Origin of the sequence: Micromonospora sp. NPDC048839, assembly GCF_040649915.1 — a bacterium.
In the GTDB taxonomy this organism is placed as follows: domain Bacteria; phylum Actinomycetota; class Actinomycetes; order Mycobacteriales; family Micromonosporaceae; genus Micromonospora.
This window is the reverse complement of the sequence record NZ_JBEZGL010000034.1, coordinates 1-41,901: the sequence shown is the minus strand read 5'-3', so window position 1 is coordinate 41,901 and position 41,901 is coordinate 1. Positions and strand designations below refer to the sequence as shown.

Annotated in this window: 46 protein-coding genes and 1 pseudogene; 25 read left to right on the top strand and 22 right to left on the bottom strand. The window is 68.6% G+C overall.

What is annotated here, in order from left to right; all coding sequences use genetic code 11:
• Positions 1–225: pseudogene (locus tag AB0C25_RS35660) on the top strand (IS5/IS1182 family transposase); the annotation flags it as partial.
• Between the two features lie 55 nt (positions 226–280).
• Entirely contained in the window at positions 281–823 is a 543-nt protein-coding gene (locus AB0C25_RS35655) for a hypothetical protein (protein ID WP_357310701.1), read from the top strand.
• 414 nt (positions 824–1,237) lie between these two features.
• Here AB0C25_RS35655 and AB0C25_RS35650 read toward each other — a convergent pair whose 3' ends face one another.
• The 17 genes from AB0C25_RS35650 to AB0C25_RS35570 all read right to left on the bottom strand — a co-directional run bounded on the left by AB0C25_RS35650 (position 1,238) and on the right by AB0C25_RS35570 (position 17,042).
• Positions 1,238–1,762, bottom strand: coding sequence for a GNAT family N-acetyltransferase (locus AB0C25_RS35650; protein ID WP_357310703.1), 525 nt, complete (start codon positions 1,760–1,762; stop codon positions 1,238–1,240).
• Between the two features lie 396 nt (positions 1,763–2,158).
• Complete coding sequence (locus AB0C25_RS35645; protein WP_357310705.1) at positions 2,159–2,851, bottom strand: hypothetical protein; 693 nt, start codon at positions 2,849–2,851, stop codon at positions 2,159–2,161.
• Positions 2,852–3,200: 349 nt separating this feature from the next.
• Positions 3,201–3,452, bottom strand: a complete 252-nt coding sequence (locus AB0C25_RS35640) for a hypothetical protein (protein ID WP_357310707.1) — start codon at positions 3,450–3,452, stop codon at positions 3,201–3,203.
• A 215-nt stretch (positions 3,453–3,667) separates the two neighbouring features.
• Positions 3,668–4,405 carry a hypothetical protein gene (locus tag AB0C25_RS35635; RefSeq protein ID WP_357310709.1) on the bottom strand — a complete coding sequence of 246 codons (738 nt, stop codon included), beginning with the start codon at positions 4,403–4,405 and terminating at the stop codon, positions 3,668–3,670.
• On the bottom strand, positions 4,402–5,544 hold the full coding sequence (locus AB0C25_RS35630) for a tetratricopeptide repeat protein (RefSeq protein ID WP_357310711.1): 1,143 nt from the start codon (positions 5,542–5,544) through the stop codon (positions 4,402–4,404). The genes AB0C25_RS35635 and AB0C25_RS35630 overlap by 4 nt, the downstream gene beginning before the upstream one ends.
• Positions 5,545–5,601: 57 nt before the next feature.
• Positions 5,602–6,234, bottom strand: a complete 633-nt coding sequence (locus AB0C25_RS35625) for a hypothetical protein (protein ID WP_357379365.1) — start codon at positions 6,232–6,234, stop codon at positions 5,602–5,604.
• Positions 6,235–6,368: 134 nt separating this feature from the next.
• Positions 6,369–7,160: a methyltransferase domain-containing protein gene (locus AB0C25_RS35620; RefSeq protein ID WP_357310715.1), complete on the bottom strand. Its 792-nt coding sequence runs from the start codon at positions 7,158–7,160 to the stop codon at positions 6,369–6,371.
• A gap of 14 nt (positions 7,161–7,174) precedes the next feature.
• Positions 7,175–7,537 carry a hypothetical protein gene (locus tag AB0C25_RS35615; RefSeq protein WP_357310717.1) on the bottom strand — a complete coding sequence of 121 codons (363 nt, stop codon included), beginning with the start codon at positions 7,535–7,537 and terminating at the stop codon, positions 7,175–7,177.
• 202 nt (positions 7,538–7,739) lie between these two features.
• Positions 7,740–9,254, bottom strand: a complete 1,515-nt coding sequence (locus AB0C25_RS35610) for an ATP-binding cassette domain-containing protein (RefSeq protein WP_357310719.1) — start codon at positions 9,252–9,254, stop codon at positions 7,740–7,742.
• Positions 9,251–10,240, bottom strand: coding sequence for a branched-chain amino acid ABC transporter permease (locus AB0C25_RS35605; RefSeq protein WP_357310721.1), 990 nt, complete (start codon positions 10,238–10,240; stop codon positions 9,251–9,253). The genes AB0C25_RS35610 and AB0C25_RS35605 overlap by 4 nt, the downstream gene beginning before the upstream one ends.
• On the bottom strand, positions 10,237–11,115 hold the full coding sequence (locus AB0C25_RS35600) for a branched-chain amino acid ABC transporter permease (RefSeq protein ID WP_357310723.1): 879 nt from the start codon (positions 11,113–11,115) through the stop codon (positions 10,237–10,239). Before AB0C25_RS35600 ends, AB0C25_RS35605 begins: the two co-directional genes overlap by 4 nt.
• 24 nt (positions 11,116–11,139) lie before the next feature.
• Positions 11,140–11,952, bottom strand: a complete 813-nt coding sequence (locus tag AB0C25_RS35595; protein ID WP_357310725.1) for a class I SAM-dependent methyltransferase — start codon at positions 11,950–11,952, stop codon at positions 11,140–11,142.
• A 20-nt stretch (positions 11,953–11,972) separates the two neighbouring features.
• Positions 11,973–13,322, bottom strand: coding sequence for an ABC transporter substrate-binding protein (locus tag AB0C25_RS35590; protein ID WP_357310727.1), 1,350 nt, complete (start codon positions 13,320–13,322; stop codon positions 11,973–11,975).
• A complete protein-coding gene (locus AB0C25_RS35585) occupies positions 13,319–13,879 on the bottom strand; it encodes a hypothetical protein (RefSeq protein WP_357310729.1) in 561 nt (186 codons plus the stop codon). The genes AB0C25_RS35590 and AB0C25_RS35585 overlap by 4 nt, the downstream gene beginning before the upstream one ends.
• Before the next feature lie 24 nt (positions 13,880–13,903).
• Positions 13,904–14,311, bottom strand: a complete 408-nt coding sequence (locus AB0C25_RS35580) for a roadblock/LC7 domain-containing protein (RefSeq protein ID WP_203147233.1) — start codon at positions 14,309–14,311, stop codon at positions 13,904–13,906.
• Entirely contained in the window at positions 14,308–16,806 is a 2,499-nt protein-coding gene (locus tag AB0C25_RS35575) for a nitrate- and nitrite sensing domain-containing protein (protein WP_357310879.1), read from the bottom strand. The genes AB0C25_RS35580 and AB0C25_RS35575 overlap by 4 nt, the downstream gene beginning before the upstream one ends.
• A 20-nt stretch (positions 16,807–16,826) precedes the next feature.
• Positions 16,827–17,042, bottom strand: coding sequence for a hypothetical protein (locus AB0C25_RS35570; protein WP_357310732.1), 216 nt, complete (start codon positions 17,040–17,042; stop codon positions 16,827–16,829).
• 364 nt (positions 17,043–17,406) lie between these two features.
• Here AB0C25_RS35570 and AB0C25_RS35565 point away from each other — a divergent pair, with 364 nt between their 5' ends.
• Positions 17,407–18,012: a hypothetical protein gene (locus tag AB0C25_RS35565; RefSeq protein ID WP_357310734.1), complete on the top strand. Its 606-nt coding sequence runs from the start codon at positions 17,407–17,409 to the stop codon at positions 18,010–18,012.
• On the opposite strand, the gene AB0C25_RS35560 is transcribed toward AB0C25_RS35565, so the two are convergent.
• A complete protein-coding gene (locus AB0C25_RS35560; RefSeq protein ID WP_357310736.1) occupies positions 18,002–18,448 on the bottom strand; it encodes a hypothetical protein in 447 nt (148 codons plus the stop codon). The genes AB0C25_RS35565 and AB0C25_RS35560 overlap by 11 nt on opposite strands.
• Positions 18,449–18,484: 36 nt before the next feature.
• Between AB0C25_RS35560 and AB0C25_RS35555 the strand changes: the two genes are divergently transcribed.
• The 6 genes from AB0C25_RS35555 (at position 18,485) to AB0C25_RS35530 (ending at position 24,098) form a co-directional block, all read left to right on the top strand.
• Entirely contained in the window at positions 18,485–19,072 is a 588-nt protein-coding gene (locus AB0C25_RS35555; protein ID WP_357310738.1) for a metal-dependent phosphohydrolase, read from the top strand.
• Positions 19,069–20,049, top strand: coding sequence for an aminoglycoside phosphotransferase (locus AB0C25_RS35550; RefSeq protein ID WP_357310740.1), 981 nt, complete (start codon positions 19,069–19,071; stop codon positions 20,047–20,049). Before AB0C25_RS35555 ends, AB0C25_RS35550 begins: the two co-directional genes overlap by 4 nt.
• A complete protein-coding gene (locus AB0C25_RS35545; protein ID WP_357310742.1) occupies positions 20,046–21,149 on the top strand; it encodes a radical SAM protein in 1,104 nt (367 codons plus the stop codon). Before AB0C25_RS35550 ends, AB0C25_RS35545 begins: the two co-directional genes overlap by 4 nt.
• Positions 21,146–21,745 carry a dTMP kinase gene (gene tmk / locus AB0C25_RS35540; protein ID WP_357310744.1) on the top strand — a complete coding sequence of 200 codons (600 nt, stop codon included), beginning with the start codon at positions 21,146–21,148 and terminating at the stop codon, positions 21,743–21,745. Before AB0C25_RS35545 ends, tmk (AB0C25_RS35540) begins: the two co-directional genes overlap by 4 nt.
• Positions 21,746–21,760: 15 nt before the next feature.
• Positions 21,761–22,573 carry an endonuclease/exonuclease/phosphatase family protein gene (locus AB0C25_RS35535; protein ID WP_357310746.1) on the top strand — a complete coding sequence of 271 codons (813 nt, stop codon included), beginning with the start codon at positions 21,761–21,763 and terminating at the stop codon, positions 22,571–22,573.
• A gap of 139 nt (positions 22,574–22,712) precedes the next feature.
• Positions 22,713–24,098 (top strand): helix-turn-helix transcriptional regulator, encoded by a 1,386-nt coding sequence (locus tag AB0C25_RS35530; protein WP_357310748.1) that lies wholly within the window; start codon positions 22,713–22,715, stop codon positions 24,096–24,098.
• A gap of 227 nt (positions 24,099–24,325) precedes the next feature.
• Here AB0C25_RS35530 and AB0C25_RS35525 read toward each other — a convergent pair whose 3' ends face one another.
• Positions 24,326–25,036 (bottom strand): creatininase family protein, encoded by a 711-nt coding sequence (locus tag AB0C25_RS35525; protein WP_357310750.1) that lies wholly within the window; start codon positions 25,034–25,036, stop codon positions 24,326–24,328.
• Between the two features lie 93 nt (positions 25,037–25,129).
• On the opposite strand from AB0C25_RS35525, the gene AB0C25_RS35520 reads away from it, so the two are divergent.
• On the top strand, positions 25,130–25,588 hold the full coding sequence (locus AB0C25_RS35520; protein WP_357310752.1) for a DUF296 domain-containing protein: 459 nt from the start codon (positions 25,130–25,132) through the stop codon (positions 25,586–25,588).
• A gap of 146 nt (positions 25,589–25,734) precedes the next feature.
• On the opposite strand, the gene AB0C25_RS35515 is transcribed toward AB0C25_RS35520, so the two are convergent.
• Positions 25,735–26,322, bottom strand: coding sequence for a CYTH domain-containing protein (locus tag AB0C25_RS35515; RefSeq protein WP_357379358.1), 588 nt, complete (start codon positions 26,320–26,322; stop codon positions 25,735–25,737).
• A 192-nt stretch (positions 26,323–26,514) separates the two neighbouring features.
• On the opposite strand from AB0C25_RS35515, the gene AB0C25_RS35510 reads away from it, so the two are divergent.
• Positions 26,515–27,777, top strand: a complete 1,263-nt coding sequence (locus AB0C25_RS35510; RefSeq protein ID WP_357310756.1) for a helix-turn-helix transcriptional regulator — start codon at positions 26,515–26,517, stop codon at positions 27,775–27,777.
• On the opposite strand, the gene AB0C25_RS35505 is transcribed toward AB0C25_RS35510, so the two are convergent.
• Positions 27,774–28,508 carry a haloacid dehalogenase-like hydrolase gene (locus AB0C25_RS35505; RefSeq protein ID WP_357310758.1) on the bottom strand — a complete coding sequence of 245 codons (735 nt, stop codon included), beginning with the start codon at positions 28,506–28,508 and terminating at the stop codon, positions 27,774–27,776. The two genes, AB0C25_RS35510 and AB0C25_RS35505, sit on opposite strands and share 4 nt — an antisense overlap.
• 352 nt (positions 28,509–28,860) lie before the next feature.
• On the opposite strand from AB0C25_RS35505, the gene AB0C25_RS35500 reads away from it, so the two are divergent.
• The 9 genes from AB0C25_RS35500 to AB0C25_RS35460 are packed head-to-tail and all read left to right on the top strand — an operon-like array spanning position 28,861 to position 35,820.
• Entirely contained in the window at positions 28,861–29,613 is a 753-nt protein-coding gene (locus tag AB0C25_RS35500) for a hypothetical protein (protein ID WP_357310760.1), read from the top strand.
• Complete coding sequence (gene queD / locus AB0C25_RS35495) at positions 29,610–29,999, top strand: 6-carboxytetrahydropterin synthase QueD (protein ID WP_357379355.1); 390 nt, start codon at positions 29,610–29,612, stop codon at positions 29,997–29,999. The genes AB0C25_RS35500 and queD overlap by 4 nt, the downstream gene beginning before the upstream one ends.
• On the top strand, positions 29,996–30,712 hold the full coding sequence (locus AB0C25_RS35490; protein WP_357310764.1) for a 7-carboxy-7-deazaguanine synthase QueE: 717 nt from the start codon (positions 29,996–29,998) through the stop codon (positions 30,710–30,712). The genes queD and AB0C25_RS35490 overlap by 4 nt, the downstream gene beginning before the upstream one ends.
• Positions 30,702–31,634, top strand: coding sequence for a PfkB family carbohydrate kinase (locus AB0C25_RS35485; protein WP_357310766.1), 933 nt, complete (start codon positions 30,702–30,704; stop codon positions 31,632–31,634). The genes AB0C25_RS35490 and AB0C25_RS35485 overlap by 11 nt, the downstream gene beginning before the upstream one ends.
• Positions 31,634–32,257 carry a dTMP kinase gene (tmk, locus tag AB0C25_RS35480; RefSeq protein ID WP_357310768.1) on the top strand — a complete coding sequence of 208 codons (624 nt, stop codon included), beginning with the start codon at positions 31,634–31,636 and terminating at the stop codon, positions 32,255–32,257. The genes AB0C25_RS35485 and tmk (AB0C25_RS35480) overlap by 1 nt, the downstream gene beginning before the upstream one ends.
• Complete coding sequence (locus tag AB0C25_RS35475; protein ID WP_357310770.1) at positions 32,254–33,639, top strand: FAD-dependent protein; 1,386 nt, start codon at positions 32,254–32,256, stop codon at positions 33,637–33,639. Before tmk (AB0C25_RS35480) ends, AB0C25_RS35475 begins: the two co-directional genes overlap by 4 nt.
• Positions 33,636–34,580 carry a hypothetical protein gene (locus AB0C25_RS35470; RefSeq protein ID WP_357310772.1) on the top strand — a complete coding sequence of 315 codons (945 nt, stop codon included), beginning with the start codon at positions 33,636–33,638 and terminating at the stop codon, positions 34,578–34,580. Before AB0C25_RS35475 ends, AB0C25_RS35470 begins: the two co-directional genes overlap by 4 nt.
• A complete protein-coding gene (locus AB0C25_RS35465) occupies positions 34,577–35,431 on the top strand; it encodes a hypothetical protein (protein WP_357310774.1) in 855 nt (284 codons plus the stop codon). Before AB0C25_RS35470 ends, AB0C25_RS35465 begins: the two co-directional genes overlap by 4 nt.
• On the top strand, positions 35,422–35,820 hold the full coding sequence (locus AB0C25_RS35460; protein ID WP_357310776.1) for a hypothetical protein: 399 nt from the start codon (positions 35,422–35,424) through the stop codon (positions 35,818–35,820). The genes AB0C25_RS35465 and AB0C25_RS35460 overlap by 10 nt, the downstream gene beginning before the upstream one ends.
• A gap of 5 nt (positions 35,821–35,825) precedes the next feature.
• Here the strand turns inward: AB0C25_RS35460 and AB0C25_RS35455 are convergent, their stop codons facing one another.
• Positions 35,826–36,308, bottom strand: coding sequence for an NUDIX hydrolase (locus tag AB0C25_RS35455; RefSeq protein ID WP_357310778.1), 483 nt, complete (start codon positions 36,306–36,308; stop codon positions 35,826–35,828).
• Between the two features lie 149 nt (positions 36,309–36,457).
• Here AB0C25_RS35455 and AB0C25_RS35450 point away from each other — a divergent pair, with 149 nt between their 5' ends.
• The 5 genes from AB0C25_RS35450 to AB0C25_RS35430 form a co-directional block, all read left to right on the top strand.
• Entirely contained in the window at positions 36,458–37,678 is a 1,221-nt protein-coding gene (locus AB0C25_RS35450; RefSeq protein ID WP_357310780.1) for a hypothetical protein, read from the top strand.
• Positions 37,675–38,262, top strand: coding sequence for a GTP cyclohydrolase I (gene folE, locus AB0C25_RS35445; RefSeq protein ID WP_357310782.1), 588 nt, complete (start codon positions 37,675–37,677; stop codon positions 38,260–38,262). The genes AB0C25_RS35450 and folE overlap by 4 nt, the downstream gene beginning before the upstream one ends.
• Positions 38,259–39,302, top strand: coding sequence for a cysteine synthase family protein (locus AB0C25_RS35440; RefSeq protein WP_357310784.1), 1,044 nt, complete (start codon positions 38,259–38,261; stop codon positions 39,300–39,302). Before folE ends, AB0C25_RS35440 begins: the two co-directional genes overlap by 4 nt.
• Positions 39,292–40,305, top strand: coding sequence for an ornithine cyclodeaminase (locus AB0C25_RS35435; protein WP_357310786.1), 1,014 nt, complete (start codon positions 39,292–39,294; stop codon positions 40,303–40,305). Before AB0C25_RS35440 ends, AB0C25_RS35435 begins: the two co-directional genes overlap by 11 nt.
• 317 nt (positions 40,306–40,622) lie before the next feature.
• The coding region (locus tag AB0C25_RS35430; RefSeq protein ID WP_357379349.1) for a helix-turn-helix transcriptional regulator at positions 40,623–41,901 on the top strand (1,279 nt) is incomplete at its 3' end.

Below are 41,901 nucleotides of genomic sequence, written 5' to 3'. Positions count from 1 at the left end.
GCATGCATCCCGAGCAAGACCGACCAGGACGCCCACCGCAAGGCCAAGGGCAGCCGCGGCGGACGCCCGCCGAAGTTCGACCGAGACCTCTACCGGATGCGACATGCCGTCGAGAACGGCATCAACAGGCTCAAGCGCCACCGCGGCGTAGCCACCCGCTACGACAAGTTGGCCGTCCGGTTCCAGGCAATCCTGACCATCACCATCATCTGCGAATGGCTCTGACCCGGCTTATGAAACACGCCTTAGAGGTCGCCATGTCCTCGGAAGGCTATGCCTGATGTCCAACGCGTGGCGTGCCGCCTCGGTGCAGGAGTCTCTCTTCGGGGAAGGTGACCCTTTAGCCGGCCCTGAGCCCGTCCTGATGGCCCTTAATCCGGATTACTATGCACTCTTTTGGCGGCACGCGAAGGTTCACGAGTTCCGTCGTAGGTTCATCCAAGGTCAAGCGACACGTTGGTTCGTTTACCTCACCGCGCCCGTGAGTCAGTTAGGGCCTGTCATCGACCTTGCGCCAGCGATCGTGGATTCTCCCGCGCGCATCGCCGAGATCGCTGAGCGGGTTCGCCAGGGCAACGGATCAACCGTCCTCGAGTACGTTAAAGATCTTGATCAGGCTTTCGCCATTCCGGTCCGGCGGATCCGTGAGTATCCGGGCCTCTCCCTGGCGGAAGTGCGCGCCGAACTCGGCCATTTCCATCCGCCACAGGGGTACGTGCGCCTGCGTCAGCATCCTGGTCTGCTGCGGCTTTGCGAGAGGATCGCGGCTGGTGAGCCGGTTCGGGAGATGGCGATCGAAGGCGAACATGGGGATTGTGCTTGAGTAGCCGAGCGTCCCGCCCCTCGTAGCGGCGGGGGCAGCGCGGCGGAGAGACGGGTAGGCGGGCCTCGTCCTCGGGGCCGCTCCGAGTTGCACCCCGCCGTCCAGGGCTAGAGACCAGCGGTCATCACTCATGGCCAGAATCCAGGAAGCCGCCACCGCCGCGCTCGTCGCTCGCGCGGGTGGACGCCGACGAGTTTGATCGGACAAGGCTCAGCAGCCCTGCACCCGCAATCGGTGTACGTCAGACCTGATGCCTCGCCACTGGTCCACGTTCACGTCAGACGCGGTACTGCCAGCTACAGCGAGACCAGCAAATAGCTGTTGGCCCGTCAAGACACAGCTTGGCAGGTCCGGGGTCGGCGCGACGCTGCTTGCCGGCCGTCGACCTGCACGCGGCGATGAGGAGCGGAAGCCTCACGCGTCAGGGCGCAGTGGAGGGTGCCCGCCACGGTGGAACTCGAACCGCTCCTGCACCAAGCCGTACTGCTCGAACGTGCCGGCGAATACCGCGCCCGCCCGCGACAACAACCGCTTGGATCGATCGTTCGCTCGTTGAGTCGTGGCTATCAGCAGGTTCTCGTCGAGGTTCTCGAAGAACCAGACGCGGATGAGCTCGACCGCCTCGCCGGCCAGCCCTTGCCCCCAGAACGTGCGCCGGAGCTGGTAGGACACCTCCCACGGGCCCCGCTTCCGCGCGAGGCTTCCGCTTCCAACGACCTCGCCGCTCACGCGCCCGACGATCACGAACTGGCCCCACGCCTGGGCGCTGATTTTCTGCATCGCGTTGGCTGCCGCGACCGTCGGATCGATCGGACCGCCGATGTATGAACGAACGTGCGGGTCGGTTGCCATCTCGATCAAAGCTGGCTCATCGCCGTAACCCGGTGGCCTCAACCTCACCCGTTCTCCTTCAGGCGAGAACGACAGCCAATCGGTCATCGGACAAGCGTGACAGACGCACCGCTTGAGCACGATGCCGACAGGCCAGAACCGGCACCATCGATGCGGCGGGTTCGTTTGGGAATCGCGGTGTCAGCACCGCGTGCAGGTGTTGCCGGTCCTCGACGGGCAACCCGAGTGCGTGATCAATGTTGGCCAGCAGTCGGCTGCTACCCGCGGGTCGCGTCGAATCAATCGACGTGCATTGCACGCCGTTGGCCCGCCGCGAGCCGCAGCGCTTGACTGGATCTACGGACGGCACCGGGCCTCGGTCGTCAGGCCGCACCCGGCGGTCCGGTAGAGCAGAGCCTGAAACAGGCCGATTTCGGACAACGGTCTCTTCAAGTATCGGTTGCTGTTCGGGGTGGGCAGGGACCTGTCATTAGCCGGGCTGCCTCAGGGTTGCGTGGATGGTGTTCCGGTGTCGTTGGTGGCGTGGCCACGCTCGAGGATCAGCACGCAGGAGAACAGGCCCGGCCGGGTGCCGGACACTTGTTCGCGGGCGGAGAGGAGTTCACCGGTGTCGGGGTTGATGATGAGCTGCGTCGTGGAGCCGTCGGCGGTCACCGTGAAGCCGAGGCCGGTCCGTCCGGCGAGGTCTGTTTGCTCGCCTTGATAGGCGATGTTCGGTACGGCGGCTAGGACGCGCAGAGTGGCCTGGCGCTGGTCCTGGTTGAGGTATTGATGGATGGCGAGGCCGGTGACGCCGTGGACGAGCATTCGCGGGTAGGCGGGCCAACCGGCCAGTTCGCGTGGGGCGAGCGCGCTGGCGAGCGCGGTGGCGTCGGTGGGCAGCGGTTCGGTGAGGTACGGCTTCAGGTCGCCCGCGAGGTATGGGGTGGTCGTCTTTTGGGCTGTTGCGAATTGGCCGTGCTCGGCCTGGGTCGGGCGGTGGGCGAGGCCAGGCACGTCGGGGAGCCGGCGGGTCACCTCGCGGCCGGAGTCGTCGGCGTCGCGGCGCCAGCGCCGAAGGTCGGTGCGGGTGATCTTGTTGGTGGCGCGGGTCCACGACTGGGTGTGCAGGTAGGTGTAGGGCAGTCCGGTGGCGGCGTCGGCGGGTGTGCTGCCGACGTTCCCAGCGAGGGCCATCAGGCGTTGGTGCGGGGTGAGGCCGGGATCGGTGGCAGCCGTTGGAGGCGTCGTGGTGCTTTGCTGCCGTGGTGCTTCGGACGCAGGTTGCGGGTGGTCTTGGCCGGCGGGGGTGCTTGATTGGCAGGCAGTGAGCAGGACTCCGAGAGCGCTCGCAATCAGCGGGTGGGCGAGAGTAGTCCGTCGGGGCATGGGCATCGTGGTACTGATTCCTCGCTGGATCGGTAGGTGGTCAGAGGCTGGCGCTGGCCGGCTTCGGCATTCAGACGGCCCGGCGTTGGTGTCGTCGGTGGCAGTTGGGACGTAAGCGCGCGTACGCCGCTCGTTCTGTTTCCGTTGGCTGTAGGCGCTAGGTGGCATTGCGGAGCAGGTTGGTCAGTTCCTGTTGGCCGCGGTCGGTGAGCATGGCCGTCAGGGAGCGCCGGTGTGGCACCTGCCGCAGGTGTCCGTCGGCGAGCAGCACATTGAAGGTGTCGCGGACGGTGCCCTCTGAAGGGCCCTCTGGAGGGGTATCCACCATGGCGGCCAGCTCACGCACCGTCCACGTCCGCGTGGGGTCCTCGAGCAGCGTCGTATAGATGCGGCGCCGCTTACCCGCCATTGACCCACCGTCCGAGCGCAATTCCTCACCGCCTGGTCAGATTGGCCTGCCGCGCAGGACAGGGTCACGGTCACTGGGCGATGTGTCGGCCGCGATAGGTGTCTCCTCAATCGGCTGGTCGGAGATATTGGCGGGTAAGCCAATGCTGGCCGCGGCGACCCACCCGGCGTTATGCCGACCGGTGTGCGTGGTCGCCGGCTTCCGGGAAGTCAGCATCAGGTGGTCATGCGGGCGTGGAGGGTGACGTTTCTGCCGACGCGTAGCAGGACCCCCGGGTCCTGCATGAGTCGGTCGAACTGGTCGAGTTCGGCGTTGGTGAACCCGTTGGCGCCGGTGAGCTGATCCTGCAGGCGTCGGGCGGCGTGGCGGTAGAGGGCGCATCCGGGACCGCCGCCGCGGATGGTCTCGGTGTGGGTGGTGGCGCACACCTGGTCCATGCCCAGGGCGACGAGTAGCCCGATGGTGGCGTCGGTCGAGGGAGAGGCCGCCGGAGACGGAGTGAGGGCGTGGATCGCCCGGATAACTAAGTCGATGACGGTGGTGCCACCCGGGACAGCGCTGTAGACGATCGGCGGGGCGACGATGGTGCCGGCGAGGATGAGCCAGCCTCCGGAGCGGAGCAATGCGGTCATCGGTGCGATCGCGTCGAGGTGGTCTGGCTGACGGTGGGCGAGCACAATGTCAAAGCCGCGTGGATCAGCGGGTAAATCCGTCCCGCTTGAGGCGTCGACGGCGGTGAGGTGTCCGCTCGGGCCGACCAGCCGGGACACGTGGGCGATGTCGGCGGCGCCGGTGAGGTCCAAGACTCGGTGCCCGGTGCTGACGTTGACCCGGTCCAGTTGGTCGGTCAATAGTCGCGTGAGTGTTGTTTGTGCCGCTGTGCGCCACTGCTGTCCGCCGATCGGCGCGTCGGTGTCGTTGTTCTGATCAGCGCGGCTAGTGCTGTGAGTCAAGGTGTTGAGCTCTCCTTGGTGAGTGCCGCCGCGATGTCGTGCGGCGGGTCGTCGATTCCGGCCGGGTGGCCGTGGCGTTGGTCGACGCAGGTGGCACGCATGCGGTTCAGTTCTTGGCGCAGGCGCGGGCCGTCGCGGTGACCTGGGTGCGCGGCGCGGTGCTCGGCGACGGCCCGGGCGAGGAGTTGGCGCGCTTGGGCGCAGTGCCCGTCTTGATAAAGGACGAGCGCGAGAGTCGCTTGGGCGGCGAGGGTGGGCAATGCCCGGGGGCCGTCGGCGGAGGTGTGGTGGCGGATGAGATCGCGGTAGCAGTCGGCCGCTTCGGGGAGTTCGCCGGTACGGCGGTACGCGGCGGCGAGAATCTTGAGCGCGGCACTCGCCTCCGGTGACGTGGCACCGCGCAGACGACGTAGGGATCGGTGCGCCCACCCGGCCCATGGCAACGCGGCGTTGGGGTCGCCGTCGGCGAGAGCGAGTTCTGCGAGTAACGCGGCAGAGTTGGCAGTGGCGACGTCCAGGGCGGAGCTGTCATCGGTGGGGTCGGTGTGCAGCAGGCCGGTGTGCAGAACCTCGATGGCGCGTGCACGATCACCATGATTGGCGCGAGCACGGGCATAGTTGAGCCGTTGAGCCGGGGACATCCGCGGTCCGACGAGCTGCCGCGGGTCGGACCGCCACGTGAAGTGCAGATCGCTGGGCGAGGCACCGACTGCGACCCGGTGAATGCCACCGGGGGCGTACGCGGCAGCGGCATCGATCTTGTCCTTGGGCACGAGGTGCGGGGCGCGGTGCAGCACCGCCCGGGCGACCGCGTCGCGCAGCGACTGCGCCGGCACGGGTGCCCGGCCGCAGGCCGGCATGCACAGGTAGACCGGCGGGCCCTTGGGAAGCTGCACCAGGATCATCGGGTGGTGGCAGTCATGGCAGGTCACCAGTCCCGGCGGGACTGGGGCGGCTGGCACCGCGCGGGCTCGGGCCACCCACTCGTCGATCGTGGCCGATGACAGGCCGCGCTCGCGGGCCACCTCGGTGATCGCATGGTGCAGGTCGTGCTCGGCGGCGCGCTTGAGCGTCGCGGCGACCGCGTCGGCAACGAACGCCGGCGTCCATGGGGTAGCCGGTGAGGTCCGCGACGGCATGGCCTGTTCCTTCCCTGCTCAGGTGGTTCTCGCGGTTGACAAGCCAGTCGGTGCTGGCTATGAGGGCGTTGCCTCGGTGCAGACGGCGCGGTGGTTTTCACCAGCGGGCGTCTGAGCGATGTCCGTGATGCGGGCGCGAATGGGATCGCCTTTGGGCAGGTAGCGGGCGGCGATGGTCGTGGCGGCGGTGAGGCAGCGGTGGGCGACGTCGTGCCATCCGCAGTCGCGGTAGAGGCACGTGAGTTGTGTGAGCGTTTTCAGGCTGACCGGCGCTTCGGGTCCGTGCCGTTGTGCGGCAGTGGTGTAGACATCGGCAAGGTCTCGGATTGCTTTCTCACAGCGGCCGACGCGGTGGTGCGCCTCGGCCATGCCGGCGCGGGCGTACAGGGTCCGCTCGTGGCTAGCGCCGAGTTCGGCGGTGGCGAGGTCGACCAGGTCGCGGTAGGTGGTGACGGCCTGGTCGGCGTGTCCGGTCAGCGCGGCCAGGGGTGCCAGCATCGCCGTCGCGTCGAGGCGCTCCGCGGGATGATTGCTGCGGTGGGCGAGCGTGTGGGCGTAGACCGCCCACTGGTAGGCGTCATGGAGATCACCGAGCGTCTGTCGTTCGGCGGCGTGGTCGATTGCCCTGCGAGCGGGCGTCTGGGGGAACCCTCGAGCTGGTTGCGGTGCCCGGGGCATCGTGAGGTGCACGGTTATTCCCTTGCCTTCGTCGACGGGCTGGCGGGGACTGTGGGGCTCGGCGCGAGCCGCCGCCCAGGTGCCACTCACGTCGGTGTGCGTGCAGCGGCGGCCAGGCGCTGAGGTTTCGTTCCAGCGCAGGCGCGCTAGTGGGCGGGGGCTTGGGCGATGGTGGAGGTGAACTGGTAGGAGCGCAGCACCACCATCGGGTCGGCCATCAGCTCGGCGAAGCGGTCCAGGTTCTCTTCTGTCGCGCCGTCGACCAGCAGCTGGTCGGTCAGTTGGTGGACGTTGTCGGCGTAGAGCTGGCAGCCGGGGCCGCCGCCGGTCCAGGTGCGGGCGGTGGTGCGGGCGTGCACGTGGTTCATCCCGGCGTGCAGCAGAAGGGAGGCTGCCCTGTCGCCCCAGTGCAGGTCGACGCCCTGGCTGGCGATGACGTCGAGGACGCGGTGCACAACATTGGCCAGTAGTTCCGCGTCTTCGTGGGAGGGGGCGCGGTGTACCCACATGCGGGAGTAGACGATGTCGCCGAGGACGAGCCATCCGCCCGGCTTCAGTAGGGAGATCATCTCGTCGAGCAGGTCGGTTCGGTTGGCAAGCGGCGCCAGGGCGCAGCGCGCATTGATCAGGTCGAACGGCGCGGCTTCGGCGGGTAGTTGCAGCCCGTGGCGCAGGTCGCGTTCGTAGACGTGGACGATCGCGGTGGGGTCGAGCAGTTTCGCGTTGCTGTCCACGGCGACGACACGACCCGACGATCCGACCAGGCCGGCGAGGTGACGCGTGAGCGAACCGGCTCCGGCACCGACATCGAGGACTCGCTGCCCATCCTTGACCCCGATGCGCGTGAACTCGCGTGTCGTGATCGGATCGAACACGTTCGGCAGGTCTCGGGGCGGCGTGCTGCTGTAGGACTGGTTGCGCTGGTGGGTGGACGTCATCGGTTCCTCCTGGTTCAACCCTGGTTCGCGAGAACGCTGGTGCCGCTGTGGGTCCAACGCAGCTCGACGGATTCAGGGCTCTGGACGAGGGCCTGCTCGACAAGCCGGATCAGGTGTTGGCGTAGGTCGGCTCGGGTGGACTCCTGCCATCGCTGGTAGGTAATGAGTGGCCGGGTGGCCGCGGTGCGCCGGTCGTAGGCGGCGGCGAAGCCGACAACGAGCGCTTCCAGATGCGCCGCGTCGTACAGGACCCCAGGGCAGAAGCAGACATAGAACCGGCGACGCGGGGCAGCGGCGTAGGGCTGGAGGTACTGCTCGCAGGTGGTGCAGCGGGCCAGGTCGGTAAGCAGCCAGAGGCTGGTGTCGTCGTCGTTCACGATGTCACCGTCTTTGCCTGCTTGAAGGTGGGTGGGGTGCTCGTCGGCGCCGTTCGGGTCGGCGACGCCAACCACCCATCGCCGCCCGCGCTGGACGCTCGGACGGCGGCCCTGCACCTGGTGGGGCCGGATCCGCCAGGTGCAGGGGCGTACGCCAGGCGCGGAGGTCGCCTCGCCGGGCTGCGGACGGTGGCGCTGGCGGTCATCGTGTGGATCCCGTGGGTACGGCGAGCACGTCTTGTAGCCGGGTGGGATCGGCACGCAGGTCTGCCGCGGGGGCGTGCAGGGCGATGGTGCCCCGGTCGAGGACGGCGACGTCGTGCGCGATGTCGAGGGCCAGGGCAAGATTCTGCTCGGCGAGCAGAACAGCGCTACCGGTCGCGGCGAGGCTGGTGATGATTTCGGCGAGCTGGCCGACGATGGCGGGGGCGAGGCCTTCGGAGGGTTCGTCGAGCAGTAGCACCTGCGGCGCGGCGAGCAGGGCGCGGGCCAGGGCGAGCATTTGCTGTTCGCCGCCGGAGAGTTGGTGGGGTCGGTGGTGGCGACGCTCGGCGAGCGCGGGGAACAGGTCGAGGATCTGCCGTGCGGTGATGGTGCGGGGGCGGCCGGGCTGGGGTCGGGGCAGCGCGAGGTGTTCGGCGACGGTGAGGCCGGCGAACAGGCGGCGTCCTTGCGGAACGAGGCCGATGCCGGCGCGGCAGCGGCGGCGGGCAGAAAGGCCAGTCACCGGCCGATCGTTGAGGACGATTTCAGTGCCCGCCAGGGCGGGGTGCAGGCCAGCAATGGTGTTGATCAGAGTGGTCTTGCCGGCGCCGTTGCGGCCGACCACGGCGCTCACTCTCCCGGCCTGCACATCGAGGGTGACGCCGGTGAGAACGGGTGCGCCGTGGTGCCCAGCTCGCAGGTTGCGCACCCGCAGGACCGGCGGCGTAGCTGTGCGTGAGCCGACGGCGGCACCGCCCCGTGCTGTGGGCGCGTGGTTGGTGGTGTCTGCCTCGGTGAGGTACACGCGGCGCACGTCAGGGTGGGTGCGCACGTCGCTGGGGGTGCCGGTGGTGAGGTGTTGGCCGTGGTGCAGGACGGTGACGGTGTCGGCGACCGCGGTGACGAAGTCGAGGTTGTGGTCGACCAGCAGCACGGCGATGTCGTTGGGCAGTGCGCGGATCAGCTCGGCGAGGCGGGTGACCTCGGTGGTGGCGAGGCCGGCGGAGGGTTCGTCGAGCAGGAGCAGTCGGGGCTGGGCGGCCAGGGCGACGGCGACTTCGAGGCGGCGTTGGTCGCCGTACGAGAGTTGGTTGGTGGTCCGCTGGGCGTGCTCGGCCAGCCCGACCTGGGCCAGGGCGTCCAGGGCCGCCGCCGACGCGCGGGGCCGCAGGCGCAGCGCGGCCAGGTGCTGCCCGGGCACGGCGAGTAGCACGTTCTGCGCGACCGTCAGCGGGCGGGCGAGGGCGGGATGCTGCCAGGTGCGGGCGATTCCGGCGCGGGCACGGCGGTGGGCGGGCCAGCGGTGGATGTCGTGTCCGGCGTAGTGGATGCGCCCCGAGGTGGGCCGCAGGGTGCCGGCGATCAGGTGCAGCAGGGTGCTCTTGCCGGCGCCGTTGGGTCCGATGAGCGCGTGCCGGGCCCCGGGATGCAGGTCGAGGCTGACCTCGTTGACGGCTCGGCGGGCGCCGTAGGCGCGGCTGACGGTGTCCAGTCGCAGCAGCGGTGTGCTCATGTCCGCTCCCGATCGCGTCGGGTGACGAGCCCGACCAGCCGGTGTCGGGGCAGGTAGGCCAGGGCGAGGAAGCTCAGGCCGAGCAGGGTGCTGCCGTGGCCGCTGAGCAGGCCGCCGGCCCAGTCCCGGGCGGCCACCAGGAGGATCGCGGCGGCGCAGGCGCCGATCATGCTGCCGGAGCCGATCAGCGCGGCGGCGAGGGCGATCGCGGATACGCCCATGGCGGCGTCGGCGGGTGAGACGTAGCGGGTCACCGCAACGAGTAGTGCGCCGGCCGCGCCAGCGATGGCACCGGCGAGGGTGTAGGCGGCGAGCAGGAGTCGGCTGGTGTGGTGGCCGGTGGCTTGCACGCGGGGCTCGTGGGCGGCGATGCCACGCAGGAGCAGGGCGAAGCGAGTGCGGGTGAGGACGATGACCGCGGCGCCGATGATCAGGGTGCACGCGAGGACGTATAGATACACCCAGCCGGGCCGGACCATCGGTGCCAGGCCGGGTAGCGCCACCACTGGCTCGGTGTGGGTGCCTTCGCTGCCGCCCGGTGCCCACTGTCCGGCGGCGGCGTGCACGAGTTCACCGATACCGAACGTGACCATGAGGAAGGTGGTGGCCCGAACCCGTACCGCGAGCAGGCCGGTCACGGCGGCGGTCACGGCCCCAGCGGCGGTCGCCGCAAGCAACTGGACCGGACCGAGACTGGTCAGCGTGGCGAGGGTAGAGGCGGCGTAGGCCCCGACGACGAGGTACGCGGCCTGCCCGAGCGGTGGTTGCCCGGCCAGCCCGACCAGCAGTTGCGCGCTCATCGCGAGCACCACCATCACCAGGGCGGTGGCGGCGAGCGAGACGAGGTAGGCGTTGACCATCCACGGCAGCGCCACTGCCGCCGCGACGACGATCCCCGAAGCGATGGGTACCAGGCGAGCCGCCCGGCCGACGGGTCGCCGTTGCGCCGTTGCGCTGGTGGGGGCGGGCGTGAGGGTGGTGGTCACGCGGGCCGTCCCGCAAGCGCAGGGCGGTGCCGGACGGTGAGCGCGACCAGCATCGCGGCGGCAAGGACAAACGCGGCGGCACCGGGGACGAGAGCGACGCCGAGCGTGAGGGTTTGTCCGACGCCGAGGGCGGCGAGTAGGGCGCCGCGGATGCTGCCGAGGCCGCCGACGACGCAGACGATCAGCGAGTAGACCAGGATCGTGGTGTCCACGCCGGGGGCCGGGCCGATGACCGGGGCGCCGAGCACGCCGGCGGTGACCGCGAGGACTCCCCCACCGACCAGCACGGCGGCCCGGGTCGTGCGGGTGCGTAGTCCGGTGGCGGCGGCCATGTCGGGGTCGGCGACCACGGCCCGCACGACCGCTCCGGTGCGGGAGCGCTCGATGAGCCAGATCAGCAGCACCACAATCAGGGCGGCGACCGCGATGAACGCCAGTCGGTAGAGCGGGTACTGGTAGCCGCCGAGGCTGACCGACCCGGCGAGCGCGCGGGGTGGGTCGACTGAGCGCGGTTCGGCGCCGAACACGGTGCTGAACTGGTCGGCGGCGATGTACGCCACCCCGAGGGTGGCGAGCACCTGGTCCAGCGGCCGGTCCGTGAGGGGGCGCACGGCGGCGGCGAGGCCCGCGCCCCCGAGTGCGCCGATCAGGATCGCGGCGGCGAGGGCCAGGCCGAGGCCGGCCCAGCCGCCGTCGGCGAGGTGCCAGGCGAGGTAGGCGCCAGCGAGGTAGAGGGTGCCGTGGGCCATGCTGAACACCCCGGCCACGCCGAAGATCAGCGTGAGTCCGGCCGCGATGACGAACAGCAGCAGTCCGTACGCGACCCCGTCCAGCGCGGTAATCATGTAGGGGTTGACCAGCCCGCTCAGGCCCACGGCACTCCTCCTTCCGAACGCAGGTCAGGCGGAGGCGAGGCGCCGGCCGATGGTGGTGTGCATCAGATAGCCCGACAGCATCAGCTGCGGGTCCATCAGCACCTCCCTCAGCTCGACCAGGTCATCGCGGCTCATGCCGGCAGCGACCAGCTCGGCCTCGCGCTGGATCGAGTTGGAGTGGTGCAGTCGGCAGATGCCGGTGCCGCCGCGCCACGAGCGGGACTCGATGCGGCTGTCAACGTCGACCAGGCCGAGGCGCAGCATCACCTCCGGCGCCCGCTGCGCCCAGCCCATGTCCGCCCCGCGGGACTCGCCGAAGGCGAGCAGGGCGTCCTGGAACCGCTCGATCAGCTCGGTGGCCCGAGGGCTGGGGCTGCGGCGGATCATGTCCCGCCAGGTGCAGTCCCAGTCCGCCACCACCATCGCGCCGCCCGGAGCGAGAGCGCGCGTCAGGTCGGCGAGGACCTGCTCCCGCTCCGGCAGGTGCATCAGCACCAGACGGGCGACGATCGCCTGCTGCGACCCCTCCAGCTCGATTTGACGGATGTCGCCGGTCCGGACGGTGACATTGGGACCCTCAGGGATGTGGCGGGGGTCGAGGTCCACGGCGGTGACGTGCCCGTCCGGGGCGACCTGGTCGGCCAGCCAGGTCGTCAGGGTGCCCGCCCCGGCGCCGATCTCCGTGACCTTCCAGCCCGGCCCGACCCCGAGTTCGAACAGGGCCCTTTGGGTGTCCGGGTCGAGGATCTGGGCGAGGTGACGCAGCTGGTTGGCGGCCTCGTCGGTGGCGTTGTCGAACATGTACCCGGCCTGCGCACCGGTCGTCGTCGCGCTCATGGTGTCTATGCCTTTCGGAGTCAGGAACCGAGGGTGGTGAGCGTCTGCACGGTGCGGTTGACCCACACCTGCCCGTCCTGGGCCACTTCCCGCAGGTAGTACGCCTGCACAGGGGTGTGGTTCGTCGGCCCGAACTGCCAGGCGCCCCGAGGCGAATCGATCGACCCCACCCTTGGCAACGCCGCCGTGAGCGTCTGCGAGGTCAGGCTCCGGGCCGCGCCCTTCGCGGCGGCAGACGGCGCAGTCGGGCTGCTGACCGCAGGGCTGCTGCTCACGCCCGGGCTGCCGGAAGCCGACGCGGTGGCGGTGGATGTGGCTGCGGGGGCGTCGGGCTGGGCGAGCGCTTCGGTGATGGCCCTGTCCAGCACAAGGGCCGCGTCCCAGGCACAGACGTGGTAGACGTTTGGCAACTTCCCACCATTGGCCGAGGTGAACCGGCGCACGAAGTCGCGATTCGCTGCGTTGTCCAAGGTCGACGAGTAGTTCAAGGCGGTGTAGATGCCCTTGGCCTGCTCCTTCAAAGCTGCGAGCGGCGCGCCTTCGGTGAGGAAGCCCGAGGCGTACAGCGGCGTTGTGATGCCGTACTGGCGGTACTGCTTGACGAACTCGATCGCGGACGCACCGGCGTAGAAGGTGTAGACGGCCGCCGGCTTGGCCTCCTTGATCTTCGTCAGGTACGGGGAGAACTCGGTCGTAGGCGCCGGTGCCCACGGCGTCCACGTCGGCTCCCCGCCCGGGTTCGCCAACTGCCCACCAGCCTTGCGGAAGGCGGTGACGAAGCCACCGATCTGATCACGACCGCCGATGTAGTCCGGGCCGATAACCCACACCCGGCCGTTGCCCACCGTCGTGCGCAGGTAGCCCGCGATCGACGCGCCGGTCTCCTGGCTCAGCCACGACGTCGACCACAGATAGGTCGGATCGGCGATCGTGGAGGGCCGCCCGCCCATGCCGATCAGCGGCACCTTCGACTCGTTCAGCAGCGGATACAAGGTCTGCACCGTGTCGGCGGTCCCCCCGCCGACGAGGGCAAGGACTTTGTCCTGCTCGATGAGCTTGCGCGCCGAGGCGAGGGCGGTTGCTTTGCCGTCGCCCTCGTCGGCCTCGATCACCTTCACGGGTCGGCCGCCGAGCTTGCCGTTCAGCTTCTCGAGGGCAAGCCGCCACCCGGCGGCTTGGTCGTCACCGATCGCCTTGTAGGGGCCGCTCTTCGGCACGATCAAGCCGATGCGGATCTCGGTGGCGGTGGTATCCGCGTCGCTGAGACTCGATCCGGCGCAGCCGGCGACAGCGAGCAGGGTGGTGGCAGCGACGGCGGCGGTCGCCGTTCGCCAGCGATGGTGCCGGCGGCCGGTTGGTTGAGGAGTCACGAGAGTCGACGTCCTTCCGTTCGGAGGGGATGGGGCGAGGGCCGTGCGTGGTGCTGGGGTGGTACGACAGGGCTGGCCAAGCGGTGCAGGACGGCCAGGACGGAGGCGGGTTCCGTGGCGTCGCAGGTCAGGACCGGCACCTGCGCGCTGACCTGTAGGGCATCGCGGATCTCGTGGCGGTTGCGGGTGCCGCCGAGCGGCCGGTTGATCGCGACCAGGTACGGCAGATCACGGGCGTCGAGGTAGTCCATCGCCGGATAGGACACCGGCAGGCGGGTGGTGTCGACCAGCACGACCGCGCTGGTGGCGCCGAGAGCGAGGTGGTCCCACATCCACCACCAGCGCCGCAGCTCCGGCGTCACGTGCAGGACGACGGTGGCGCCGGTGGACAGGGTTGCGTAACCGATCTCTCCGACCTCTCCCGGCTGGCCGGGTAGCGTCGAGCGGCCACGCAGAGCGGCCCGCAGAAAGCAGGACTTGCCCACACCCGCGCCGCCGGTCACCAGCACCTTGACCGTCGGGGCGGCACGTCCGATCACGCCCGAGTCCGCGCTCATGCTCATCGCCGCCCGCACGCCGGCTCAGCCGGCCGTTCGCGGCCCTGGCCGGACCGCGTCGCCGATGCGCGTCGCCATGGTGGCCAGCTCGTAGGCGACCTGCGAGGGGTCGCAGTCGTTGCGAGCGAGCGCCGCCAGAGACGACCCGTCGGGCACCTGCTGTACGACGAGGATCCCGTCTCGCATCGTCAGCATCTGGAAGTGCACGCCGCCGGTCTGCAGCAGGTCGGTGGCCCCGCGCGCCAGACTGACCAGGCCGGACACGATCGCCGCGAGTTGGTCACCGCGGTCGGTGTCCAGCGCATCGGTGCTGGCCAGCAGCAGGCCGTCGCCGGATACCGCGACGACGTGAGCCACTGCGGGTATCTGGTTGGCCAGATTGTTCAGAACGGTGGACAGCTGCGCATTGCGAGCAGTAGTGGCGAGGCTCATCGGCGTTCTCCTGTCGAGAGGGGGGCAGTGGACGGCGCGGCTCGCAGGCCGCGCATCGTGCCGGCGACCTGCGCCCGGATCGCCGCCGGGTCGATCTGCACGTGAGGCTCCGAGGGGGTCCGCTGCGCCGGGAGGCCACCGGGGACGACGTGCGCCTGGGGACGACGTTTAGGCAGACCGGAGGGAGTGCGTCCATCGGTTGCTGGTTCGGCGGCGGACGCCGCGGCTTGCCAGCCCGCGTCGGCATCGGTGCTGAAGCCACGCTCGTCGCTGCGGGGCGGCCACAGCCATGGCGACTGGGCTGCCATCGCCTGAAACATCGGTGGATCGGGCGGTCGCGGCGCGCCGACCGGCAATGACATCGGGCCCCGTTGGCGGGGCGCGGGCGGCAGCTCCATCGTCGCGTCCGTTTGCGGGGGTGCTGGTGGCGCCGGCACCAACGGGGTCTGCCGGGTCGGACCGGTCCAGCCAGTCCCCGTCCACGGCTTCGCGACCGGATGAGCGGCCGGCGCGGGAGCCGGCCGCGTCGGGTGTTGGATCTGGCTCGGTACGACGATCTCGCGTACGTGCACCCGGGTGACGTATTCGGCCGGCACTATGACCTCGGCGGTGACGCCGGTCGGCTGGGTAGCACCTAGGCGTACCCGCACCCCGAACTCGGCCGCCAGCCGGGAAGTCACGACCAAGCCCATCTGGTCAGTGACCGCAACCTCCATCTCCGGGCTCGCCAGCAGTGCGTTGGCACGGGCGAGTTGCTCCACACCCATCCCGAGACCGGAATCGGTAACAAGGATCTGCACGTCATGTCCCAACCACCCCGCGAACACCCGCACCTGCGCGGCGGAGAACCGGGTCGCGTTGTCTAGCAGCTCCGCGAGGATCGACTTCACGGCGTCGACCGCGCGGGCGTCGACCTCGACCTCGACCAGTTGCTCCATCGTGATTCGGGCGAAGCCCTCGGTCTCCGACAACGCGGCGTTGACCAAGTCCGCGAGCACCACCGGATGTGGCTGTGACTGGCCTGGGCCACCACCGGCAACGATCAGGAGATTCACCCCGAAGCGGCGCAGCCGGGTCGCCTGCTGGTCAGCGGCGAACACCCTCGCCAACCGGTCCGGGTCTTCCTCATCGCGCTCGAGACGATCGATGCTGCCGAGCAGTTGATCGGTCAGCGCCTGTACTCGCCGGCCGACAGAGGTGATCATGGCGCTGACCAAGGCGCGTCCCCGTGCCTGCCCCACCGCCGCGTCTACCGCCGCGGCCAACACCAGGTTGAACGCGTTTGCGACCTGCCCGACCTCGTCCCGGCCGACAACCGGCACCGCCACTCCATCGGTGCCCTTGGCCAGCCGCTGGGCCGCCGCCGGATCCGATGTCGCTCGGAGCCGCGCTACCAAGGCTGGCAGTTCCACGTCCGCGACTCGGCGTGCGCCCTGCTCTAGCGACGACAACTGCGCAACCAGCGAACGGGCCACGCGCACCGCCGTCACCGCGGCGACCAGCAGCATCAGCAGCAAGACCGCAGCTTGCACCGCCGCCGCGCGCACCTGGGCCGTCCACAGGTCATCAGCGGCAGCTGCGATGTCAGCGTTTACCGCTGCCTGTACCTGGGCCAACAGGTCTGCCCGAGTGGTCATCACCCGGCTCCATTGCTCGGCGCCGCCCGGAAGCCGTACCGGCTCGAACACGCCGGTGCCGGAGACCAGCCCGTCCAGGCGCACCGCGGCGAGGACGTCCGCGCCGGTCAACGTCCGCCCTAACCGCGCTTTCCATGACGGGCGCGCCAAGGCGTCGAACTCGCGCAGCGCCTCGTCCTGGCCGGACCGGGCGGCCACAATCTCCGCGTGCAGCGCCGGGGTCAACCGGCGCGCCGCCACTGCCTGCAACACCGCCACCTGCTGCTGACCCACCGCCTCACGGGCCCGCGACACCGCCGCCGACGCCCGCATCTCATCCGCCAACTGCGGTTCGACACCGCTCTGCGCCACCGCCGACAGCAGATCACCGAGATCAGCGAGAACGACCCGGTACCCGAATGCCACAGCCGACAGCGCCACCGGGCCGTCTCCGCGCACCCGCTGCCGCTGCGCCTGCGCATCCGCCAACCCGGCGTCAGCGCGGGCCAGGACAGCGCGCACACCCCCGGGCGGGTCTTCGAGTTCTCCTCGCAGCAACCGAAATCGGGAGATCGCCTCATCGGCGCGCTGCACGGCCCGCTCGAAATCCGCTGGCGTCACCTTCGACCCCGGCAGCAGCAGACCCACTGCGGTAATCCGCTCCGCCTGCAGTCGCTGAGTCACCTCGGTCGCTGACGCACCGACGGAGAACAAGTCCCCGGCCCCCTCAGCGGCCCGGGCTTCCCCCACAGAGGACCACAGTCCGAAACCCGCCGACACCATCGCGACCAGCACCGTCGGCAGCACGATCAGCGCGGCCTTCCACCGCACCGATATATCCGCCAACCGGCGGCCCACTCTGACCCGTGAGACCCGCATCGCACCGCCACTGGCCGCGCTCACGCCGCCGCCCGACTGTCCGTGGATGCGGTCCCGCAGCCACGCCCGCTCCACAGCGCGTCGCGGGGCGAGCGCCGCCCGGTCGCCGACAGGGTCGCCGTAGCAAGCGCCTGCTCGTTGACGGGTCTGCCGGCGGAGAGTTGCCGGCCGGTCGACACCAGCAGCTGCGGCGCGATGGCCAAATGCGCCACCAGCGGCGTGATCAGCAGAGGCATGAACCTCCTGGCAACAGGCACGGCGAACCTTCCCTCGGTGAGTTGGTATCGCTGGCTGGTGTGTACAGCGCAGCAGCGGCGGTGACGCCGGCATAGAGCGACCTAAGACGAGGTCGATCAATGTCGGCCAGCCCCGCCAAGCAGTTCTGACAATCCGCCAACATTCCCGCCATCAGCAACATTCGTCGAAGATGAATGTCGGCGGATTGTCGGAACTGGATGACATCCCTTATCGACACCACCGGTGACGCCTTTTGATGTTTGAGTCACCGCCCGCGTCGACTGAGCAGGCGATGAGGGACCGCAGCCGCGATGCGGCGCGACGGTCCGTCGTGTCCACGACCCCCTTGGGAGGGCATGCACCATGACCAGTTCATCCATGCCAGAGGTCGACGAGGTTGGCCGTCGCGCTGCCGAGATCCTCGACAAGTTGCAGGAGCACCCGGCCTACGGCCGGCTGCAGAGCTCGTCGATGAGGTACTCCACCTGCTGGGCCACGTTCACCGGCTACCCGGCTATCAGCCGTTGGTCGCTGGAGCGCGATGCCGCTCCGCTGCTGGACGAAGCGCTGCGCGTGCTGGCGCTCAAAGCGGCCGTGTTCGAGCTTTCCGGCGGGGACGAGCACGCCGCTGAACTGCTGGTGCCGGCGCCGGTGGACGAGATGATCCACGCCGTGCTGGCCCAGTTCACGCTGATGACGCGCCTGCAGAGCGACCTGGACGTCGCCTTCCCCCATGCCACCGAGTTGGAGGAGTTCACCTACACCCGCGGCGGCATCACCGACGCCTACTACGCCGCCGCCGGGTGGGGAGAGCAACCACTGCGGTACTGGCTGGACTCGGCCGAGGTGAATCGACGTCTCAACCTACTCAACGAGCGCTACCAGGCGGCCGGCCTCGGCCGGGACGGACGCAGCCACGACTTCGACTTCGACCGGAACGAGCCGGTCGCCGCCGGGGTCAGCGGTTAGCCAACTCCACCGACAGCACCCGCCGCAGGGCCGTCACCGCTTCCTTCGCTCCGAACCGTTCGGCGGCCAGTCGCTCGGCGCGGGCCACAGCGGCGAAGATCCCTTCGGCGGGTGCCTCCCGCAAGACGGCTACGAGCCAACCTTCCAGGTCCACCAGGTCGGCGGGCAACTCCAGCGCCGCCGCCGTCGGCGCCGGTCGGGGCGCCTGATCGGGGACCAGTTCCCCGTCCGAGGCGTACCGGCCGGCGGGAAGGCCCACCCGGAACGGATGAACGCAAACGGCGACACCGTCCGCGGTTGCCCGCCACCCGAGGTCAGGTCGGTACGCGAATTCGGGTCCCGGCCGGTCGATGACATCGAACTGGCCCGGCCCGAGCTGCTGAGCCGGACACACCACGCAGGTCTGTTCACACCACTGCGGAAGGGGCCCCGACATGCCGCCGATCGTACGGCAATCAGGAGGTATCAGGGTATGACGGTCTTATCGCCTCCCCGGCCCGCCGCCATCGACCGCGCCCTCCGCGACGCTCGAACGTGGTGCGCGGGGCACACGATTGATGACCGACCAGCCCTGGTCCACGCGCTGCGCGTCGCAGTGACCATCGGGCAGCACGTCCCCGCCCCATCGCAGGACGTCATCGTCGCCGCGCTCCTACACGACGCACCGGAATTTGCCCCGGCGGAGCCCGACGTCTACCAGGCCCTCACCGCCGCATACGGGATCGAGGTCGCCCGGATCATCGCCGTCCTTCAGGCCGAACATCGTTCCCTTGATGAACCCAACCCGCCCATCCACGTCGACGACCAGCCGGTCCTGCTGGCCTCGACCGCCGACAAGATCGTCGCCCTGACCTCGCTGCTACGCCGGGCCCAGAGCACCGGCAATGCATCAGACTTCTTCGACCGGCGCCCTGTGTTACGCGGACTACTGCCGTACTTCCGGGCCTTCCAACGCGCCGCACATCCTCGGGTGCCCGCCAGCATGTCGGCACACCTCGACGCCGCCCTCACGCCGCTCGAACGCGCCAGCGCATATCCGCAGCGAGTGGGTGCGCGGTGAACAGCACCATGCTCGATGAGCAGCTCCTCACGCGACTACGAGTCGACCTGCTCGCCGCATCACGACGAGTACCGACGCGGCGACACATCATCCAGACATGGGAGCTGTCTTCGGTCGAGCGCTGGTTCTTCCCCGATGGCAGCAGCTTGGTCTGCAAGATCGCCACCGCACCGTTCACCGGCGAAGCGACCGTCCTTCGCGCGCTCAACAACCGGCAAGCCCCGGTCCCGCTGCTGGACGGCTACACAATGCGCCCCGACGGGGTGGGCATGCTGATGGAAGACCTTGGCGAGCCTCGCCGGCCCGCGACGTCCGCAGAGGTTGCCGCCACGGCCCGATGGGTTCACGCCACTGCCGGCATCCCCAACCTCCCGACCTTCGACGAAGCGGGACTGGCGCGGCTGCCAGAGCAAGGACTCGAGGCGTTAGACGAGCTCCGTCGACAAGGGCGCTTCATCCACGACGCGAAAGGGATCGAAGCGGTGCTGCAGCGACTCGCTGCCACCGCACAACACAGGGCCGACGGTGCCGAGCGGCCACCGTTCGGGCTGTGCCACGGCGAGTTCCACCGCACGTCGCTGCACGTCAGCCGCACCGGCTGCCGCCTCGTCGATTGGGCCAAGGCATTCACCGGACCGGGCCTACTCGACCTGGCCACCTGGTTCGGCACCCGCACATCCACCGAACCCCGACTCCTCGCCAGACTTATCAAGGCCTACGTCGCTGCAGGCGGGCATCCCGACGCCGAAGTCGACCGGGGCGGGCTTCCCGCTGTCCGATGGGCGCTGGGCTGGCACCGGGTGTGGGCAGCCTGGTGGCTGCTCACTACCGCCGCCGCTGGCCACTACCAAGCTTCTGCCGATCGGCGCCATACCGAAGTCGTCCTCCGGCAACTCCGGGCCGCAGTGGACCTACTCGGAGCACCGCCGCTCATCGGCACCAGCCGCCCATCACCTACTGCAGGAAGATCCTCGTGAAGCGCCTCGTCGTCGACACCCACGCCTCGTCCTGCTATTTCCGCACCTCCGTCGGTGGCGACGGGCGCAAGGCGTTGGTGCAGGTCACCGAACGGTGCAACCTGCACTGCGCCCACTGCTTCGTTTCGTCGACTGCCGCCGGGTCCGACCTGTCCCTGGCAGATTTCACCACCCGCGTGCTGCCGCGGCTGCTCGACGCCCGCGTCGAACGCCTCACGCTCACCGGGGGCGAGCCGTTCGTGCACCCCGACCTGATCGCCATGTGTCAGGCAGTAGCCGACCGAGGACTACCGGTGGGCATATGCACCAACGCGACGCTGACCCGCGACGCCGACATCGACGCCCTGGCCGCCCTCGGCAACGTACACATCAACGTGTCCTTCGACGGATTCCGGCCCGAAAGCCACGGCAAGTTCCGCGGCGATCGGTCGTCGTTCGCCACCACCGTCGCGACCGCCCGCAAGTTCGCCGACGCCGGCTTACTCAAGGGCCTGCTGTCCACGCCCAACGCGCTGACCACGCCGGAGGAGTTCGCCGATCTGTGCGCGTTCGCCGTCGATGTCGGCGCCGAATACGTGCTGATGAACCCGCTCTCCTCCTTCGGCCGAGGAGTGAAGAGCCGCAGCAAGCTCGCCGCGACCACGACTGCCATGGACGCGATCCGGGCGGTGACCGACCGTTTCGCTGACCAGCTCGATCTCGTACGTATTCGCTTCCCCAACGACAACCTGCCGCTGGGTGGCTGCGACGCCGGCAAGCTGATCTACGTCTTCGTCGACGGGCAGGTCGCCGTATGCCCCTACCTGGTCTTCGCCGCCCGCACACCCGCTTCAACGCACCGTGACACCGAGTTCCTGACGGGCAACATCCTCGATGGGGAGGCCGCCCCCAGCCTCGACGCCTACGACTTCCACACCCGCTACCAACTCGGCGCCAACCCGACCTGCGGCTCCTGCGACATAGCCGGACAGTGCGGCAAGGGCTGCCCGGCCGCGGTCGTCGCCGCAGGGGGCCGCATCGGCGACGTCGACACCGAGCAGTGCCCCATCACGGCACCCAACGGCCGCAGCTTGCTACCGCTGTCCCCGTCGAAGGGGTGAGCAGTCTGTTCATCGCCGTCGAGGGCCCGAATGGCGTCGGCAAAACCACTATTGCCCGCCTCCTGGCCGACCGTCTCGCCGAACACGGATCGGCCGGGGTCCACCTGACCGGCGAGCCCACCCGCACACCCCTGGGCCAACTCCTGCGCAGGCAGGAATCCTTCCTCCACGGCAAGGCCCTGGCCCTCGCCCTGGCCGCCGACCGCGCCGCGCACATCGAAACAGAGATCATCCCCCGCCTCGACGACGGACTGCACGTCGTCACCGACCGGTACGTCGCCTCCTCGTTAGTGCTGCAACGCATCGACGGGCTCGACCTCGGCGAGATCTGGTCCTACAACCGCTACGTCCTGCCCGCCACCGTCATCTACCTCGAAGACCACCCAGAGGTCATCCGCACCCGCCTGGCAGCCCGACCACACCTGACCAGGCTGGAACTCGCCGGCTCACCCGAGAAGGAACTCGCCCTCTACCGCGAGGCCGCGACCCACCTGCACCGGCAGCAGTGGCGCCAACACCTCGTCGTCTGCCACGGCCTCACCCCCGAACAGGTCGTGGACACTATCCTCGGCCTGCTACCCGCCGACGGCCCCTGACCAGCGAGGCTCCCCGTGCTGTCCATCCTGACGATCAACGTGCAGGCCGCCGCGCTCGCACGCGCGCAGAACCTGCTGACCTGGCTACTCCAGCGCGACGACCACCTGATCATCCTGACCGAAACCAGCAACGGACCCGGCACCCGGCACCTGCTCACCGGCCTTCGCGCGGCCGGGATGGTCGTCACCCACCAGCCCTCACTCGACGGCGACCGAGGCTGCGCTATCGCCAGCCGCATACCGAGCCGGCCCGCCCCAGACCTCACCGCCGGAATCAGCCTGCCCGGCCGCGCCCCCGCCGTCACCCTCGACACCCACCCCGACGTCACAATCCTCGGCCTCTACGTCCCCTCCAGCGACCGGGCACCCGCCAAACTCGCCAAGAAACGGGCCTTCCTCACCACCGTCACCGACGCACTCACCCGACTATCCGCCGCCGACCGCGCACACCTCGTCGTCGGCGGGGACTACAACGTCATCAGCCGCGACCACAACCCCCGCTACCCCGGCTTTCGACCCTTCGAGTACGACTTCCTCGACACCCTCGACGCACTCGGGCTCGCCGACGTGCACCGGGCCTTGCACCCGGACGTGCAGGCGTACAGCTGGATCGGCCGAGCCGGCAACGGATACCGCTTCGACTACCTCCACGGCGGCCCTGGGCTACTGCCCCGTCTGGTAGCCGCCGCCTACCTGCACCAACCTCGCCTTGACGGCCTCACTGATCACGGCGCGCACAGCGTCGACATCGACATGCTGGGCGCCGGTGAGCGCGGTTCCGGTACTCGGAAGGCCGACACATGTTCGACGTCCCGTTCGTACCCCTAGGCATTTTGGAAGCTCGACGGCCGTGACGGTGAAGCCATGCCGGAGACGCGCCGGCGGCAGGCAGGACACATCTCGTCACCGAGGGCGGTTAGGGTCTAGCCCACCGTTACCGCAGCGTCCGCCGGCAGGAGAAGCAGCCATGGTCGACAGCGACGAGATTAGGAGCGCCTGGCGGGACCTCGGGCGAACGCTGGCGAAGCTGCGCATCGCTGCAGGACATACACAGCACGGGTTCGCTGGGCTCATACAGTACGGGCGGAGTTCCGTCGCTAACACTGAGACCGGTCGTCAGCAGCCCGACCGCGCCTTCTGGATGCGTTGCGATGCGGTTCTTGAGGCGGAAGGTGCCTTGGTCAAGGCGTACGACACCATCATCGTCCACGCTCGCCAGCAGCGTCGTGCGTCGGCACTGCGCGCTGCTGCACCTTTCGCCCCAGGACTGCCGCAAGCGGGGCAAGACCATGACGACGGCGCGACAGGTCGTGAGTCAGGCGCTGCCCGGATGGGCCTGTTGTCGTTTGTTCCTGACCTTGCCGAGTTCAGCAACGAACCCTGGCATGAGGTCCATCCTGAGAAGAATCGAGCCACTCCGCTGCCGAGTGAGCCACCAGGGCCCGTCAGTCCCGCCCTGGTGCCGCATTGGATGGGAATGCTGCGGATTCTTGCTGCCTCCCATGACGCGTTCGGCCCAAGGCGAATCCATGACGTTGCCCGTGGAGAGCTGGCGATCATCCACCGCCATGGCGCGCGCGCTGAAGGGCAAACGCTCCGGGAACTGCAGCGGGTCGAAGCCCGTTGGGCTGAGTTCGCGAGTTGGACGGCCGACAATCTCGGCGATGGTCAAGACGCCAGCTACTGGCTTCGCCGCTCCCTGTCGCTCGCCCGTCACGCAGGCGACGACCGGATGGCCTGCTACGTCCTCATGCGTCAGGCTCAACGTGCTGCGGAGCGCCACGATGTACCCAGAGCGTTGACCCTTGCGCAGGCGTCAGCACGGAGCCCAAACCTCGCAGCCCGTGACCGCGCACTCTGCGCCGTCCGTCAGGCCCAGGCCAACGCCCTGGCCGGAAAGGCGGAAGAGTGCTGGACCGCCCTACGAAACGCGCAGCATCTGGCGGCCATCGCCGAGAACCATGACGATCCGGAAGTTATCGGGCAGCACTGCGGTCCCGCCTACGTCACCGCCCATGTGGGCCAGTGTCACCTGCTTCTCGGCAAGCCCGGCCGCGCAGCCGGAATCCTCGAAGAGATACTTCGTGACTGGCCTAGCACCTACCGCCAAGACGAAGGAATGACACGGACCTGGCTGGCGGCGGCGTACGCGCTGCTCAGCCGCATCGAGGAGGCCGCCGAGCAAGCCGAGAAGGTCCTCACCCTGGCCGCCGAGACCGGATCCATCCGCCTCACGCAGGCGCTGCGCCGCGTAGACGCCGAACTCGCCGGCTATCGATCCGATCCAGCCGTTCACGTCTTCCGTGCCCGGTACGCTCTCGCCACACAGATAAGCAGCAGGTTAGGCGCGTGAACCTCTGGACGATCGCCACGGCGGCCGACGAAACCCGCCGCCAAGCGAACCTCCCATCGGCAGCTCCGAACAACACGGCTCGCACCCACCGTTCGCTACCAACACCATCGTGGCCAGCGCCACCGCATTCGCGGAGCGTTAGCCTGGTCCATCCTGCACATCCACGACCGGCGCATCGCCTACCCCGCATAGATGACGTGACCCAGGGCGGCGCGTCAACGACGGCTTCACCCTTCCAGCAGTTCATGCACTCGGGCGAACGACCGAGACAGACTGTTCAGCACCGCCGCACCCTTGTCCGCGCTGCCCAACGACGGGCGCCCAATGATCCCGGACGACGTGTACGCGCGCATCCCAACCGTCAGCAGATCAGGCCGGTCGTCCGCCAAATGATCAGCCGCCTGGTACCCCTCGCGGAGCAGCTGCGGCGCCCCGTGCAGCAGCAGGGAGACCTCAAGCTCCCCACCATGCATGTCCTCGTGAGAAGTGGTCTCACACCCCGCCTCGACCCGCGCGGTGTTCCAGTCCTCCGCGGCGGGGAACAACGCCATCCGCCGCCGGACCGTGGTGGCCTGCTGAACAGCGTTGCGAAGGCTGTAATTCCCGCCGTGCCCATTCACAATCACCAAGTTCTCCACGCCCGACGCCCTCAGGGACTCGTCGACATCCTCGATCACCGCGAGCAACGTGCGGGCACTGATACTCACCGTCCCGGCGAACCCCGCATGCTCGTGCGAACACGAAATCGTCAGCGGCGGCAGCAAGAACACCGGATAGTCCTCAGCAACGCGCCCAGCCACCAGACACGCAACGACCGTGTCCGTGATCAAGGGCATGAACTCGCCGTGCTGCTCAAAGCTGCCCACCGGCAACACCGCCGTCCGCGCAGCACGGACACGCTCGTCACCAGACGTCGCGATCGGAAGCAGAAAGGCCACCCGGACAGCCTGCCACGACCGAAGACGGCCTCGTCCACGCGTCGCAGCGATCCCTCCCGAAGCCCTCAATGGCCGAACTCGAAGGAGCCTCAATTGCGGAGCCACGAAGTCTCCCCCGGCCGCACAATCGTTGCCGTGTTCGACCACGGGGAAGACTTCTACGACGCCCTCGACCGCACCTGCCGCACCCATGACATCCGCCAGGGCTACATCCCCACGTTCATCGCGGGCCTCGCCACCGCGGACATCGTCGGCACCTGCGAACGCCTCGACAACCCCGAGGCCCCCGTGTGGACCAAAGTCCACGTGACCAACATCGAGGCCCTCGGTGGCGGCACCCTCGCCTACGACCCCGACACCGACACCGTCGAGCCGCACATCCATCTCACCGTCGGCTTGAAAGCGCACAGCGCCACCGCCCACACCAGTCACCTGCTCGCCGCGACCGTTCAGTTCCTCACCGAAATGATCATCGTGGAGATCGCCGATCCGCCGATGCGACGCGTTCGCCAACCCGACCTCTACGACGTGCCACTCCTGCAGTTCCCTTGAACAAAATCGAGCGCGGCGGCGTAGCGAAGAGCTAGTCGGGCTGCCGATTAACGGGTGCGGCAGCTCAGGCTGACCGGTGTCATCAGCAGATCCAGCCTGGCGGCCAAGTTCACCGCCGGGACGGCGCCAGGCGTGGATCGACCACGTCAGACCGGAGCCGACATCCTGCCGGCAGCGCTCGCCAGGTTCCATATCAACGTGTCGTAGGTGTCCACGACCCGCAGCACCGGCACGCCCAACGAACGAATCATCGCATCGAGCCCGTCCTGCACCTGCTCACCCGAGTGCTGGGAGCTAACCAGGCGCTCCACCTCGACGAAGGTACCGAGACCGTCGACTACGTCCACGCATACCGTCACGCCGTCCCATACGCCGGTTCGGCGCTGCTTGACGATTCGCACGGTTGGCACCCAACCCATCGTGGCGAGCGCAGCGTGCATCGCGTCACGGTCGGAGATCACGCAGTCGTGCTCCAGACACGCCATCTCGTTGTCGATCGGCTTCTTCACGGTGAACAGATGGCGGCCCTCCTGCGTGCGCAGACGCGCGAACGGAACACCGATCTTCGACATCCCGTACGACCAGCCGGCTGGCGCGTACGCCTGGTCGTCCTGTACCGACGGCTCCGTCAACACCACCTGCCGCTGGGCGAGCGCCTTGATCAGCTCTCTCAGGTCGCGGACGTGGTACTTGGCTTCAACCTCATGATCGTTGTCGGCTAGCGCGCGGGTCACGAGCACGGAGCATACGAGGATCGCGGGCCACGCGGGATCGAGACGCCGCGACGGCGATGTCGGAACTTTGTCGGAAGAATGTTGGAACCAGCCGCTGACGACCCGACACACCCCACCTCTGCAGCTACAGTGCCCTCACGCCACCGCGTCTCACCTCGCGCGGACGTTCGTCGTATCCATCCGGAGCCGCTGATGCCGAACGCTTCGCCGCAAGAAGTCGCCGCGGCATGGATCACTCTTGGTCAAATGCTCGCCCGCAGCCGCAAAGCCGCCGGTTACACACAAGAGACGTTCGCGCCTCTCGCCAACTACGGACGAAGCACGATCGCGAACGTGGAAACCGGACGGCAGCGAGTGGGACGGAACTTTTGGTCCCGAAGCGATGAAATCTTGCGCACCGGCGGCAGCCTGGCCCGAGAATACGATCGAATCCGGCACATCAGCGTCCGGCAGGTGCCGAGCGGCATCCCTGCACCTCAGCCGTTCGAGGTCACGCCGCAGCCATCGCCCTCCACACTTCTTGAGACGTTTGCCCGCACCCCGGGCGGCGACTACCTAGCGGGCGAGTGGAACACTTTCTCTACTCTGACCAACATACTCGCGCAGCAACGCCAGGCTGTGTCACCCGACGCGCTTCTGGGGCTGATCGAAGCGCACCGTGAATGCCTGTCGACGCTCTACCGCAAAGCCGGCCGCGCACCCATCCGGGCTGATATCGGAGCTATGCTCGCCGAAGCTTCTGTCGTCGCCAGCAGGCTGTGGAGTGCGCAGGGTAACCGTGCTCTCGCAATCGCTCACTGCGCCTACGCCCGCCAACTGGGCGACAGGCTCGGCGACCGCAGGATCAGCGCCACCGCACGAATCTTCGAGAGCAACCTCCAAGCTGCCACACTGATCGAAGCCGATGGTGACGTCATGATCGGCCTGCGATTGCTAAACGAGGCCGATCACGCCTCCGCATATCTCAGCCCCGCCGCACGAGCTCGGATAGCCGCCGAGCAGGCCCAGGCCTATGCCGCCCTACGGCTTCCACGCGAGGCTACCGCCGCTCTGAAGCGAGCAGAAGCAGCGGTCAACGAACTGTCACCGGCCGACTGTGTCGGCCTCTACAGCGACTGGAGCAACGCCCGCCTCCACGTCTACGCGGGCACATGCCATCTTCTCCTTGGCCAGCCCGGCCAGGCTGTGAAGGTGCTCGAAAGCGCTGTGCGAACGCTCGAACACGACCCCGCGAACGTCAACGTCGTCCTCGCCGCAGCAGTGGACCTCGCGAGCGCCTACGCCGAGACCGGCGAGTTGGAACGATGCTGTGCCCTGCTCGGTGACACCTACAGTCGGCTAAAGGCCGGCGGCAACCAACGAGGCATCGCCCGAGCTCAACGAGCACGACAGCGGTTGGTCCGATGGCGCGCTGAGCCGGTTGTCCTCGAACTTGAGGAGCAGATGGCCGCCTAGCAGGCAGCCGACGACCCGCCCGAACTCACCAGCGAACTGACGGCGGCCACCACCGTCGGTGGGTCGAGACTGTCGAGTACCAGGTCAGGTTCGTAGGACGCCAGCTCTTGACGCCCAATCCGGTGCGCGACCACAGCAACGCGGAAGCCGGCGTGACGTGCGCAAGCGATGTCGTTCGGAGCATCCCCTATGACGATCACCCGAGCGGAATCGAGCGGAACACCGTAGACCGCGGAGTAGCGCTGAGCGACGACCGCCGGCAGTTGGAAGCGGTCTCGAGCGTCCGACCCGAACCCACCGATGCGCAGATCGAGAAACTCGTCCAAGCCCGACACCTGCAGCTTCACCTCGGCGGCCGAACGCAGGTTGCCAGTCAACACGGTCTGAATGAAACCACGGCCGTGCAGCTGCGCGATGCTCGCCGCCGCACCCGAATACGGCGGCTGCACCTCAGCCAGCTCCCGCTGGCCCTCTTGCATCACAGCGGCGATGGCCTCACGGAAGGCGGGTATGCCGGCCTCCGCAGCCACCGCGTCGACGCCCGAGGAGATCGCCGTGTCGATGGCAATCGACTCGTCCGTATAGCCGTGCACCTTCTTGTCAGGGAAGACAACCTCGGACTCGGCCATGCCGTAGGCCCGAGCGATCGCACGCCTCAACCAGCGCAGATCCGCGGGAATGAGCGTTCCGTCAACGTCCCAGATGACCAAGCCGGCGCTGCTGTGGTTCATGGAAGCATCGTCGCACGCCCGCCGGCAGCCGACCCTGTCGAGTATCGCCGCTTCGCTGTCGGGCGAGGACGGACAGACACCGGACCGAGCTGGTGTCGCGGCTGACTCCTGGTTGTCAGCGGAATGTCGGTTCCAACCGGCAGGACTTACCGACATCTACGAACACTGATGGACTCACCTCAGGCATCGCGCATCCGGGCGGTCAACATCGCTGGCCGCGGCGTCGTCAGAGGCATCCCAATTCATCAGAAAGAGGCGCTGCGGTGGGTGCCCGCGCGTGGGCGGCCTTAGCTCGCACAGGGCCCAAGTCGAAAGCCGGGAATGTCGTCGAGAAGAGAAGGGAGCGCTTGTCATGGGTTTACCGCAAGCGATGGTCGCGCAAGGAGTCGGCGGGAACCCCGGGCTGTTCATCTGCCTTGAGGGGATCGACGGTGCCGGCAAGACGACCGCTGTTGGGTATGTCGCCGAGGCGTTGCGCGGTCGTGAGATTCCGGCCGTCGTCTTCGACAAGAAGAACACGGCTTTCGGCTCCGACTACGTGCGTCGCCATGCTTCTGAGCTGCGGTCGTTGATCTGGGAGCATCCCGCCGACGACCCGTACCTCGAACTGGGTGACATGCACTGGGTGTACTTGCAGGCCGCCTGGTACTCGGCTGCTGCGCATTGTGCCGTGCGGCCGATGATCGAGGCCGGGCACGTGGTGGTGACGGACACCTGGACCTACAAGTTCCTGGCGAAGCTGGCAATGCGCCCGGATGTGGAGCTTGCGACGGCGGCTGCGGTCTTCGATGGATTGCCGAAGCCGGACCTTGTCGTCCGCCTGGACCTTGACCCGGTGACAGCCGCAGGTCGCAAGGCGACGTTCGGTATTAGTGAAGCGGGCAACCACGAGGGCGACGTGGCCCTGACCCGGGAGGCATACGTCAGCTACCAGCGGCGCCTGTGCGAAGTGCTCGACGCGTGGACGGTCCAGCACGGTTGGACTCAACTGGACGTCAATGACATGTCGCCGCAGGAAATAGGCGAAACGATCGCTGAGATGGTCCTGGCCACGCGTGCGATGCACCAGTCGCGACGGCCATCTGTTAAAACGGCTGGTCGGTGATCGGCGTGTGGCGCATTGGCAAACGGTTTACCTTCGACGCCTCGCACCGCCTGCCGGGCCTGCCTGAGGGGCACAAGTGCGGTCGCGTGCACGGACATACCTACACCGTCGAGGTGGTGTTGGAAGGTGACTCGCTCACCGGGCCGGGCTTCGTAACAGACTTCGGTGACCTGGCCCCGTTCGGCCAGTACATCAACGATCACCTCGATCACCGGCACCTCAACGACGTCCTGGGCGACATCGCACCAACCAGCGAACGGCTGGCATGGCACCTCGCACGATGGCTTGAGGACCACCTGGTTGGGGATCTGGGCGGTCGGCTGGCTATCGTCCGGGTGTCCGAGACGCCCAGCAGTTGGGCCGAGTACGTCCTGGACCTGACGTGAGCACCGTGCTCCCGCCGATGTCGGACCGGCGGCTGTTGCTGGCGGAAGTGTTCGGCCCGACGTTTCAGGGCGAAGGCCCGTCGACCGGGCAGCAGGCTATGTTTGTCCGGCTCTCCCGGTGCAACCTGCGCTGCCCTGGCTGCGACACCCCTTACACGTGGGACACCCGCCGCTTCGACCTGCGGGACCATACGGTAACCGCATCCGTCGAGGCCGTCGCGGAGCAGGTGCTCGCCTCACCGCCAGCCTTGGTGGTGATCACGGGCGGGGAACCTCTGCTGCAACAGCCCACCGTGACCGCGTTGGCGGAGCGGCTCGCCGCCGCTGGACGCAGGATAGAGATCGAAACCAACGGCACAATCGCCCCAAGCGCCGCGCTAACGGACGTGGTGGATGGGTTCAACGTCTCGCCGAAGCTGCCGTCGTTTGCCGCCGACGATGACCGGCCGATCAACGCCGCCGCGCTGGCCGCGTTCGTCGCGACGGAACGGGCGGTGTTCAAGTTCGTCGTCACGGGGTCGGGCGACTTCGAGGCGATCGGCGACCTCACCGAACGGTACGGATTGGCACCTGTGTGGGTGATGCCGGAGGGTACCCGTTCGGGGCAGCAGGTGGCGGACCTTCGCGCGCTGGCGGACGAGACGCTGCAGCGTGGGTGGAACCTGACTGGTCGACTGCATGTGCTGCTGTGGGAGGACGCCCGTGGACGCTGACCTGGGCGCGCCCCGCCTGGTCGTGGTCGGTGGTGTCTCCGTCGACCGGATCAGCACACCGCGACGGCGCGGGGTGCAGGTCCTCGGCGGGGGCGGGCTCTACGCGGCACTGGCTGCGGCCACCCGCACCACCGTCGGCCTGGTCGGGATCAGTAGCGACCATCCGTTGACCGCAGGCAGGCCATGGCGGCCCGCGGTCAGCGACGCGGGGCTGATCACCCTGCCTGGCCGTAGCCTCGCCTTCGACATCAGCTACGACGGCGACGACCGGGCCACCTACCGCACCGACCACGCCGGCGATGAGCAATACCTGCTTCCCGGCGAAATGCCGCCGGCCTATCTGGGCGCATCCGGGTTTCACCTGTGCGCTCTGGGCGATCCCGGCGTCCAGCTGCGATACGCGACAGCACTGCGCGCGACGCCCGGCGCCCGGCGTGCTCGGATCAGCGCTGGCACGTTCCTGGCCCGTATCGCCGCCGATCGCAGCTCGGTGCTGCGGATGCTCGACACCTGCGACGTGTTCGTGTGCTCGGTGCCGGAAGCCGTCGCCCTCGCTGCGGTGACGCACGTGGCGGACGCGCTGACGTGGTTCTCTCAGACGCTCGACGGATCAGGGCAGGCGGTGGTGGTAACCGACGCGGCCCGGGGTTGCCATGTCCTGACCCACGACGCCGTGCACAGGATCCCCACGTTTCCTCGCCCCGCCGTGGATCCCACCGGTGCCGGCGAGGCGTTCGCCGGTGCACTGGCGGCGTGCCTGGTCGAAGGTGACGAGCTGCTGAGCGCGGCCGGGTACGCCTGCGCGGTCGCGTCCCTGGTGGTGGAGGACTTCGGTCCGGCGGCGCTGCTGCACCCCGACCAGCAGGTGCTGGCCACGCGTGTTTCTGCCCTGCGCCGTTGCGTCGTCGAGGTGGGGAGCTGATGGTGGGACTGTTCGTAGCGGTGGAGGGCATCGACCACAGCGGCAAGACGACCCTTGTCGAGAGCCTGTGCCAGACGTTGAGTGACCGGGGTGTCGTCGTTGAGCGGCACAAGGAGCCCACCCGCGCACCAATCGGGAGCCTGCTGCGGAGCCTCGCGGTCGAGGAACCTGCCTGCCCGACCGCACTGGCACTGTTGTCCGCCGCTGACAGACACCACCAACAGCCAACGTTGCAGGCACAGCTACGCACGGCGCAGGTCGTGATCGCCGACCGGTACTACCTGTCCGGGCTGGCGTACCACCACACCGACGGGATCGATCCCTCCTTCTACGCCGCCTGCGCCGCCGGGGTGCGGATGCCGGACGTGTACCTGTACCTCGACGTGCCAGCGCCAGTGGCGGCGACCCGCGTGGACCGGCCCCCGGACAGCCGTTGGGAGACACCCGAATTCACCGCCGGCCTACCGGACGCCTACCGCACCTGCCTTGCTCTGCTGCGCGGCCAGGGAGCCGACGTCGTCGTCCTCGACGCGCAGCAGCCCGCACCCGCCGTCCTGTCCGCCGCGTTGGTAGCGATCGAGGACCGGCTCTCCGCCCCCACGTCGAGAGGCAACGCCGCATGACAACCCTGCGCTGCACCGCCCTGATCCTCGGTTCCGGACCGGCAGGGCTATTCGCCGCCGACGCCCTGCTGCGCGCCGGGGTCACCGACATCGTGATTGCCGAGCGAGGGCGGCCGATGGCACGGCGGGTCTGCCCACCCGGGCCTGGCTGCGAGTGCCGCACGTGCCCCGTGCTGGAGGGCGAAGGCGGAGCTGGCTCCTTCTCCGACGGGAAGATCACCCTGTCCGCAGTGCGTGGCACGCACTCCCAACGACTGTTCACCGAGATCCAGGCAGAACAGCTCGACACCATCGCCGCTGCTGTCCGCCGCAACGTCAGCGACGCCATCGACTACGCCCCCGTACCGGAACTGTCCGCACTTGCGGGGCACGAAAGCCAGCTGCGCGGCGAGTCGTACCCGCTGCTGCACGTGGGATCTGACGGCATCCGCGAGTTCGGGCGTCGGTTCAGCGCCGAGCTCCAAGACCGGGGTGTGCGGCTACTCACGGGCGTCGAGGTCACCGAGCTGCGCATCATCGATGGCCAGGTTGTCGGGGTCGTCGGCCGTGACCGCTCCGGGCCGCTCACCGTCGACGCCACGGCGGTCGTCGCCGCGGTTGGCATGGTCGGCACACCCTGGCTGGAAGAGCAGCTCACCGCTGCCGGCGTCACTCTGGAGACCGGGCCGGCGGACATCGGCATCCGGCTGGAAACCTCGGCCGCCGCCCTCGACCCGCTGATCGGCCAGTTCTACGACTTCAAGGCCCACCACACCAGCCCAGGCGGTATCGACGTGCGCAGCTTCTGCGTCAACGGCCACGGCTACATCGTCAACGAATTCCACCGCCCACTGGACATCCGCGGCGTCAACGGCCACTCGTTCTTGCACCGGCGCAGCGACCTGTCCAACCTGGCGATCCTGGCCACCATCACCGAGGCATTCACCCCCGACCCGAAGGCGTACGTTCGGAACACGGCTCGGGCCATCACTGCCGCCACCGGCGGCTACCCGGTCCGGCAGCCCCTCGCCGGGTTCCTTCCTGACGCGGCGACCGGACAGCCGCTCGGCGTGGACGCGTCGAACCCGAAGACCCGCCCTGGTGACCTTCGGGCGGTGCTACCGCCGCCATTGGCCGAGGCGTTCGCCAGCTACATCACCGCCCTCGGTGCCGCCCTACCACCGGTACTCGCCCCGGACAGCGTCGTGTACGCACCCGAGATCAAGTACTACAACTACCGCGTCCCCATCGACCCAGACACCTGGCAGAGCAGCGAGATCGCCGGCCTGTACGTGGTGGGCAACGCCGCCGGCTACACCGCCAGCCTCTCGGCCGCCGCGCTCAGCGGACTGATCGCCGGCCAGGCCATCGCCGACCACGCCCGGGTGGCGGGCCTGCGATGAGCACCACCACCGCCTTCGAGTTCGACCTGCCGTTCACCAGGCCACCGGACCTGGACGCCACCATGGACATCCAGATTCCCGCCCTGGCCTGGCAACCCGATCCGGCAGGCGGCTACCGCCGAGTGCTGCACCTGGACGGCCACCCGATCGTCGTCACCGTCGGTGAGAGCGACGGCGGCCTGCGCGTCACCGCGAGTCACCCTCACGACAAGTTGCCCGAACTGCTGCGGCGGATGTTCCCGATCCAGGTCGCGGACCTCGACGTCGGGACGAGCCCCATCTGGACGCAGCTGCAGAACCGGTACGGCGGCGTGATCGTTATGTGGGCGCCGCCGTTCGAGGCGCTGGTCATCACCGTGCTGTCACAGAACCGGACCGGCGAGATCGTCCGCCGCGTCTACCCCGCACTCGACCAGCTCTGCGATGGCCTGACGCCGCAGAGCCTGGCCGCCCTCGATCGCAACGTGCTGCGCGCCGCCATCCGCTCTGCGGGGCCCTACAAGGCGGACCGGCTGGGCGAGCTCGCCGCGTTGGTCGCCGGCGACGGCCTTAACCGGTTCGACCAACGCATCATGCACGGCCCGGCCGCCGACGCGCTGGCCTACCTTGAGGGCTTGCCCGGGGTGGCGCACAAGACCGCCGCCTGCGTGCTGGTGTTCTCCGCCCGCACCACCACGACCATGCCGGTTGACGTGCACCTGTTCCGCGTCGCCGACCGGCTCGGCCTGGCCCGCCACGACGGAAAACTCACCCCTACCGTGCGCGACGCCGTCATCGCCCAGCTACTCACCCACGGCGCCGACGTCGCGCTGGCGCACTTCGTGTTCCTGCTGGTCGGCCGGACCACCTGCACCGCCGGCACACCCGCCTGCACCGCCTGCTTCCTGCGCCGCGACTGCCGCCACGGCGCCCCCGACCCAGACGAGGAGAACCAACGTTGATCGACGTCGCGGTCATCGCCAGTACACCCCACCTGGCCGGCCTATCCACAGCCGGCAGCATCGACATGGCGCTGACCCATCTCGTACTCACCGAACCCGCCCAGGCCGCCTACTTCGTCGCCCGCGCCCAGGCCGGGATCCGGGTCGTGCTCGACAACAGCGCCTACGAGCTGGAGGAGACCACCGGTCAGGGTATGAGCGCCGAAGCCGTCCTCCGTGCCGCGCACCTGATCAACCCGACGGCCGTCATCTGCCACGACGTGCTCTACGACGGCCCCGCCACCGTCCAAGCCACCCTCCAGTTCCTGGCCGAAGCCGCCGACCTAGCCGAACCCGGACGGTTCACCTACATGGCCGTGCCGCAGGGCTCCACCCGTCACGAGTGGCTCGACTGCCACGCGCGGCTCGCCAACCTGCCCGGCGTCAACATGATCGGACTGAGCAAGCTCTCCGTACCCCGGTGTTTCGCCGGCCCGGTCGCCGAAGCCCGACTTAACTGCTTGGCCGCGCTCACCAGCGACGGCGACCCACCACTACCGCTGCATCTGCTCGGCGGCGACCGATCCCTGATCTGGGAGCTACGCCAGCACCGCAAACGCGGCTACGACACGTTCATCACCGGCAACGACTCGTCGTTCGCTTTCTGGTACGCCGCCCACCACCTGCCCGCCGACGCCAGCACGGGCCGGGCTGCGCGGCAAGCACCGGACAAACCGAACCTGCACGACCACGTCCTCGACCCGATGCGGCTCGCCACCGCCCACCGGCACGTCGCTCTGCTGCGCGACGCGGCCGGACTCCCGCCCCTGCCCGCCGAGGCACCCAGTAAGCAGGAGGCGACATGGCGCTGACCCGCCACATCCACGTCACGACCCAGGTCGAAGGGCTGCACCGGTGGCCGGGCGCCAACCCACCCGACGGGTACCTCGCCTCGTCTCACCGGCACCTCTTCGTCGCCTCCGTCGAGATCTCCGTCGAGCACGGCGACCGCGAGCTGGAGATCAACGCGGTCGCCCGCTGGCTCACCACCGTCCTCGGCTCGTTCGCAAACCCGCCCGACCACCCGGACGGACCGCTGGACTTTGGCGCCCAGAGCTGCGAGCAACTCGCCGAACGACTCGTCGCCGCGATCAACGAGCGGTACGGCACGCACCGGCGGGTGCGCTGCACGGTGGCCGAGGACGGCATCCTCGGCGGTGGAGTTCAGTGGGACCCAGAGCCGGCGGAGGCCGGACAGTGAGCACGTCAGACAACGGCGGCCGGAGCTGCGGTCAGATACCCACGCATCAGAATCCCGTCCCGGTGCAGGCCCTGCTCAATGTCCCGAACCGGGTAGCTGGCGACGCCGGCGTCATTGAGGATCTGCATCACCGTTGGGTGCGGCTGCACCTCATCGACCGATGCCTGCACCACCCCGTCCACGTGGTGCCCGCCGGCGGTCACCCGCGTCGCGGTGCCGGCGCGGAACGCGAACATCACGAAGTGATAGGAGCCGTCCTCGGCGCGGATCTCGTACACCCCGGTCGGCGTCAGCTCGCCCACCTCGAAGCCGGACTCCTCGACCGTCTCCCGGCGGGCCGCGTCGTGCGCCGACTCCCCGAACTCCACCTTGCCGCCCGGCAACAGCAGCCACCCCGCGTACGGGCCGCGCTGCTGCCGCACGAACACCACCTGACCCGACGCGGTGGGTACGACCGCCAGCGCGGCGATGGTCGGCTTCGTAGTCACAATCACCGGCTCCCGACAAGTCCAACAGCGCCCGCACCTCGTATCAGCGGTCAACGACCGGGCGAGAGGCGCCCGTGGCACCCTACCGCCGGCCTCCTACGCGTTCCTGACGACACGCCCCAACGAACCGTGCAGGGAGGCGAGCCTCAATGACACACCCCGCCGTCGGCCAGGCGCTGCTGCTCATCGCCGACGCCGACCTGCTCCACCACCCCCGGGAACTGCGCCGGGACGAGCCGATCACCGTGGTTACCGTGCCCACACCGCCACAGCCGGGCACGCCGCACACCATCATTGCCAGCTTCAGCAACAACCGACTCCTGCCCGTGATCACCCGGACCTACGACGGAGCCCGCCAGCACACCCAGCAGATCCCGGCCGACAACCTGCTGACCGGTCTGCACCTTGGCCGCACGCTCACCGATGCGCTGGCCACGATCGGCGGGGCTGACCCGCGTGGCCACACACCGCTGTTCTGCGCCACCACCCACCCCGACGGATGGCACACCTACAGCCGGGTGCACCTGCGTCCCGACGCCGGATGCTTCATCCGCACGACCCCTACCCCCACCGGTGACCCGACCGATCCCGTCAGCTGGATAACCAACGCAGTCACCCGCCATGGCACGCACGCCGCGCAGCTCAACAGCCTCGACGGTGCCATCAGCCAGGCCCACCTCGGCAAGGAAATCGAAACCAAGTTCACGCTGCCGCGCGACACCTCCCTGTGGCCCCTCGCTGTCGACCTGCACGACCGGGTCGCTAACGGCGCGCTACCCGAGATGGCACCCCGCTTCCGCGACCCCCTCGAAACGTGGGACTTCACCAACACCCTCTTCGAGGTCCACGGACCTGGCCCGCAGCGCGGCTACGTCTCGTTCCTCTACACCCAGCCCGGCCTCTACCAGGTCAAACGCAAGAACTACGACACCGACGCCCTGGTCCGCCACGAGCACGTCGACATCGACGTCACCATCACCGTCCCCCTCGACAGCTACGTACGTGACACCCTCGGGCTCCTCGCCCAGCCCATGCCAGGGTTCCGCCGCATGCGCTACGACATCAAGTTCGAGTCGCTGCGCACAGGCCACCACTACGGCATCTTCGTCGACCGCTGCGCCCTGCACGCCGAACCGACCGAAACGCTCGTCCAAGTAGAGGTCGAATACCTACGCAGTCGAAGCGTGCTACCCCTGGACGAACCCGCCGTCTTCACCGAAGTCGGGCGTATCACCGACTGGGTCGCCGGCGTCCTCGCCGAGCACGCACTACCGGCCCAGCTCGGCTACTACTCCAAGCTGTCCTTCCTCCGCGACGTCGTGGCGCGGCGTCCGCATCTCCTGCCCCCGGTCGACAAGGACACCCCATGACCACCGACCCCAGCACGACCACCGCCCCACCGGACCTCGAGTCCGCCCGCGACGCCGCCACGCAACTCCTCAAGGCACTGGGGATGGACATCGACCACCCCGCCACCGCCAACACCCCGACCCGGATGGTCGCCGCCTACGCCGAACTGCTCACCCCGCGCCCGTTCACCCTCACCACCTTCCCGAACGACGCCGCCTACGACCGCCTCGTCACCGTCCGAGCGATTCCGTTCCACAGCCTCTGCGAGCACCACATGCTGCCGTTCCACGGCACCGCCGACGTCACCTACCAACCCACCGACAAGATCGTCGGGCTGTCAAAGCTGGCCCGGCTCGTCGAACACACCGCCAAACGCCCCCAGGTCCAGGAACGCCTGACCCAGCAGATCGCCACCTACCTCGCCGAACACCTCGCCCCAGCCGGCGTCGGCGTCCTCGTTCGCGCCGAGCACCTGTGCATGACCCTGCGTGGCGCCCAGGCACCAGGCACCGAGACGATCACCACCGCGCTACTCGGCACGGTCCGCTTCGACGCGGCGCTGCGCGACGAGTTCCTGCACTCGCCCCGGTCAGTGGTGAGATGACGCGGGCAGCATCGCAGCCGTCACTGCGCACCTCAGCCACCGGCGGCGCGGCGACTCCGGTCGCGGTCCTGCAGGTGCCACTGCCGTCTCGAACCGTGCGGTTGCGCCTCAAACTCGAAGCCGAAAACCGGTATGGCTCCGTCAAGGCCCGCACCGCTGAAGCCCTGCTCGACTCCCTCGTCGCCCAAGGCGCTCTCCGACCCGGCGGACACGTCGTCGAGTCAACATCCGGCAACCTCGGCATCGCCCTCGCCGGCCTGTGCCGCGAGCGCGGCTACCGGTGCACCCTCATGGTCGACGCCACCACACCCGCCTACAGCCTGGCACGGATGATCGAACTAGGCGCCGACCTGGTCACCGTCGACACTGCGGACCCGATCCACCAGGTCCACGCGCGCATCGACGCCGTCCACGCCTTCCGGCTCCACCACCCCGACACCGCGTGGACCGACCAGTACAGCAACCCCGCCGGCCCAGCCGCCCACGCCGCCACCACCGGCCCGGAACTCCTCGGCCCAGCCGCGCTGGGGCTCCCCGACGCCGTCGCCATCCCCGTGTCGACCGGCGGCACACTGGCCGGCGTCACCGCACACCTACGCGAGCACGCCCCCACCGTCCGCGTCGTCGCCGTCGACGCCGTCGGCTCCACCGCAACCGGCGGACCACTCCAGCCGCGCCCCCGCAAAATACCCGGCTTCGGCTCCGGCCTCGTCTCCCAACTCGTCCGCCCCGACGAGTGCGACCGCATCATCCACATCACCGACGACGACGCCGCACACACCTGCCGCGTCATCCGAGCCCGCACCGGCATGTCACTCGGCGGCTCAGCCGGCGCCGCCGTCACCGCCGCCACGCGGCTGGCCATCGAGGACCCCGCCATCAGCGACATCGCCTGCCTCTGCCCCGACGGCGGCGACCGATACCAGAACAGCATCTACGCCGCTACCGCCGAGCCACCATCGACGGCCAGCGACACCGACGCCATCAGCGCCCTTTACAACGCCGCTCTACCGCAAGGAGGCATCTTCTATGAGCCTTGAGCCGCTGCTGTATCTCAGCGAGGCCGACGTCACGAAGCTGTGCCAGTCGATCGATCCCCTCGCCATCGTCGAGGACACCTTCCGCCGGGTCGCGCACGGAGCCGCGGGCGTTGGCGCGGAGGCAGCGCTCAGATGGACCGCGCCCGACGGCACCGCCGCCCGCAGCCTCGTCCTACCAGCCACCTCCAGCAACACCCACGGCTGCAAGGTCATCAACTCGTGCCTAGGCAACCTTGACCGCGGACTCCCACGCGCCCACGGCCTCATCGTGCTGCACGACGATGCGACTGCCGCGCCAACCTGCGTCATGGAGGGCGGGGTCATCAGCGCGCTTCGTACGGCAGCCGTCTCCGCCGTCGCCGTACGTGCACTGCGCGATTTGGCCGCGGTCCGCAGCATCGCCGTCCTTGGCTGTGGTCGGCAAGCCGCCACCCATCTCACCCTGCTGACACCCCTCTGCGCCAACCTGCGACGCATTCTCGCCTTTGACCTCAACGTCGAGCGCGCGAAACGATTCGCCGATAGCCACAGCCGGCAGACAGGAATCCACGTCGCCGACGACGCGGAAGCAGCGGTCCGGGGCGCAGATCTGGTTATCGCAGTCACCACCACGACGACCCCGTACGCGCAACTCGACTGGCTTCAGCCAGGCGCGACATTCCTCAACGTCTCCCTCGACGACGCCACAGAGGCGCTCCTGCTCAGAAGCGACCACCTCATCGTCGACGACTGGAACCTCGTGAGGAACGACCATCACCGCCTACTCGGGCAGCTCGCCCGCACAGGCGCGGTCATAGGACCTACCAAGGCAAACACGACTTACGGACGCAGAGTCGACGCTGACCTAGCTACCGTCGTGTCAGGCCGTTACGAACGACCAGTTCACCCTCACCACCGCGTCGTCATCAATCCGTTCGGCATGGGGGTGCATGACATCGCGATCGCCGCTCAAGTACAGGCCGCAGCAGCTCGATCAGGCATGGGAATGCTCTTGCCTCGATGACCGCCACCTGTTCCAAAGCCCAATCGAGACGGTCAACCCACGCTGTTTGATCGGTGCACCGCCCTTCGCACAAAAGATTGACAAAACTCCGACAAGCGCTCCTCGTGGGTTGAACCAGTGCAACTCCGCCGACAGGCTGCCTGACGAAACCGGCCCGCGACCTGCGCAACCATCACTCCGTGCCATCGGTGACGAGCCGGTGCCGGTGCCGGCGCCGCGGTGCCGTTTCCGCCGCAATCGTGCAACCGACCATCACAAGGAGCAGCTATGGTCTAGCCCATCGTTATCGCAAGCCTCCGCTCGTGAGGGAAGCAATCATGGCTGACAGCGAGGAAGTTACCGATTCATGGCGTGGCCTCGGCCACCAACTCGCACAGCTACGCAAGAGCGCCGGACACACCCAGCACGTCTTCGCGGGTCTCGTTCAATACGGCCGCAGTTCCGTGGCCAACACCGAGACCGGACGCCAGCAGCCCGATCGAGCATTCTGGGTCCGCTGCGACGCCGTCCTGCAGACCGGTGGCATCCTCGCCCAGGAATACGACCGAATCAGCGTGCTCACCCGGCGGAAACGCCGAGCATCAGCGCTGCGAACCGCAGCACGCCCCGAAGGCCCCACCCCGCTGATCGACAAGTATGTACACCGCCCCGACATGCCTGGGGAAAAGTCGCACCCGCAAGCACATTCCGCGCCAGGGCGCTGGCACCCGGGCACCAGCGCTCGGCACCTCCTTCCCGGAAGCTCCCATGCCTGGCCCGAACGCCTGCCCGGCCCGAGTGACGGGTTTGCTGGCGGGCCGGACGGCACGTACGTTGGCGTGGAGCGCTCGATCAGGAACGCCGCTCGGGTAACCACCGAACACGCGATGGACGCAGGGGCGTGGGCCGTGTCAGACGCCACCATTGAGCAGCTATGTGATGACGCAACCCGAGTAGCGCGAGACTTTGCGCGACTGACCCCCGCCGTCGCCGTCAGCGAGACTCTGCGTGTGCGGAACCTCGCCGTCTCGCTGCTGGAGCGGACACGCCGTCCCGGACAACAGCGCGAGCTTTACCTCATCGTTGCGCAGGCAGCAGCTTTGCTCGCGAGTGAGAGCGTGGATCTCGGCCTATGGCCGTCGGCAATGGAGTACGCGCGTGCGGCATACACGTACGGCGAGGTCGCCGGGCACGACGGCGTACGGGCATACGCACGCGGCATGCAAGCAACGATCGCTTACTGGACTGGTCAGACCGCGGACGCGGTCGAGTACGCCGAGACGGCGGTAGCTCTCGCTCCAGCGGGCGTGGCACGAGTCCGGGCCTTGGCTGTCCTCGCCCGCGCCTGGTCACATCGAGGCGCCGCAGACAACGTCCGTCGGGCCGTCAGCGCAGCCGAAGAGGCGCGTGGCACCGACGGGCAGGACCTGCTCCACGACATCATCGGCGGCGAGTTCGGCTACACCCCAGCGCAACAGGCACGGAGCGCCAGCACAGCCTGGCTGGAGGTCGGCCACGCAGAACCCGCAATCGCGGCGGCGGTCACCGCGCTCAACCTTGCAGGAGGCCAACCCGGCAGCGAGTGGTCCACCGTGCCAGCTGAAGCGCGAGCCGACC

What these genes read in the sequence shown, in the direction of transcription:
- AB0C25_RS35640 (WP_357310707.1), bottom strand. Translation starts at nt 3,452, where the DNA reads ATGGCGGGTAAGCGGCGCCGCATCTATACGACGCTGCTCGAGGACCCC.
- AB0C25_RS35505 (WP_357310758.1), bottom strand. Translation starts at nt 28,508, where the DNA reads ATGAACCACAGCAGCGCCGGCTTGGTCATCTGGGACGTTGACGGAACG.
- AB0C25_RS35585 (WP_357310729.1), bottom strand. Translation starts at nt 13,879, where the DNA reads ATGAGCGCGGACTCGGGCGTGATCGGACGTGCCGCCCCGACGGTCAAG.
- AB0C25_RS35655 (WP_357310701.1), top strand. Translation starts at nt 281, where the DNA reads ATGTCCAACGCGTGGCGTGCCGCCTCGGTGCAGGAGTCTCTCTTCGGG.
- AB0C25_RS35595 (WP_357310725.1), bottom strand. Translation starts at nt 11,952, where the DNA reads ATGAGCGCGACGACGACCGGTGCGCAGGCCGGGTACATGTTCGACAAC.
- AB0C25_RS35555 (WP_357310738.1), top strand. Translation starts at nt 18,485, where the DNA reads ATGACGGTCTTATCGCCTCCCCGGCCCGCCGCCATCGACCGCGCCCTC.
- AB0C25_RS35630 (WP_357310711.1), bottom strand. Translation starts at nt 5,544, where the DNA reads ATGCCGTCGCGGACCTCACCGGCTACCCCATGGACGCCGGCGTTCGTT.
- AB0C25_RS35575 (WP_357310879.1), bottom strand. Translation starts at nt 16,806, where the DNA reads ATGCGGGTCTCACGGGTCAGAGTGGGCCGCCGGTTGGCGGATATATCG.
- AB0C25_RS35460 (WP_357310776.1), top strand. Translation starts at nt 35,422, where the DNA reads ATGGCGCTGACCCGCCACATCCACGTCACGACCCAGGTCGAAGGGCTG.
- AB0C25_RS35560 (WP_357310736.1), bottom strand. Translation starts at nt 18,448, where the DNA reads ATGTCGGGGCCCCTTCCGCAGTGGTGTGAACAGACCTGCGTGGTGTGT.
- AB0C25_RS35645 (WP_357310705.1), bottom strand. Translation starts at nt 2,851, where the DNA reads ATGGCCCTCGCTGGGAACGTCGGCAGCACACCCGCCGACGCCGCCACC.
- AB0C25_RS35510 (WP_357310756.1), top strand. Translation starts at nt 26,515, where the DNA reads ATGCCGAACGCTTCGCCGCAAGAAGTCGCCGCGGCATGGATCACTCTT.
- AB0C25_RS35530 (WP_357310748.1), top strand. Translation starts at nt 22,713, where the DNA reads ATGGTCGACAGCGACGAGATTAGGAGCGCCTGGCGGGACCTCGGGCGA.
- AB0C25_RS35470 (WP_357310772.1), top strand. Translation starts at nt 33,636, where the DNA reads ATGAGCACCACCACCGCCTTCGAGTTCGACCTGCCGTTCACCAGGCCA.
- AB0C25_RS35565 (WP_357310734.1), top strand. Translation starts at nt 17,407, where the DNA reads ATGACCAGTTCATCCATGCCAGAGGTCGACGAGGTTGGCCGTCGCGCT.
- AB0C25_RS35475 (WP_357310770.1), top strand. Translation starts at nt 32,254, where the DNA reads ATGACAACCCTGCGCTGCACCGCCCTGATCCTCGGTTCCGGACCGGCA.
- AB0C25_RS35650 (WP_357310703.1), bottom strand. Translation starts at nt 1,762, where the DNA reads ATGACCGATTGGCTGTCGTTCTCGCCTGAAGGAGAACGGGTGAGGTTG.
- AB0C25_RS35570 (WP_357310732.1), bottom strand. Translation starts at nt 17,042, where the DNA reads ATGCCTCTGCTGATCACGCCGCTGGTGGCGCATTTGGCCATCGCGCCG.
- AB0C25_RS35450 (WP_357310780.1), top strand. Translation starts at nt 36,458, where the DNA reads ATGACACACCCCGCCGTCGGCCAGGCGCTGCTGCTCATCGCCGACGCC.
- AB0C25_RS35620 (WP_357310715.1), bottom strand. Translation starts at nt 7,160, where the DNA reads ATGACGTCCACCCACCAGCGCAACCAGTCCTACAGCAGCACGCCGCCC.
- tmk (WP_357310768.1), top strand. Translation starts at nt 31,634, where the DNA reads ATGGTGGGACTGTTCGTAGCGGTGGAGGGCATCGACCACAGCGGCAAG.
- AB0C25_RS35435 (WP_357310786.1), top strand. Translation starts at nt 39,292, where the DNA reads ATGAGCCTTGAGCCGCTGCTGTATCTCAGCGAGGCCGACGTCACGAAG.
- AB0C25_RS35500 (WP_357310760.1), top strand. Translation starts at nt 28,861, where the DNA reads ATGGGTTTACCGCAAGCGATGGTCGCGCAAGGAGTCGGCGGGAACCCC.
- AB0C25_RS35580 (WP_203147233.1), bottom strand. Translation starts at nt 14,311, where the DNA reads ATGAGCCTCGCCACTACTGCTCGCAATGCGCAGCTGTCCACCGTTCTG.
- AB0C25_RS35610 (WP_357310719.1), bottom strand. Translation starts at nt 9,254, where the DNA reads ATGAGCACACCGCTGCTGCGACTGGACACCGTCAGCCGCGCCTACGGC.
- folE (WP_357310782.1), top strand. Translation starts at nt 37,675, where the DNA reads ATGACCACCGACCCCAGCACGACCACCGCCCCACCGGACCTCGAGTCC.
- AB0C25_RS35440 (WP_357310784.1), top strand. Translation starts at nt 38,259, where the DNA reads ATGACGCGGGCAGCATCGCAGCCGTCACTGCGCACCTCAGCCACCGGC.